Source organism: Acetobacterium fimetarium (assembly GCF_014284475.1).
In the GTDB taxonomy this organism is placed as follows: Bacteria; Bacillota; Clostridia; order Eubacteriales; family Eubacteriaceae; genus Acetobacterium; species Acetobacterium fimetarium.
This window is the reverse complement of record NZ_WJBC01000023.1, coordinates 1-44498: the sequence shown is the minus strand read 5'-3', so window position 1 is coordinate 44498 and position 44498 is coordinate 1. Positions and strand designations below refer to the sequence as shown.

Annotated in this window: 44 protein-coding genes, 2 tRNA genes and 1 pseudogene; 9 read left to right on the top strand and 38 right to left on the bottom strand. The window is 44.2% G+C overall.

All coding sequences use genetic code 11. The annotated features are described in order from the left end of the window. The first annotated feature begins 394 nt into the window (after window positions 1–394). Together GH808_RS12805 and GH808_RS12800 are read left to right on the top strand one after the other, a co-directional pair. Window positions 395–568 carry a hypothetical protein gene (locus GH808_RS12805; RefSeq protein WP_186843182.1) on the top strand — a complete coding sequence of 58 codons (174 nt, stop codon included), beginning with the start codon at window positions 395–397 and terminating at the stop codon, window positions 566–568. Window positions 569–730: 162 nt separating this feature from the next. Further along, window positions 731–1027 (top strand): ArsR/SmtB family transcription factor, encoded by a 297-nt coding sequence (locus GH808_RS12800; protein ID WP_186843181.1) that lies wholly within the window; start codon window positions 731–733, stop codon window positions 1025–1027. Window positions 1028–1140: 113 nt separating this feature from the next. On the opposite strand, the gene GH808_RS12795 is transcribed toward GH808_RS12800, so the two are convergent. The 17 genes from GH808_RS12795 to GH808_RS12715 all read right to left on the bottom strand — a co-directional run bounded on the left by GH808_RS12795 (window position 1141) and on the right by GH808_RS12715 (window position 15374). After that, the gene (locus GH808_RS12795; protein WP_186843180.1) at window positions 1141–2328 is read right to left on the bottom strand and encodes an aspartate aminotransferase family protein; all 1188 of its coding nucleotides are present in this window, start codon (window positions 2326–2328) and stop codon (window positions 1141–1143) included. A 147-nt stretch (window positions 2329–2475) separates the two neighbouring features. After that, complete coding sequence (locus GH808_RS12790; protein ID WP_186843179.1) at window positions 2476–3000, bottom strand: FmdE family protein; 525 nt, start codon at window positions 2998–3000, stop codon at window positions 2476–2478. Between the two features lie 49 nt (window positions 3001–3049). Continuing rightward, the gene (locus tag GH808_RS12785; RefSeq protein WP_186843178.1) at window positions 3050–3922 is read right to left on the bottom strand and encodes an Mrp/NBP35 family ATP-binding protein; all 873 of its coding nucleotides are present in this window, start codon (window positions 3920–3922) and stop codon (window positions 3050–3052) included. A gap of 61 nt (window positions 3923–3983) precedes the next feature. After that, the gene (locus GH808_RS12780) at window positions 3984–4334 is read right to left on the bottom strand and encodes a DUF134 domain-containing protein (protein ID WP_186843177.1); all 351 of its coding nucleotides are present in this window, start codon (window positions 4332–4334) and stop codon (window positions 3984–3986) included. Window positions 4335–4490: 156 nt separating this feature from the next. Beyond that, window positions 4491–5294, bottom strand: coding sequence for a zinc transporter ZupT (gene zupT, locus GH808_RS12775; protein WP_186843176.1), 804 nt, complete (start codon window positions 5292–5294; stop codon window positions 4491–4493). Window positions 5295–5459: 165 nt separating this feature from the next. Next, the gene (gene hcp / locus GH808_RS12770) at window positions 5460–7178 is read right to left on the bottom strand and encodes a hydroxylamine reductase (protein ID WP_186843175.1); all 1719 of its coding nucleotides are present in this window, start codon (window positions 7176–7178) and stop codon (window positions 5460–5462) included. Window positions 7179–7387: 209 nt separating this feature from the next. After that, window positions 7388–7900, bottom strand: coding sequence for a nucleoside-triphosphatase (locus GH808_RS12765; protein ID WP_186843174.1), 513 nt, complete (start codon window positions 7898–7900; stop codon window positions 7388–7390). Continuing rightward, entirely contained in the window at window positions 7901–8602 is a 702-nt protein-coding gene (locus GH808_RS12760; RefSeq protein WP_186843173.1) for a class I SAM-dependent methyltransferase, read from the bottom strand. It lies immediately after the preceding gene. Beyond that, on the bottom strand, window positions 8592–9368 hold the full coding sequence (locus GH808_RS12755; protein ID WP_186843172.1) for a DUF364 domain-containing protein: 777 nt from the start codon (window positions 9366–9368) through the stop codon (window positions 8592–8594). Before GH808_RS12755 ends, GH808_RS12760 begins: the two co-directional genes overlap by 11 nt. A gap of 15 nt (window positions 9369–9383) precedes the next feature. Then, window positions 9384–10406, bottom strand: coding sequence for an ATP-binding cassette domain-containing protein (locus GH808_RS12750; protein ID WP_186843171.1), 1023 nt, complete (start codon window positions 10404–10406; stop codon window positions 9384–9386). Then, complete coding sequence (locus tag GH808_RS12745) at window positions 10403–11095, bottom strand: GTP-binding protein (protein WP_186843170.1); 693 nt, start codon at window positions 11093–11095, stop codon at window positions 10403–10405. The genes GH808_RS12750 and GH808_RS12745 overlap by 4 nt, the downstream gene beginning before the upstream one ends. Before the next feature lie 113 nt (window positions 11096–11208). Further along, on the bottom strand, window positions 11209–12300 hold the full coding sequence (locus GH808_RS12740) for an ABC transporter substrate-binding protein (protein WP_186843169.1): 1092 nt from the start codon (window positions 12298–12300) through the stop codon (window positions 11209–11211). Window positions 12301–12394: 94 nt separating this feature from the next. Continuing rightward, a complete protein-coding gene (locus tag GH808_RS12735; RefSeq protein ID WP_186843168.1) occupies window positions 12395–13171 on the bottom strand; it encodes an ABC transporter ATP-binding protein in 777 nt (258 codons plus the stop codon). Continuing rightward, window positions 13168–14181: a FecCD family ABC transporter permease gene (locus GH808_RS12730; protein ID WP_186843167.1), complete on the bottom strand. Its 1014-nt coding sequence runs from the start codon at window positions 14179–14181 to the stop codon at window positions 13168–13170. The genes GH808_RS12735 and GH808_RS12730 overlap by 4 nt, the downstream gene beginning before the upstream one ends. 474 nt (window positions 14182–14655) lie before the next feature. Beyond that, window positions 14656–14886 carry a type II toxin-antitoxin system MqsA family antitoxin gene (locus GH808_RS12725; protein WP_186843166.1) on the bottom strand — a complete coding sequence of 77 codons (231 nt, stop codon included), beginning with the start codon at window positions 14884–14886 and terminating at the stop codon, window positions 14656–14658. Between the two features lie 320 nt (window positions 14887–15206). Continuing rightward, a tRNA-Lys gene (locus GH808_RS12720) sits at window positions 15207–15283 on the bottom strand. A gap of 4 nt (window positions 15284–15287) precedes the next feature. After that, a tRNA-Leu gene (locus GH808_RS12715) sits at window positions 15288–15374 on the bottom strand. 402 nt (window positions 15375–15776) lie between these two features. Here GH808_RS12715 and GH808_RS12710 point away from each other — a divergent pair. Beyond that, complete coding sequence (locus GH808_RS12710; RefSeq protein WP_186843165.1) at window positions 15777–16025, top strand: hypothetical protein; 249 nt, start codon at window positions 15777–15779, stop codon at window positions 16023–16025. Window positions 16026–16049: 24 nt separating this feature from the next. On the opposite strand, the gene GH808_RS12705 is transcribed toward GH808_RS12710, so the two are convergent. Then, window positions 16050–16565: a shikimate kinase gene (locus tag GH808_RS12705; protein WP_186843164.1), complete on the bottom strand. Its 516-nt coding sequence runs from the start codon at window positions 16563–16565 to the stop codon at window positions 16050–16052. Window position 16566: 1 nt separating this feature from the next. After that, a complete protein-coding gene (gene aroE / locus GH808_RS12700; RefSeq protein WP_186843163.1) occupies window positions 16567–17427 on the bottom strand; it encodes a shikimate dehydrogenase in 861 nt (286 codons plus the stop codon). A gap of 187 nt (window positions 17428–17614) precedes the next feature. Between aroE and uraA the strand changes: the two genes are divergently transcribed. The 3 genes from uraA (at window position 17615) to GH808_RS12685 (ending at window position 22111) form a co-directional block, all read left to right on the top strand. Beyond that, window positions 17615–18955: a uracil permease gene (gene uraA / locus GH808_RS12695; protein WP_186843162.1), complete on the top strand. Its 1341-nt coding sequence runs from the start codon at window positions 17615–17617 to the stop codon at window positions 18953–18955. 81 nt (window positions 18956–19036) lie between these two features. Continuing rightward, complete coding sequence (locus GH808_RS12690) at window positions 19037–19960, top strand: magnesium transporter CorA family protein (protein WP_186843161.1); 924 nt, start codon at window positions 19037–19039, stop codon at window positions 19958–19960. A 234-nt stretch (window positions 19961–20194) separates the two neighbouring features. Then, on the top strand, window positions 20195–22111 hold the full coding sequence (locus GH808_RS12685; protein ID WP_186843160.1) for an oxidoreductase: 1917 nt from the start codon (window positions 20195–20197) through the stop codon (window positions 22109–22111). 250 nt (window positions 22112–22361) lie between these two features. Here the strand turns inward: GH808_RS12685 and amrS are convergent, their stop codons facing one another. From amrS to modA, 9 genes are all read right to left on the bottom strand, one after another. Continuing rightward, complete coding sequence (gene amrS / locus GH808_RS12680; RefSeq protein WP_186843159.1) at window positions 22362–23192, bottom strand: AmmeMemoRadiSam system radical SAM enzyme; 831 nt, start codon at window positions 23190–23192, stop codon at window positions 22362–22364. Window positions 23193–23326: 134 nt separating this feature from the next. Then, window positions 23327–23842, bottom strand: a complete 516-nt coding sequence (locus GH808_RS12675; protein ID WP_243166214.1) for a transcription repressor NadR — start codon at window positions 23840–23842, stop codon at window positions 23327–23329. Window positions 23843–23897: 55 nt separating this feature from the next. After that, window positions 23898–24722: a carboxylating nicotinate-nucleotide diphosphorylase gene (gene nadC / locus GH808_RS12670; protein WP_207722331.1), complete on the bottom strand. Its 825-nt coding sequence runs from the start codon at window positions 24720–24722 to the stop codon at window positions 23898–23900. Window position 24723: 1 nt separating this feature from the next. Next, a complete protein-coding gene (locus tag GH808_RS12665) occupies window positions 24724–26040 on the bottom strand; it encodes an L-aspartate oxidase (RefSeq protein WP_186843157.1) in 1317 nt (438 codons plus the stop codon). A 13-nt stretch (window positions 26041–26053) separates the two neighbouring features. Beyond that, a complete protein-coding gene (gene nadA, locus GH808_RS12660; protein WP_186843156.1) occupies window positions 26054–26962 on the bottom strand; it encodes a quinolinate synthase NadA in 909 nt (302 codons plus the stop codon). 204 nt (window positions 26963–27166) lie between these two features. Next, a complete protein-coding gene (locus GH808_RS12655; protein ID WP_186843155.1) occupies window positions 27167–28666 on the bottom strand; it encodes a CYTH and CHAD domain-containing protein in 1500 nt (499 codons plus the stop codon). Between the two features lie 284 nt (window positions 28667–28950). Continuing rightward, window positions 28951–30018 carry a sulfate/molybdate ABC transporter ATP-binding protein gene (locus GH808_RS12650; RefSeq protein ID WP_186843154.1) on the bottom strand — a complete coding sequence of 356 codons (1068 nt, stop codon included), beginning with the start codon at window positions 30016–30018 and terminating at the stop codon, window positions 28951–28953. Between the two features lie 4 nt (window positions 30019–30022). Continuing rightward, the gene (gene modB / locus GH808_RS12645) at window positions 30023–30706 is read right to left on the bottom strand and encodes a molybdate ABC transporter permease subunit (protein ID WP_186843184.1); all 684 of its coding nucleotides are present in this window, start codon (window positions 30704–30706) and stop codon (window positions 30023–30025) included. A gap of 22 nt (window positions 30707–30728) precedes the next feature. Then, complete coding sequence (gene modA, locus GH808_RS12640; RefSeq protein ID WP_186843153.1) at window positions 30729–31526, bottom strand: molybdate ABC transporter substrate-binding protein; 798 nt, start codon at window positions 31524–31526, stop codon at window positions 30729–30731. Window positions 31527–31717: 191 nt separating this feature from the next. Between modA and GH808_RS12635 the strand changes: the two genes are divergently transcribed. Further along, window positions 31718–32239: an excisionase family DNA-binding protein gene (locus GH808_RS12635; RefSeq protein ID WP_186843152.1), complete on the top strand. Its 522-nt coding sequence runs from the start codon at window positions 31718–31720 to the stop codon at window positions 32237–32239. Window positions 32240–32315: 76 nt separating this feature from the next. Here the strand turns inward: GH808_RS12635 and GH808_RS12630 are convergent, their stop codons facing one another. The 8 genes from GH808_RS12630 to GH808_RS12595 form a co-directional block, all read right to left on the bottom strand. Next, complete coding sequence (locus tag GH808_RS12630; protein WP_186843151.1) at window positions 32316–32525, bottom strand: TOBE domain-containing protein; 210 nt, start codon at window positions 32523–32525, stop codon at window positions 32316–32318. Window positions 32526–32621: 96 nt separating this feature from the next. Continuing rightward, on the bottom strand, window positions 32622–34907 hold the full coding sequence (locus GH808_RS12625) for a xanthine dehydrogenase family protein molybdopterin-binding subunit (RefSeq protein ID WP_186843150.1): 2286 nt from the start codon (window positions 34905–34907) through the stop codon (window positions 32622–32624). Then, on the bottom strand, window positions 34904–35368 hold the full coding sequence (locus GH808_RS12620) for a (2Fe-2S)-binding protein (RefSeq protein ID WP_186843149.1): 465 nt from the start codon (window positions 35366–35368) through the stop codon (window positions 34904–34906). Before GH808_RS12620 ends, GH808_RS12625 begins: the two co-directional genes overlap by 4 nt. Next, window positions 35358–36152, bottom strand: coding sequence for an FAD binding domain-containing protein (locus tag GH808_RS12615; RefSeq protein WP_186843148.1), 795 nt, complete (start codon window positions 36150–36152; stop codon window positions 35358–35360). The genes GH808_RS12620 and GH808_RS12615 overlap by 11 nt, the downstream gene beginning before the upstream one ends. A 157-nt stretch (window positions 36153–36309) precedes the next feature. Beyond that, window positions 36310–38646: a putative bifunctional diguanylate cyclase/phosphodiesterase gene (locus GH808_RS12610; protein WP_186843147.1), complete on the bottom strand. Its 2337-nt coding sequence runs from the start codon at window positions 38644–38646 to the stop codon at window positions 36310–36312. Window positions 38647–38665: 19 nt separating this feature from the next. Continuing rightward, a complete protein-coding gene (locus GH808_RS12605; RefSeq protein WP_186843146.1) occupies window positions 38666–39022 on the bottom strand; it encodes a hypothetical protein in 357 nt (118 codons plus the stop codon). A gap of 155 nt (window positions 39023–39177) precedes the next feature. Continuing rightward, window positions 39178–40239, bottom strand: a complete 1062-nt coding sequence (locus tag GH808_RS12600; protein WP_186843145.1) for a hypothetical protein — start codon at window positions 40237–40239, stop codon at window positions 39178–39180. Window positions 40240–40681: 442 nt separating this feature from the next. Further along, on the bottom strand, window positions 40682–41578 hold the full coding sequence (locus tag GH808_RS12595) for a PHP domain-containing protein (protein ID WP_186843144.1): 897 nt from the start codon (window positions 41576–41578) through the stop codon (window positions 40682–40684). Between the two features lie 261 nt (window positions 41579–41839). Here GH808_RS12595 and GH808_RS12590 point away from each other — a divergent pair, with 261 nt between their 5' ends. Together GH808_RS12590 and GH808_RS12585 are read left to right on the top strand one after the other, a co-directional pair. After that, window positions 41840–42097: a hypothetical protein gene (locus GH808_RS12590; RefSeq protein WP_186843143.1), complete on the top strand. Its 258-nt coding sequence runs from the start codon at window positions 41840–41842 to the stop codon at window positions 42095–42097. A 67-nt stretch (window positions 42098–42164) separates the two neighbouring features. Then, window positions 42165–42398 carry a hypothetical protein gene (locus GH808_RS12585; RefSeq protein WP_186843142.1) on the top strand — a complete coding sequence of 78 codons (234 nt, stop codon included), beginning with the start codon at window positions 42165–42167 and terminating at the stop codon, window positions 42396–42398. 62 nt (window positions 42399–42460) lie between these two features. Here the strand turns inward: GH808_RS12585 and GH808_RS12580 are convergent. Together GH808_RS12580 and GH808_RS12575 are read right to left on the bottom strand one after the other, a co-directional pair. Further along, window positions 42461–43765, bottom strand: a pseudogene (locus GH808_RS12580) (MFS transporter); the annotation flags it as partial. 36 nt (window positions 43766–43801) lie between these two features. Continuing rightward, window positions 43802–44498, bottom strand: a 697-nt coding sequence (locus tag GH808_RS12575) for a transposase (RefSeq protein WP_186843141.1), incomplete at its 5' end; no start/stop codon positions are given.

Genomic DNA, 44498 nt, shown 5'->3' with positions numbered 1-44498 from the left:
ACTCTCTGTTATTGTCAAGCTTTTTTTAATCATAAAACAAAGTCTATAATTACGTAAAAAGAGACCAGATCATTTTATAGAAACTTTGCCAAATATCAAAGAATAATTGCTTTTCTATAAGGAATTGATTATAATGTTATCAAGGTTTCCCGTGATGTATTGATTCAATTTGCTTTGTTAAAACAAAGCAAAGGATAGCTTATTATAAATATAGAAACACAAAATTTTAGGAGGTTCTTATTATGTCACTTAAAGAGAAAAATTCGGAAATGTTAAAAAATCATCGGTTGACGCATCTGATGAACCTATCAATGAAGACGTTGCCATTATTAAAACCTACCTCTCACGCGCTTTCATTAAAAACTACACGGGATTCCCCGATCTTGAAGCATTCTTGAATTCAGGCGGTTTTACGGCAAAAACGCAGCTTGATTACCAGTCTATTCCTGAGGTTGACCTTGATTTACTGGTCGATAAAAACTCAAAATTTTCTACTTGGGCAGAAATGGTTTCTGCTTCTTGTGATTTTAATTTTGAAAATCAGATGAAGGGAATTAAATTCTCGTAATTAAACCAGATTGCCTTTTCCCAACAAATTGATTATAATATGTTTATAAACTGCAAGCATTGCGCAACGCAGTTTCTCTGCAGTTTATAACAGGCTCCAGTTGAATGAATAATCATTCCTTTGGTTTTCTGTAGCTGCGCAAAATAATTAAAAGAGGTCAAAATGAATCCAGAAGACGTTTCAGTTAAAATTTTCAAGGCTCTCGGCCATCCCATCCGCCTGCAGATCGTAAAATTCCTGCTTGGCGAACCGCGTTGTGTCTGCGAAATCAACCGACATTTCGAATTCAGCCAGGCAAACACTTCTCAGCATCTAAAAATTCTTAAGGAGGCTGGAATACTGGAAAACAGAAAAGTTGGCGTGGAAATGCATTACTCGGTAAAATTAGCGGGAATTGAAGCCCTCCTCGCTGCTATGGATGATACCGTCACAGAATTCTTTGATTCTCTGAATTTTTGATTTCTTTGTTCTATGCAAGTCTTTTATATCATTTTCGGCCATGAACCAAGCGAATAAATAAGTTCGTTTGGCTCATGGCCGATTTGCTTTCACTATTCCTCAATCAACGATTTTCACTCAACTTCAGTCAAGCAGCATTCCAGAATGCCAATCATTTCATCGACATGCTCTTTCTCAATGACCAACGGCGGCAGGAAGCGTATCACGTTGGCACCGGCTGTCACGATGATCAATCCCAACTCCTGAGCTTTTATGATATATTTGTTTGCGGGATGATCCAATTCCAGTCCCTGCATCAGTCCTTTTCCGCGGCGCTCGCTGATCCAGGTATATTTTGTCACCAGGCTGTCTAATTTTTCTTCCAGATATTGACTGACTTCTTTGACATGTTCCACCAGCTTCTTCTGCTCATAAATATCCAGTACGGCATTGACAGCGGCACCTGCCAGCGGATTAAATCCATATGTCGTCCCGTGATCTCCCGGTTCCAGTACGTCTGCCGCTTCGCCGCGAGCGGCAAATGCCCCCACTGGAATCCCGCAGCCAAGGGCTTTTGCCGAAGCGATAACATCCGGCATAACACCATAAGCCTGGTAAGCAAACATCTCGCCAACACGTCCCATTCCGCATTGAATTTCATCAAGCATCAGCAGCAAGCCATTTTCTTTGCAGAGCGCTTCAACCCCGGTCAGAAATGCTTCGGTCGCAGGATATAAGCCGCCTTCACCCTGAACGGTCTCAAGCAGAATGGCGCAGGTTTTTTCGTTTATTTCCGCTTTCACGCTTTCCAGATTATTAAACTCGGCAAATTTAATGTTCGGAATCATCGGACCAAAGGCCTCCTGATATTTGGGCTGCCCGGTGACCGCCAAAGCCCCCATGCTGCGTCCATGGAAGGAATGCTTCATGGCAATGATCTCACCTTCTGCTGTGCCGTTTTTCTTGAAATAATACTTGCGGGCAAGCTTGATCGCGCCTTCAATCGCTTCTGTTCCCGAGTTGGTGAAAAACACTTTCTCCATTCCCGAAACTTTTGCAAACTTCTCTGCCGCATCTGCCGATGGCTTGTTGTAGAATAAATTGGATGTATGGATTATTTTATCCACCTGTTGTTTCAATGCATTATTATACGCTGCATTATCATATCCCAATGCAAACACTCCGATGCCAGCTGCAAAATCAAGATATTTTTTTTCTGCGTCATCATAGAGGTAAACACCTTTCCCTTGATCTATAACCAGGGGATAACGGTTGTATGTGTTCAGAAAACAGGCCTCCGCCGTTTTTATCGTATTGTTCATATTTATTCACTCCTTTTGTATTTATATGCAAGTATACCACCAAGTTTTATTAATTGCAACAAATAATCTCATTTTTATTTTTCAAAAGACGCGTAAAAAAAGCACCACCATTCACATTGAAGAATAGTCGTGCTTGTGATGATCTGCTTAAAAACCCCGGGTGTAGGGAGTTGCACAATCCAGACAGCATTTTTTTCCATTTTCCAGACGAATCATTGGTTCGGCTGTTTTTTCTCCGCATACTTCACAGATCACACTCTGAAAAATACGGGCTGTTTCCGGAAGTTGATAACTCGGGGTCTTGAAATCAAATATTTTATGCGCATCCGGTTCATTAAGAAGATAAGCTTCCTTTTCATCCCGTTCCATGTCAGGCAAGTCTTTAAGTACCAGCCGGATGCTCTTGCCGGTTTTTCGGTTAAAAAATGAAAACGCCTGTTTCCCGCGGTTTCGAAAAATAAGATTTCCTTTGCCGACGCTGCATCCGGTAATCACCTGAACACCGTCTACCCCACAGGCATCATTTTCGACCACGCAGACGACTTCTTCATCCCGGGAGAAATCAATTGCCAGTGCTTTAAGCGCTTCGACTGAGGCCCGCACGCCAATGGCCAAACCAGGACAGTGATGTCCATGAAACGCGACAGATTTTTCCCATAAGTTTTTATCCATTATTTTTTCTCCTTAAAAGGTATCCGCATCTCTGCGAAACACCCTTTTATTAATTACAGCCGCAATCGCAGCCGCAGCTTTCACTTTCTTTTTTTACTGTTTCCAGTTTTTCCAGAGCTTCTCCCATTTGATCAAGCCAATCACCTTCAAACAATTCAATCATCCCTTTGTCGCAGGCACCTGCAAGTGAAGAGTTGATCGGCATTTTGGCAACCAGATCGATGCCATGTTTTTGGGCCACCTCTTCAATATGGCTTTTCCCAAATATCTCATGTTTTTTGTCACAATCCGGACATTGGAAATAAGACATGTTTTCAACCAGTCCAATAACGGGGATGTTCATCATTTCAGCCATTTTAACAGCTTTTGAAACGATCATCGAGACCAGCTCCTGTGGCGAGGTAACGATAATAATACCGTCCACCGGCAAAGATTGAAACACTGTTAAAGGCACATCGCCGGTACCGGGAGGCATATCGACAAACATGTAATCCACATCGCCCCAGATGACATCCGTCCAGAACTGTTTAACCGCGCCGGCAATAACAGGCCCCCGCCAGATAACCGGATCGGTATCGTTTTCCAGCAACAGATTGATTGACATAACATCAATTCCCGTTTTACTTGCAATCGGCCGAAAGCCCTGTTCATCTGATGTTGCCTTGGTCTTGATCCCAAACGCTTTGGGGATGGAAGGTCCGGTAATATCCGCATCCAGAATCGCTGTCTTGTAAGCTTTCCGGTTCATATTAACTGCCATCAATGATGTCACGAGGGATTTCCCCACGCCGCCTTTACCGCTGACAACCCCAATTACTTTCTTTATGTTGCTTAATTCATGTGACTTTTCAGAAAAATCTACTTTTCGATCGCCACACTCTTCTCCACAACTGCTACATGATTGACTACAACTTTCACTCATACAAATTTTCTCCTCTTTTGTTTGACTTTCTGTCAAAAATATTTTCCCAATTTATATTGAATCATCTTTTAATTTGATGCTTCGGGCATCTGCAGCATCCGCATCCCTGCTGATCATCCTCGCAAAGTTTATAATTTCCGCCTTCAATTTTAAGGACATTCCCATTCACAAGCGCATCTGCTATTTTTTTTCGCGCATCGTTATAGATTCGCTGAACCGTTGTCCGGGCCACATTCATATTTTCAGCACATTCCTCCTGAAGCATTCCTTCATGATCGATGAGCCGTATCGTTTCATATTCATCCACTGTCATCAGAATAATGTTATCCCCAAAATCAGGTGCATTAAGCGGACCAAACAAATTGCTTTCCGGCAGACAGCAGACTTTTCTCCATTTTATTGGTCTTGGCATATGTTCCCCCCGAATCGTTTTCAATCTTTTTTAATGTCGATTGATCCATCAATTTCCATCTCTTCATCGAACAAGCGATCGTTTTTCAACATTGACAACTGTTCCCTGATCAATATTATACCGCTTTCCGAACATATGTCAATAATCTTCTTGATATTAAATCAGCACAATTAAGCTAACTGCCATCACAATCATGCCGGCGACAAGGCCATAGATCGCCAGGTGGTGTTCCCCGTATTCCCTGGCCGTGGGAAGAAGCTCGTCGAGAGAGATAAAGACCATAATACCGGCGATTACCGCATACAATATCCCAAACATCGTATCATTCAGGATCGGCATAAAAATGATATAGGCAATGACTGCCCCCACTGGTTCAGCAAGACCGGACAGCAACGACCATCCCAGGGCTTTTTTGCGGCTGCCAGTTGCACAGTAAACCGGAATCGCCACCGATATTCCTTCCGGAATATTATGAATGGCAATCGCAATGGCGATGGCCAGCCCCAAAGAGGGTTCCTGAATCGAAGAGACAAACGTGGCCATCCCTTCCGGAAAATTATGTATCGCAATGACCAGCGCCGTCATAAATCCGGTTCTGAGCAGCTTTTGCTCTTTACTGACACAACATGCGCCAGCTTCTTCGATTCGGTGGGATTCATGAGGATTTTCATAGGACGGAACCAGTTTGTCAATGATCGCAATCAACAAAATTCCGCCAAAAAAAGCGACCGTACTTATCCACAGTCCCGTGTTCTCACCCATACTCGCAATCAATAGTTTTCTTGATTGAAAGAACAGCTCAACAAATGAAATGTATATCATCACGCCGGCAGAGAATCCCAATGCGATGGATAAAAGTTTTGTATTTGTCTTTTTAAAGAACAAGACAATCAATCCACCGATTCCGGTTGATAGACCGGCAAAAATTGTCAGACCTACCGCAATCCAAATGTTTGCCAAATTATCATTCACCTCCTAGCTTAAGTATCATCAGCTTTTTAATTTTGACACATCTTTTGATAATTGGCAAGTATGATGTAAGACAAATCTTACTTTTAACGCACAAAACGATCCGATAATCGGATCGTTTTGATGGAGGTTCAAAGTATGTGGTGATTTTTTTAATTAAGCACCCATGAATAGTGCAATGTCATCATCGGCTGTGCCGATTCCGGCGATTCCAAATGTCTCAATGAGAATTTTGGCAACATTCGGTGACAAGAATGCCGGCAGGGTTGGTCCCAAATGAATGTTCTTGACGCCGAGATGCAGCAGCGCCAGCAGGACAATGACAGCTTTTTGTTCATACCACGAGATATTGTAGGCAATCGGAAGGTCGTTGATATCTTCCAGGCCAAATACTTCTTTTAATTTCAGCGCGATCAGAGCCAATGAATAGGAATCGTTGCACTGGCCTGCATCAAGCAGTCGTGGAATACCTCCGATATCTCCCAGATCAAGCTTATTGTACTTATATTTGGCGCAGCCAGCGGTCAGAATAACCGTATCTTTCGGAAGCTTTTCTGCAAATTCCGAATAGTAACCTCGTGATTTCATTCTGCCGTCGCAGCCAGCCATGACGAAGAACTTCTTGATCGCTCCGGATTTAACGGCATCCACCACCTTGTCAGCCAGGGCAAAAACCTGTTCGTGGGCAAAGCCTCCTACGATCTTGCCGGTTTCGATTCCGGTCGGTGCCTTCAAACGTTTCGCCAGCTCAATGATCTTCGAAAAGTCTTTTTTGCCGTTGATATCCGCTTTAATATGCTTGCATCCGGGATATCCGGAAGAACCAGTCGTGAAGATTCTGGCTTTCACCTCTTCACTTCTTGGCGGAACAATACAGTTGGTGGTGAAAAGAATCGGTCCATTAAAGGATTCGAACTCTTCAAGCTGTTTCCACCAGGCATTTCCGTAATTTCCAACAAAATTGTCATATTTCTTGAAGGCCGGATAGTAGTGCGCCGGCAGCATTTCGCTGTGGGTATAGACATCCACACCGGTGCCTTTGGTCTGTTCGAGCAGCTGTTCCAGATCGGCCAGATCGTGGCCGGAGATCAGAATGGCCGGATTGTTTCTGACGCCGATATTGACTTCGGTTATTTCCGGATTGCCGTATTTCGAGGTGTTGGCTTCATCCAGCAGGGCCATCACGGTCACACCGGATTGTCCCGTTTTCAAGGTCAAGGCCACCAGCTCATCGGCCGAAAGCTGATCATCCAGGGTCGCTGCTAAGGCTTCATAAATAAATGCATAGAGGGTGACGTCTTCTTTGCCGAGATTGAGTGCATGTTCGGCATAGGCTGCCAGTCCCTTGACGCCATAAGTGATCAGTTCTCGCAGCGAACGCACATCTTCATTCGCTGTCGCCAATACGCCGACGCCGGTTGACGCTGCTTTCTTCAGCATTTCAGCTTTTGAAGACACCTGAAATCTGGCGGCATCATGCAAATCAGAAACAGACACTTTCTTGCCGGTCTGTTCTTTTTTCAGGCCAAGCAGTTTCTGGAAAAAGTTTGGCGAGTCCTTTTTATTGGCCGCGTCGACCATATCCCGCAAATTGTTTCGCAGTGTCAGCATTTTTCTGATTTCCTGCACAAAAGCATCGTCATCGAAATTGGCGTTGGTGATGGTCATAAACAGACTTCGCAACACTTCATGGTTGACTTCTCCCAGTTCCTTTGCGTCCAGATCGCCCTTCACGACAATTTCAGAAATGCCCTTGAGGGTATAAATCAGCAGATCCTGAAGTTTTGCCACCTCTTCGCTTTTTCCACAGACCCCTTTGACACTACAGCCCTTACCTTTATTCGCTTCCTGACATTGATAACAAAACATACTCATCGAATAGTCCTCCTAAGATTCATTTTTTATTTTTGAAAAATTGAATGCTGAAAATTAATTGTTTTATCGCTTTTCCATGCTGTTATCATACCAAGTTGTTGTTGTTATTACCGTTGCAATTGCAACGGCAATGCTTTTTTCGATAAAATTTAATCGTCTTAACCATTCAAACCAGGATTTGCTATTCTCAAAGACCTTAACCGTACGAATCAGAATCCGAACAAACGGGTTATCATTTCCGGCAGTTCGTCACGGTTTTCTCTGGTAACCGTGATCAGTTTCACGTTGGGATGGTTTCTCAGCTCGTCTGTAAAGCCGCTGCTGGCCAGCTTGATAACGCCCAGAACCGGTTGATCGTCATCCAGGCTTGCAATAATTTCCTGCTGAAATTTACGGGCATCGCGTTCGAAATTCCCGCATTCATCCATTAACAGCAAGTCTGAGTTGGCTCTCGCCGCGCGAATCAGTTCAACGCCGTAAGCATCAAATTTATCGGTATCAATCCAGGTTGGGCATCCCTTTCTGAAGCGGACAATGCCTTTTTCTTCCGTGAACAGATTCGGTTCATCGGCCGCATTCAGATACAGCAATCGGTCCCCGGATCCCCGGTCGGGGCCGAAGTAGGTTTTAAAGCCGCCATACGTTATATTGAGTAATGCCAAGGTCTTCTCAATCACGGTGCTTTTTCCAACCTGTATTTCGCCGGTAAGAAATAGTTTCATCTATCTGTACTCTCCCTTGATTTCAAATATTCCGATTTCTTTTTTCTTTGGAATATAGAACGGATAGTCCTTTTCATTTGTTTCAATGAGCTTTTGGGCAAGAAAATCATTCACATCCACATCGCTGATCCCCGCATAATTCGATTGGATGTAGTTTTTCGCATCTTCGACCGAAACCAGCGGTTGCCCGAATTCCAGCGAAACTTCAGTCAGCGAATAGGGGATACCCTTTCGGTTTAAATCTTCTGCCACTTTGTCATAGCTGTTTTTCTGGAATGATTTGTATTGATCCATCGCCGTGTTTTCCTTGATTTTTTTACCCACTACCGCAATCATTTTTTGGCAGCACGGCAGATATTTTTCCAGCTCGTGGCTGCCAAAAAAGCTCATATAAATGATATCCCAGTTTTCATCCAGCGTACTGCAGTCCATCAGGCGCGTCTCGATATTGTGAATATTTTGCGCTGCGATGCTCTTTTCCAGTGTCCCGATCGCTTCAGTGTTGATATCGATACAGGTGATCTGGCGGATGCTTTTGCTCAGTTCCAGATCAACCAGGCCCAGGCCACAGCCGATATCGCAGAAGGTGGCATACCCCTCCAGTTTCGGTGCAATCAAAGCTGCGACATTCCGGAAAAAGCCGGAATAGGCATTGGCTTCCCGGTACCATTTGATGGTATTGGCATTCCAGTTAAAATTCATTGTTCCCCTCCGCCTTTTTTAATGAAACCTTTTGTCCGGCAACATGCAACGTCACATTTTCAGCACCGGCTGCGATTCCTGCGGCACGCAGATTGTCTTTAACGACAAAGCCGGACAGATCACCGATTCCGTAATCAAAAAGCACCGGTGCCAGCGTCGTTCCGGGACCAACCAGGGTAACCAGTTTGGCTTTTTGGCAAAGCGCCAGCAGTCTCGGGAGCATTTTGTCCACAATGGATGCACAGGTCAGATAGACATAATCACACTCCGGCAAAATATATTCACAGGCCGGCATGGGATAATCGCCCTCCTCCGGCACCCATTCAATGATCGAAAAATCGCATTTTGGTGCCATCAGTTTTTCGATGTAGGGGAAATGCCCGACAACCGCCACTTTTTTATCCTTTATTTCATTCTGCGACATAATAAAGGGATCAAACCGCCGATCCTCGACGCGCGCCGCGTCAGAAAACACCACCCCGTTCGCTCGCGCCACCTGTGGATTGTTGTAATAGGCATTGATTGCGGCTACGCCGACAGCCGCCTCAACATAATTCCATGATTTCACACAGACCGCAACTTCACGTAATGGCATGCCAATCTTATTTTTTGTAATCATCGGCATTCTGGTTTCATAAGGTCGGGAAGATGCAATGCCAACCCCGTTGCCACTACGGACATAAAAACGCTTCTTACCGCAAATCAGCTCATCGACCACCAAATCTTCAGGAATTCCCTCAATTAAAGCATTATATATTTCCCACATAAAAACTACCTCCTTTCATAATTCAAGCAATTCTTCTGTAATCAGCTCCCCAGTACGCAGCGAGTTGCGCAGCATCAGCAAGGTGCTGTCAAATTTTTCGATGGCCGCAAGATTTCGTTTTTCAGCCTCAGAGGTTACGATGATTTTATAAATGCCGCCGTTTTTAATGACGATCCGTTTATCGGCGCTCAGCGCCAGCAGGGGATCGTGGGTGGAAACCAGGATGATTTTTTCTTTTTTAGCTAACAACAGGACCGCCTGTCGCCGATCAATCCCGGCATTTTCAATTTCATCAATCAGCACGATGGGCGATTCACTCATGTAAGCAGTGTCTGCAATCATCAGGGCTCGGGACTGTCCGCCGCTGAGCTGAGTCACCTTTGTATCTTCGGAGAATTTTTCTCCGGCCAACTCATTGGCACATTGAAAGCACTTTTCCACCACTTCATCGACATTCGCTGTCAATCTTGATTTGGCGTGCATTTCAAGGAATTCCCGGGCTGTCAGATCCATGACAAAATTCATGTTCTGGGAAAGTTGCGCAACCAGCTTGCCATCCATCTCGAAGCGTTGCAGGTCATCAATTTCAGCGCCGTTGACCATGATCTGCCTTTGGGTGGGGGTATCCCCCTGCGCCAGACATTCGATGTCGTTTAACAACCGACTCTTGCCTGAACCCGTGGGTCCGACAATACTGATAATCTCTCCGGCCGAAATGGTCAGGCTGATATTCTCCGGCTCCTTTAATTTATTGACCCCGCCATTGATGGTAATGGACCAGACTGAATCCAAGGAGGTTTCGGTCTGTGAGAAAGTTTCGAGGAACATGCAGAAATTCTGCACGATATCATCTCTTTCCAAACCGAATTCTTCAAGAATTTCATCTTCGACTTGATCAAGTGCCTTTGGCAGCGGCCGATCTTTTAAAATATCATTCAATCGGTAATTGGCCAGGAAATCCATGGCAATCGGGTATTGTTGAATTACCGCCGCCATCGTCTGGCTATTTATTGTTTTCATAAAATCTGGTGTTGTCATATTTCCTTAAACTCCATCTTCTTCATCATTCCCATCTGGTAAGCTTCGCCGATTGTCGTTTCACCCGTACAGTAGGAGCAAACCGAGGAAGGCGTTGTAAAACGCAGTTTCATATCTCTGAGCGTTCGGACCTCCAGAGCCTGCTGCAGATATTTTGCCAGCATAAATGTGCCCTGGCCGGTGATGCCGTTGACAAAGAGGATTTTGGCTGCGGTATTCACCTGTTTGATATTAAACGCAAACACTTCCCTTTCCGCCTGGGAAACGATATCCCCTTTCGTCACGACGACAATATCCGCATATTTCAGCATCGGCCCAATTTTCCGCGGCGTGTTGACGCCGGATAAATTGTCGATGACACAGATCGATAAAATTCCTTTAATGTAGGGAGAGCAGCGGTTACAGAGGCCTGCACTTTCTGTGATGAGCATCTCAAAGCCGGACCGCATTCCCCATTGAACCGCATCCTCAACATTGCTGACAAAATAGTGGTCGGGACAAATTTTTCCGGAGAACCCCATCTGAACCGGGACACCGGCTGCTTCATAACTGATATTGTCAAACGAAGTCAAACAGTCAAATTTCACGACGCCAATGCTGCCCTCTGGCATGTTCATGCACTCGATGAGTTTTAAAACAACCGACGTCTTTCCGGACGAGGGTGGTCCGGCAACCGTTATTAATTTCATTACTTTACCTTCTTTTCATTTCTATTTTTTGTTCTGTTTGGCGCTATGAACCTGATATCTTGAAACGGCAAAGCAGTCAGATTTGGCTACTTTGCCGTCTTATTAAGATTATTCTATTTTGCCGTTTTTGCAAGTGAATTTGCCACCAGCGCATTGTACTGATCCTGTGTCAGATCGCAATGATAAAACAGTTTATAGTATTCTTTGGCTTTATCATAAACTTTGTATTTGGCCTGATCCGGATATAACAGCTGGGTCATCCAAATCTCACCCATGTAGCGATTGACCGATGGCGGAAATCCCATCCAGTTGTAGGGGCCATTTGGCACTTCGTAATATTTGCCATTTTTTATGGCGGTCAGCTGCTGCCAGGCCGGATCACTGGCGACTGTGCTGTAAACACTGCCTGGTGCAAAAATGATGACATCGGGATCCCATAGCATCAACTGTTCCATGCTCACGGTATCGCCGGTGCCCTTGCTGGAGACTGAATCCAATACGGCCACATTATCGCTGACCTTGTCGACAACCTCGGCATGAATTGAACCTTTGGCAATGACATTGAGGCCATTGTCACCCATACAGTAAACCACCTTGAGTTTTCCGGTTTCGCCAACTTTGTCCATCACTGCCTGGGTATCGCTGTTGACCCCTTCACAGTACTTGGCCAAGGCTTCGCCCTCTTTTGTCATGCCCAAAAGATCACCGAGCGTTCGGTATGCCTGCGGCATGGTGCTTAAAGTGCCATCGATATGAATCGCCGGGATGCCAACCTGAGTCTGAATCGCATCCATATCTGCGACGATTGTTTTCTTGGCATCACCAATATCAATGATGACTTGCGGATCAACCTTGGCAATTTGTTCAAGATTCAGATTGTTCTGTCCGTAGAACTGTCCCAGAACCGGCAGATCCAGGTACTGGGTATTGATATACTGCTTGTTCAGATCCGTCCAATCGCTGGTAATACCGACAAACTTGTCCGGTGCCAAAGCAAACAGCGCCATCTGAGCCAGTGAACCGGACGGTACAATTCGGGCGATGTCAGAAGGCAGTTCCACGGTTCGTCCCGCTGAATCCGTAAAGCTCTTGGTTGTGCTGGCACTTGAATTGCTTGCTTTGCTGTTGCTGCAGGCCGTTGCCATCACTGTCATCGACAAAATCAGACAAACCGCCAGTAGCATTGAAATCATTCTCTTTTTCATGTTTTTCTCCTCTTTCTCATAATATATTTAGAACCCTTTGTGGGTATCCAATCACGGTTCCGATGAAATCGGCAGGCATTAAATTTGCGCCGGTTTAAATCGCACGCTTCGGAATACAGACGCGGACTCGGTCTTCATATAAACTCTGAATCTTCACCTCTGCAGCATAAAGATTGCGAATCAGTTCTTCTGTAAAAATATCTCCGGGCACACCACAGGCCACAATCTTTCCATCTTTCATGGCCATCACGGTATCGGAAAAGAGAAAGGTCTGATCGGGGTTATGGGTTGATTGAATGATGGTGTATCCCTCTTTGGCCAACGTTTTTATCTGCGTCAACACGCGAATCTGATTGCCATAATCGAGATTCGCCGTGGGTTCATCCAGAAGCAGTATCTTCGTCTCCTGAACCAGCGCGCGTGCCAACAGTACCAGCTGGCGTTCACCGCCGCTGATCTGGTTATAGCCCCGGTCTCGCAGATGTGAAATTCCGATTCTTTCCAACGCTTCCGCGACAAGCATGATCTGCCTCTTGCCGGGTCTGGAAAAAGTTGAAATCTGGACGGTGGTTCCCATCAGAACAATATCAGACACGCTGAAATTGAAGGAAGGATGATGTGATTGGGGAATAAAAGCCACTAATTGTGCCATTTCCCTGATGCTCAGATGCTTAATATCCCTGCCATCAAGCAACACCTGGCCGGTATAACCTTTGAGCAAACCCAGAATACAATTGAACAGTGTGCTTTTCCCGACGCCATTGGGTCCCAGAATGGAGACCAGTTGATTTTCCCGGGTTTTAAAATTGAGGCCATCCAAAACCAGCCGATCGCCATAGCCAAAACTAAGATTTACTACTTCAATGCTCAATAGATATCACCCTTTCTGGTAATTAAATAGATAAAGAATGGTGCGCCGACAAAGGCGGTTAAAATCCCCAGTGGGATTTCTGTGGAAAAGAGATTCTTTGAAACATTATCCACCATCAGCAGGAAAACCGCGCCCAGCAGCATACTCGTTGGCATCAGATGATTGTAATTGTTGCCGACCAGTTTTCTGGCCAGATGCGGAATGACCAGTCCTACCCAGCCGATCACACCACTTACCGATACACTGGCGGCGGTCAGGAGCGTCGCACAGACTATTGCAATGATCCGAACCTGATTGGAATTTACGCCCATGGTCCGTGCTTCAGCGTCTCCCATGGTCAGGACATTCATCCGCCACCTTAAAAAAAACAGCGGGATCAGCCCGATTGCCATCGGGATGATCACAAATGCGATATCACTGTTCTTTGCTCCGCTTAAACTACCCATCAGCCAGTAAGTTATTGCCGGCAGCTGATCGCTCGGATCGGCTACGAGTTTGATAAATGATGTACCTGCCTGAAAAAGCGAGTGAATCATGATCCCCGATAAAATCAAACCCAGAACGCCACTGCCCTTCACCCTTTTACTGAGTAAAAACACCAGGGCAACGGTTATGAGACTGAAGCAGAAGGCGCTGACGGTTATGATAAAGCCGCTTCCATAATTAAAAATGGCCAGGGCCGCGCCAAACGCCGCCCCTGCAGAGGCTCCCAGAATATCCGGTGCCGCCATCGGATTCTGAAAAACGCCCTGATAGGCGGCTCCTGCCGCCGCCAGACAACAGCCTACCATGCAGGCCAAAGCGATCCGTGGCAAACGAATATTAAATAAAACGGTTTCCATCTTGTCCGTCCAGAATGGATCAATGGGAATGATCTTAGAAAACACAATACCAAGCAGTTCTTTCGTATAAATGGGATAACGACCAATCCAGAAGGAAATGATAATTGAAATGACCAGAATTACTGCAAGGACAAGCACGATCATGTTGTTTTTTTTAGACTGCTTCATTAATACGCTCTTTCTCTCAATGTATTTTTGCTGGTTGTTAACTTACCAATCTCTATTGCAAACAGAATTATGCACAGATATGCATAACCGATTAACCACATCGTTCATTCTAATTTCTGTTTGTCTTTTTTAGTTATGTTTTGTATATTTTCGTTAATTATAATCAATGTTTCCTTTCCTGTCAAATCAACTTTTTCAAACGGTTCGCTTTAGGGACTTTTTCGCTTCACCAATACGCTCTGGCAATCCAATTTGAACAAAAAACAAAAAAAAATAGACCCAATAAACGGATCTATTTTGAAATTTCTTTATGGTGCTCCCTCAGTGACTCGAACCCTGGGCACCCTGATTAAGAGTCAACGTAAAACGACCTTACATTAAAAAGCTTTTCATAACAACCACAAAAACAACACTTTTACTGTTCTGAATCCTTTGGATCTTTGCGTTTTCAACAGATGTTTTTCTGATTTTTAATTATGCAATTTTGTCATACTCCATGATTATCAGCTCACTTGCCAGCGCTTCAGCTTTATCCATCAACGCGTCCAATTTTTCAGCAACAGAAGCAGCGTATAGAACTTCTCCGCATTGCTCACATTTGTAGCAAGGTACATTTTTAATGATAATGATGCAGCTTTTCAGGTCTGCAAAGTAGGTAGTGACAGAGGCTTCCATATCCCCATTTTTACAGCTTAAACATTTCATTTCAAACACTCCTTTCTTGTTTTCATATCCGTTTCCCATTGAAAACCAATTGCTTTTCAATGGATTCGGATACCATCCAAAGATGTTGACTCTATTACTGGTTGTTGGCCTAATACCACCTGCTGTTTATGCAGTAACCACTCCTAATGCCTCTTACCAGAGTCATATCGAAAATATCGGGTGGGACGGCGATGCATGAATTGGTTTTGGTTGGCAATCAAACAGCGGAACAAGTGGTACATTGGGACGCTCGTTACGATAGGATGATTTTTGGGTAATAAAAAGCAGACCCGATAAACGGCTCTGCTATGCATTCTTTATGGTGCTCCCTCAGGGACTCGAACCCTGGGCACCCTGATTAAGAGTCAGGTGCTCTAGCCAACTGAGCTAAGGGAGCTTAATGGTGCCGAAGGCGGGACTCGAACCCGCACGTGATCGCTCACAACGGATTTTGAGTCCGTCACGTCTGCCAATTCCATCACTTCGGCGAAATAAAAACTTGATTAAATTTTGAAGCTGCTTACTCCTAATACGATAGAGATAACTAAGTGATTCACACGAAATCAAAGATTTCGGTTCTCTACTTATGCCAATTCCATCACTTCGGCGAAATAAAAAGAAATAAAAACTTGATTTGAAAAGAACAGTGTCTCACCGGACACTGTTAAAAATAATAACACAATCTATTTTAAATATCAATACTTATTTTAATTTTTATTATTTTATCGCACATATTTTCTATAGTAATTATTTTGTAAAATTGAAAAGAAGACAAAATTTTATCTTGTTTTTCCGAAAAAATGGGGTACTATTATTGAATACCGTTTAATTAAAATGTTGATTATTTATCCATTTTATTCGAATGAATTTTAGAAAGTAAGGTGAATGTGATGAGCATTTTCGAAACGAATAAGACCATCGCTTATAAGGAATTCCGTGAATCAGTCAATGAGTCAGTTCTTGAACTAGTCAAAAAAACCCAGGACAAGAAATGCAACGGTTGTATTGATTTTGTCTATGATGAAGAATCTGCGATGGGTCACTGCGAGGCACTGGAGACTTCCTGGCCTGTTAAAAATCCCAGTGCTGTTCAGAGACTGACCGATTGTTATATTTGTGATCTTAAAGCCATGAAATAGCCCTTTAACGGGCTATTTGTATTGTTATTTCTGGTATGCCTTGACTATTTTTTCGCAGCATTCCAACGCCATGCAATCATCAGTGGAAATATTCAAATTACAATCATTGTAAAATTTCTGACGCTCTGCCATCATCTGTCTGATTCGCGTTAGCGGTTCTTCACTTTTCAGCAGCGGTCTGCTCGTATCACCCTGAACGCGTTTAAAAACCGTCTCCGGTTTGGCAGCAAGGGTGACAACGAAAGCCTTTTCTCTCAAAAGTTCCCGATTTCTTTCAAACAAAACAATTCCGCCGCCGGTAGAAACAACCACCCGTTCTCTGCCCAGCGCCTCCTGTAGCGCTTCATATTCCGCATCCCGAAAGACCTGCTCACCAAAATCGGAAAAAATATCTGAAATTTTCATGCCCATGGCTATTTCGACCATCTCATCGGTGTCGATAAACGTGTAGTTCAGTTTTTCAGCCAGCAGCGGACCAATAGTTGTTTTTCCGGTGCCCATAAAGCCAATGAGAGCAATCCGCGGTTTCACTTTTTCCATATCATTTCAATCCTTCTTCTAACAGCTTTTTTCCAATTTCCGGATCAGGAAAGATGCCGGTCCACAGTTCAAACGCCAGCAACCCCTGATACAGAAGCATTTCCAGCCCGTTTTCGGTCTGTGCACCGACAGCCTTTGCATCCTTGAGCAGTTGGGTCATGGGCGGACTGTAAATCATATCATAAACAAAAACATCTTTTTTCAATAATTCCTTTGCGATCGGTGTTCTCTCCGGTGCATCGTTCATGCCAAGGCTGGTTCCATTGACAATCAGGTCCGCATTCGGCAAAACTTTTTTTAATTCCGATTCTTCCATGGAAATAGCCTGTGCTTTTCCCGGCCAGTTTTCATTGATTTGTTCGATTAATTCGTCGGCTTTACTCAGCGTTCGATTGGCAATGATCACTTTTTTTATGCCCCAATCGGCCAGCGCCATTGCGACTGATTTAACCGCTCCGCCGCAGCCTAAAATGAGGATTGTCAGTTCTTCTTTCACTTTTTTACCCAACTTTTTTTCAATCGATTTGATGAATCCAAACCCATCGGTGTTATACCCGATCATTTTTTTATCACGGTAAACGACCGTATTGACCGCTCCAATTTTTTGAGCTAAAGGATCGAGTTCATCCAGATATTTCATAATATCTAGTTTATGCGGCTTGGTGATATTGAATCCGCCGAAATTCATCAGTCGGAACCCCTGGACCAGCTTCTCCAGGTTCTCCGATTTTACCTCGACTGGAAAATAGATTGCGTCGATGCCGTTTGCTTCAAAAAGTCCATTGTGCAGCTTTGGGGACAAACTTTGCGCAATGGGATCGCCAATGACTGCATACATTTTTGTATTAACCGTAATATTCATTTTTATCTCCTACAATCAATTCATTCTTTCTGCATTGTATCACAGCTTTCCGGTATCGTAAATATCTACTAATGAGTGAACATTTTTCTCTATTATTATTTTTATACATCCGTTTCCATAAATATTCTTTCCGCTGTTTCATAACTGTGTTATAATCTCAAAGGAAAATAAAGAATGGAGGAAAATTTTGGAAAATCAAAAAATTATACAAGTGGAGGAAAAGGTTCCCCTGAAAATGCTTGCGCCATTGAGTTTGCAGCATATGTTTGCCATGTTTGGCGCCTCAGTATTGGTTCCTTTCCTTTTTGGCATCAATCCCGCGATTGTTCTTTTTATGAACGGTGTGGGCACCCTGTTGTTTATTGTGATTACCAAAGGTAAGTCGCCAGCCTACCTTGGTTCAAGTTTTGCCTTTTTAGCCCCTGCCGGCATTGTTATCGCAACCTGGGGGTATTCTTATGCACTCGGCGGATTTGTTGCGGTTGGTTTGTGCGGATGTGTCCTCGCTGGAATTATTTATAAGTTTGGCACGGATTGGATCGATGTTGTTCTTCCGCCGGCTGCGATGGGACCTGTGGTCGCATTAATCGGACTTGAACTTGCGGGTACGGCTGCTAGTACCGGAGGAATTCTAAGTAAAACCAGTTATGTGCTGGATAATGCAACCGGTCTTTATCAGCAGGTTGTCACTGCCGTTGATCCGCGTAATGCCATTGTTTTTCTGGTAACCCTCGGGTTTGCCGTTTTCGGATCGGTACTGTTTCGAAAATTCTTTTCTGTTATCCCGATACTGATCGCGATTGTTGCCGGTTACGCAACGGCTATCGCAACCGGCGTGATTGACTCCACTACTTTTCAGGCAGTCGCCAATGCACCATGGTTTGCTTTGCCGAATTTTCAGTTTCCGGCCTTTAAAACAGAAGCGATCATCATGATCCTGCCGGTTCTTCTGGTTATTTCTTCTGAACATATCGGACATCAGATTGTCACCGGAAAAGTTGTGGGCAGGGATTTAATCAAGGATCCCGGTCTACATCGTTCTCTGCTGGCTGATTATATTTCGACTACCCTTTCTGGTCTAGTTGGTTCTGTTCCTACCACCACTTACGGCGAGAATATCGGCGTCATGGCGGTCACGAAAGTGTATAGCGTTCAGGTTATAGCCGGCGCCGCTGTTTTATCCATCATCTGTGGTTTTGTGGGAAAACTTTCGACGTTGATCAGCACCATCCCCGGCCCGGTTATTGGCGGAATCTCTTTCCTGCTTTACGGGATGATCGGTGCTTCCGGTATTCGTATCCTGGTTGAAGCCCAGGTTGATTACGGTAAATCCAGAAATTTGGCTTTAACTTCCGTTATCTTCGTTGTTGGTTTATCGGGTGTCGCTATAAGTTTTGGCAGCATCAAGCTATCTGGTATGGTTCTTTCCGCTGTAGTCGGCATGGTTTTAAGCCTCACCTTTTATATTCTGGACAGACTTAAACTTACCAACGACCGCGATGAAGAGCATCTTTACGATCAGCCTTAATCAGATTGATCAGCTTATAATGGTGGTATGGTGGTATGATGGCCTGAAGTTGTGTATTTCGAGAAAGGATAGGAACTATCAATGCTGGTATATCTTCTTGATGATAACACTTTAAAAATTGATTCTTTTGAGCAGGTTCTAAACGATCAAAGTCAAACGCATCTGTGTATTCTTGATTTTGATACCCTTCCTGCTGTTTACTTGCAGCTGGGGATCAGTCAGAAAATTTTCGATGAATGCATGCGTGAGGGCAATTCCAAGTTTGAAGGTTATGACGGTTTTGATTTTATCACCCTCATGATACCGGAGACCATCCGACAGAACAAAAAGCCCGAACACACCTGCATTTATTTTAGAGAAAACCTGCTGTTGTTTATCACTGACCGCAGTGAGTTCATCAATGATATCATCACCAGTAGTCTTTCTGAAGAAATAAAAATCCCCAGTTTGGGCAGGTTTTTCCATCTGTTCTTTGAAGCACTGACTTTTGATGACCGGCTTGTCCTTGAAGGCATCGAAGAAGAAATCTCAAATCTTGAGGAAGAACTAATTGTCTCGATTAAAGATGATTTTGTCGATTCACTCGTTGTTTTCCGGAGAAAACTGCTGGGTCTCAAGCAGTATTATGAACAGCTGCTGGAAATATCCGAAGCCATTGAAGAAAATGAAAACAGCCTGTTTAATGACGAAAAGCTGCGCTATTTTAAAATTTTGACCAAGCGCATCAATCGGCTTTATATGAGTGTGCTCAACCTGCGAGACTATGTCACCCAGGTCAGAGAGGCCTATCAGGCCCAGTTGGACATTAGTCTGAACTACGTCATGAAAATTTTCACCGTTATCACTTCCATTTTCCTGCCTTTGACACTGATTGTTGGCTGGTACGGGATGAATATCATGATGCCTGAGTTTCACTGGACATACGGCTACCCCTTTGTCATCGTGTTGTCCATTACCGTTGCCATTGGAACGCTTATTTATTTCAAAAAAAACAAGTGGTTTTAATTAACCACTTGTTTTTTTTAATCAGCTGATAAAGAATCGCGTTTCCCCACGCAAATCAAACCATTGGCATTTTACAACAGAAATCTCTTTCTTTTTTGGATAATCTGACGTTGTATTAACTTTCTGCTACTGTTAGTATTGGATTAAATCGCTGTCAATCGTTTCATGCAAACCGGCAGCAACTCTCACGGTTGCTTCGCAGCCGCCAAAACATCTCATAGAAAGAGGTTTCATATGAACAGTAAGTATCACAGTATTTTCACGCCAATCAAAGTTGGCAACATGATTGTCAAAAATCGGATTGAAACATCCCCCGCTGCGCCCCGGCTGGCTTCTGCAGAAGGCCTTGTCACACCCGAACTGATCGAATGGACCAGAGCACTTGCACAAGGCGGCGCCGGTATTGTCACCGTCGGCATTTCCATGGTCACACCGCCTTTTGGACATATGAACGGTTTTTGTCTCAACATGGGCGACAACAACGTCGTTCCCGGTCTGGCTGTCCTTGCCGACACCATTCATCGTTACGGCGCCAAAGCCTCCATCGAACTGGCCGGTTTTGCCATGGGTCACGATCTGCCGGAAGAGGGCAAATCACCGATCGACATGATGATCCAGGAAGATATCGACGGCTGGATCAGGATGTTTGCCGATGCCGCTGAGCGAGCCATGAAAGCCGGTATGGATATGATCCTGATCCACGGCGGTCACGGCATTCTCGTCAGCAATTTCTTTTCGCCCCTGTTCAATCACCGAACCGACAAATACGGCGGAAGCCTCGAAAACCGGGCCCGTTTTGTCCGCGAGCTGCTGGAAGGCATCCGGGCGAAAGTCGGCAATAAACTCGCCATCGAATTCCGTTTAAGTGCCGAAGAATTAGTTCCCGGCGGCGTGGAATTGAATGAAACCATCGCATACATTAAACTGATTCAGGACAAAATTGATCTGGTTCATATCTCCGCCGGCGTCCTGCTGGATGATGAAATGGTTCCGATCACAACCCAGCCCACTTATCTTAAGCGCGGCTACAACGCCCATTATGCCGCCAAAATAAAAAAAGCCGAGGGCATCACGATCCCCGTCACCACGGTCGGCTCGATCGATCTGGACCTGGCGGCTGAAATCATCGACCATGGCGAAGCGGATATCTGCGCGATGATCCGGACTGTCATCGCTGATCCTCAAAGTGTCAATAAAGCGCGAACCGGCCGGGAAGAAGAAATTCGTCCCTGTATTCGTTGTGTTCTCTGTCTCAACCGAACCCACGGCATGGAACCGTTGCGAATCGCCTGTGCCGCCAACCCGAAGGTCGGTCGCGAGTTTGAATTGAGAGATATTCCCGCAACGGCCGAGCAGAAGAAAAAAGTCGTCATCGTCGGCGGCGGTCCGGCCGGAATGGAAGCTGCCAGAACCGCCGGTGACCGGGGGCACGATGTCGTTCTCTTTGAAAAAGGAAATTGCCTTGGCGGAACACTGAGACTGGCTGTCACCCCGGATTTTAAAGCCGATCTGAAAAATTATCTGGACTGGGCCATTCGAATGACCAGCCGGCATCCGCAGGTTCAGATAAAGCTGGCCACTGAAGCCACACCTGAAAGAATCCTGGCAGAATCACCGGATGCATTAATCATCGCCGTGGGGGCCGAAAGCAATATCCCGCCCATCCCTGGTTTGAATGGCGAAAACAGCGTCTGGGTCGGTGATGTGGAAGCCGGAACCGCAGAAGTGGGACAAGAGGTCGTCATCGCCGGCGGCGGTTTGACTGGCTGCGAAACCGCTTTAAACCTGGCGCGAAAAGGGAAAAATGTCACCATTATTGAAATGGTCAGTGAGAAGGAGATGCACACGCCATCGCCGATTCCGATGACGGCATTGCTGCAGTTATTAAAAAAAGAGCAGGTCGCCATCCTCTCCGAGCATCGACTGACAAAAGTCAGCGAGCACTCCGTTCTGATTGAAGGAGCGGCCGGAGAAAAGGAAGTGTCCTTTGATACATTGATCATTTCCCTCGGTGTCAAGCCGAATATTTCAGAGGTTTCGAAATTCGCCGGTCTGGTGGACGATGTTTTCTGCATCGGAGACTGCACCACCAGCAGCGGTACCCTATACACCGCAACAACAGCCGGTTATAATGCCGGTCTGGATATCTAGTATTTTTAACCATTCAATTGCGTTGTCAATATTTTGTCTGTTGTAGCGGAACGTTTATTTATTTCAAACAGACTTCTACACAACACCAATTGAACAAACCTTTTCACAGTACCGACAATTGTAACATCGTGTTGCACCCTAAGGGGCAGGCTCTGTGCATCAAGGCGTACACGGCGTAGCCTGTACGCATTGCAGCACGCAACTGATTTACAATTGGTCGGTACGATGCAGTTTGTCAATAGAATTAGTATCAGCAGTTGCCAACATAAACATACTCCAGCGATTCCCGGGCGATATCAGCCAGCCGATAGACGGCGGCAACCTCTGTTGCATTGCGATCAAGCATCTTGTAATTCGGGAAAAAGCGTGTGATATGCAAAGGAATATCCTTGCCCACCGTGGCCAGCCACTGCGACAGCTCGCGGATTTCCTCATCGCTGTCGTTCTCACCCGGAACAATCAGGGTGGTCACTTCCACATGGCTGTATTCGGTTGCCACCTGGATGGTACGTTTCACAGTTTCCAGATCGCCCTTCAGTTTGTCATAAAATTTCTGGGTAAACCCCTTTAAATCGATGTTCAACGCATCAATATCCGGCAACAGTTCCCGCATCGGTTCTTCACAGAAGCAGCCGTTGGTCACCACTACATTCTTGAGTCCGTTTTTCTTGGCGACTTTTGCGCAGTCTCTCACAAACTCATAGCCTACCAGCGGTTCATTATAGGTATACGCCACGCCGATATTGCCCTGGCCTTTAAGCTCAAGCGCATTTTCGATCAGACTTTCCGGACTCATCTTGCGGGCGTAGGCTTCCTCAAATCCCGCCTGTGAAATCTCATAATTCTGACAGAACGGACAGCGCAGGTTGCATCCAAAGCTGCCGACAGACAGAATGCTGCTTCCGGGTAAAAACCGGCGCAGCGGCTTTTTTTCTATCGGATCCAATGCAATTGAGGTTATCAGTCCATAATTCAATGCGACAATCTGACCGGATTTGTTGATTCGCGCCCGACAGAATCCGATACCATCTTCATTTAGTTTGCAGTGATGCGGACATAACTGACATTCGACTTTACTCATCTTGTACCACCTTTCATGATATTCTGTGGTTATCGCTCGCGCGTTTCTTTCGCACAAATAAAAAAAGAAGAAAACCCGATGTCTTCTTCTCTGTTAATGTCATTATTGTTATACCCAGGCGGATATGAAAAAACTCACTCGTTGACCACAAAATATTTCTTTTCCCTGAGTCTTCTTTCAATTAACTCAAGTATTTCATCTGACAACGCTTCCACAGTGTGGTAATGATAGGTATCGGTGAGCTTCATCAGCGGACTCGTGTTTCTTTCGTCCAGACCAGCCACAAATGCATCGACGTCTTCGCGGGATGCCAGCGACAGGTCGGCGGTGATTTTTCCGTAAATTTCATGCATCACGAAAACATCCTTGACGAACCCACCGGCTTCAACGATGGTGTATAACTCATCGGTGATTTCCTGGTTGGTGTGACAAACCTTGAATACTTTTTGTTTGGCCGGTGGCTCCACCAGAAGATAGCCTTTGTTTGTCGAGATGATTTGATGGTTTGATGCCTTTAGAAGTGCAATATCCTGAACAATGCTCTGCCGACTAACATGATACAGCTCTGACAAAGCCGTCCCGGAAATGGCGGTTTTGGATGCTCTGAGTTTTTTGATGATATCCTGTTGTCTCTCTTCTTTTTTCATCATTCACACTCCCTTCGTTTACTTAATATTTTATCACATATCAGACCGAAGGCAACCTTTATAATATGCGCAGATTTTTCATCGATAAATCAAGAATCGGTGCCGAGTGCGTCAATGCGCCGCAGGATACATAGTCAACGCCGATTTCGGCTATTTCCTTCAACCGTTCTTCCGTTACATTCCCCGAGCACTCGGTAACAGCTCTGCCACCGACGATCTCAACCGCCCGCTTCATCATCGCGGCATCCATATTGTCCAGCATGATAATATCCGCTCCGGCTTCAAGCGCTTCAGCCAGCATCTCCAGATTTTCAACTTCGACTTCAATCTTGCGGACAAAGGGCGCGTATTCTTTTGCCGCCGCAACCGCTGCTTTGACCCCGCCGGCAGCATTGATGTGATTGTCCTTGATCAGAACGCCGTCCGACAGATTGAAGCGATGATTATAGGCACCGCCGACCTTCACGGCGTACTTTTCAAAAATCCGCATGTTCGGCGTCGTTTTTCTGGTATCCAGCAGTTTGGTCTTTTTCCCGATCAGATGTTTCACTGATTTTTGGGTATAAGTTGCGATGCCGCTCATGCGCTGGAGATAATTAAGCGCCGTTCTTTCTCCGGAAAGCAGCGTTCTGGTATCAGCTGAAACGATGCCGATGCGATCCTTCGCCTTTACGGACGCTCCGTCATCGAAAAAGCGCTTGAATTCTGCCGATTCATCCAGCAATTCAAAGACCCGCTGGAAAACATCCAGGCCGGCGATCATCCCGTCTTCCTTGCAAATCAGCTCCACTTCGGCTCGGTGTCCCTCTTGGATAATGGCATTCGTCGTAATGTCTTCGCTGGTAATATCCTCTTTCAGGGCCAGCAGGATCAGTTCATCCATGTTAAGCTTTTGCGTGATTGAATAATTCAACAACTTTACTCCTTTCAATTTCAGCCAGGATGCTTTCTTTATAATCTGTTTTCAGTTTCTCCAGATCCTTGAAATCGTCCATATCAATGCTGTATTTTTCTTGTTCGATGTTTTTTGCGATTGTCTCATAACGCTTCATCATATCAGTGGCGGCCCGTTTGGCAAACACCAGGCTTTCCAATAGCGAATTGCTGGCCAGCCGATTGGCTCCATGAACCCGGTTGCAGCTGATTTCCCCAACCGCATATAAATGGTCCATGGAAGTTTTACTGTCCAGATTAACCTTAATTCCACCCATGAAGTAGTGCTGAGCCGGCGTGACGGGTATGAATTCTTTCGTCACATCATAGCCCTCTTCCAGACAATGCCGGTAGATATTGGGGAATCTGTTTTTGATGTTCTCACTCCCCATCGCTTTCATTGAAAGCCAGACAAAATCACTCGCATCCTTTTCCATCTGCTCGCGAATGGCCCGGGTGAGCAAATCCCTAGGCAGCAGTTCATCGACAAAACGTTCCATCTTCCGGTTGTATAAAACAGCCCCTTCACCCCGCACTGATTCCGAAATCAGAAAACGTCTGCCAGGTTTTTGAGAATAGAGTGTGGTGGGGTGAATTTGAATGTAGGAGATATTTTCCAACGCGATCTTTCGTTTCAGGGCAATCGCCAGGGCGTCCCCAGTTAAATGGCTGAAATTGGTGGAACTGTCAAACAGCCCGCCTAAGCCCCCGGATGCCAGCACGACATAATCCGCCTCAAACAGATTAATACAGCCTTTTTTATCACACGCCACCACACCATAACAGACATTAGCTTCACAGATCAAATCCACCATCGTCATTTCCTCAAGGATCGCGATATTCTTTTTCGCTTTAACCTGAGCCAGCAGTTTGCTGGTAATTTCTTTTCCGGTTAAATCTTCGTGATAGAGAATCCGCGCCTTTGAATGGGCGCCCTCTTTGGTATAGGCAAGTTTCCCATTTTTCTTTTCAAATTCGACACCAAAGGACATCAGATCGCCGATAATTTCCGGCGAATTTCTGATCATCACGTCCACCGAAGCTTTGTCATTTTCGTAATGGCCGGCTTTCAAGGTATCTTCAAAAAAGCTATCATAATCATCCTCATTTTTCAGTACACAAATGCCGCCCTGAGCCAGATAGGAATCACTTGCATCGACTGATGTTTTGGTGATCATCAGGATCTGCTTTTCCTCCGGCATGTTCAGTGCGTAGAAAAGTCCAGAAGCTCCGGTTCCAACCACAATGATATCTATTTTTTTATTCATTTCGCACTCCTCATTATTTTGAAAGTTCCAGCATTCTTTCAAGCGATTGTACCGACAGCAAGCGTGTTTCTTCGTCGATTTCCATCTGATTGATCATTCTGTCCAGAGCAAAAGCGACCTTCTCAAGTGTGATTTTTTTCATATTGGGACAGACCTGAGCGGCGTTGGCCGAATAGAATTTCTTGTCCGGATTCTTTTTCTGCAGCTGGTATAAAACGCCGATTTCGGTGCCGATAATAAATTCTTGGGCGTCGCTGTCTGCGGCAAAATCGATAATGCCGGACGTGCTGCCCACATAATCAGCGACATTTATCACATTCATCGTGCATTCCGGATGCACCAATACCTTTGCCTTGGGATGCGCGGCTTTCGCGGCTTCAACCTCATCGATCATGATCTCATCATGGACATGGCAAAACCCGTCGTTCAAGATAAAATTCTTTTCCGGAATCATACTTGCGAGGTATCTTCCCAGGTTTTCATCCGGAACAAAATAAATATTTTTCTGCGGCAGTGTTTTGATAATCTTCAATGCATTCGAGGAAGTCACGCAGACATCGACATATTTTTTTATTTCAGCCGTTGAATTGATGTAACAGACGACGGCAAGATCATCCTGTTTTGCTCTAACCGCTTTGATTTTTTCAACCGATGCCATATGAGCCATGGGGCAATCCGCCAGAACTTCCGGCATGATCACTGTTTTATCTGGATTCAGGATTTTTGCACTTTCTCCCATAAAGGTTACGCCACAAAATACGATGACCTGCTGCGGAACTTCAACTGCAATTTTACTCAGATAATAGGAATCGCCCACATAATCAGCGATTGCCTGAATGTCGTCATTAACGTAGTAATGCGCCAAAATGACAGCATCCTGTTCTTTTTTGAGTCTTTCTATTTTTGCTACGATCGTTTCCAATTTTTCTGCCTCCTGCTTCTCATCAAGGGAATTCTTTACTAAAAAGTATAGCACTTAACTTTACAGATGACAAGTCGTCTGTAAAGTTATTAGTTTAACAATTCTTCACTGAAATAAAAACACGTAAAAGCCACCATTTTCGGTGATTTTTACGTGTTTTTATTCTTAACTTTCAAATCAATTTATTTAAGGTGATTGACAATATCATTGAAGATATTTTTCCATTTTCAAATTTCCCTGCAAGGTCTGCCAGCCGACGACCATTCCCGCCTCATAATGCAATTGTTTTTCATCGCTTTGTGCCAATAATTGTTCCAGCAATTCTTTGTTGACATAGACATCGTGAAAATAGCCCAAATCATCCTGCAGTTTCTCATATTTTCCGATCGATCTGCTGCTTTTTTTGCCAAGCAGCGGCGATAATAGTTCCATTATGTATCGCAGTTTTTTACTTCTGATACGAACCTTGTGGATATTCTCTTTATCTTCCATATCTATTTTTTTGATGCCTTTGTTGATCTTCTTTTGCCATGTAGCCAGTGCTTTTTTGATGTATTTTTCTATCGACAATGCCAGCAGTTCAGATTCAGACCACGGTTCATTCAACAACCAGATCCAGAGCTCCAGAACCATTAAGGTAATGTCATTGTGCTGCAGGTAAGCGGACAACTCGGCCAGCTCTTTTTGCCGATTATCTGCCAGTCTCATCGTTAAACAGGAAAGTGCGGCGACAGGGATCACACTGTCTTGCTCCATTTTTTCTATTTCTTCCAGCAGAACATCCAATTGCCTTAAGTCCGAAAACATAAGACCCGTTTTTCTCAGTTTTTCCTGCTGTTGCTGGTATTTTTTCGGGTTGCAAAGCGGCATGAAGAATGCCAGTATTGCCCTTAATTTTCGGATTCTCACTCTGATCTGATGCGTGCTTTCCGGCTCTTCCGGATGCATCAGAAAGAAAACATAGGTACTAAAAACATCATTGATTCCAAATGCCAGTATCTTTTGCGCCATATCCGCAATATTATCCCGTGGTCTTATTCTCAGTTGTTCTTTGGGATACATTTCTTCCATATTGATCCCCAGCAACTCCAGCCCATGATCATATTTACTCTTCGCGTCAATCATCAGACCGAATTTTTGAATGATTACCGCAGCCAATTTCAGCAACTCCACCGTATTTCCGCTTTTGAGCTTCAGCTGCAACTGTAGCAGAGGCATTTTTACATTATTTATCGATATTTCACCCTGATCGCCGTTAATTTCAATCCATGTTTCATCTTTATTCAATAAATTCATCTTCTCCCGACTAAATGAACTGCAAAAAATCGGCACCAGTTCACTTTCACCGACAATCTTTTCCAGCGTGTCATCCTCAAACCGTGCTTTTATTGAAGCACGGTTCGCAGCCGGTCCCTCAATTTCGATACTTGTTTGCTGTTTTTCCTGGATGAAGTTGATTTGCTTTTTCAGATTGCGCTGATTCAGTATTGCCGAGCAGCCTGTCGCTTCTTCCCTGATGCAATACTCGAAGCCGGCTGAAAACAAGTCTTTATTCTCGGTATCGTAATAAATATCATTGATTGTCTTACGACTAACCGGTGTTGCTTCAAATCCCTCCAGAGACGAAAACGCCTGCATGATCCGGCTGAATATCGCCGCATCTTCAATTTTCAATCGCAATACTTTTTCGAGGCTATTTTCCAATATTCTCCCACCTTTACATTTTTCACACACTCTTGACCGGCAATTTTTTCTTATCGTATTACATACCCACAAAATGAATGTTTCATTGATTTTCCCGTATTTTTTTATGCTCTCAGTCGCGTTTTTTGTAGCACCGATGATGCGATGCCTTGACTTTTGCAGCAACAGCGCATTTCGATGCAAAAAAAGAGACTTTCGTAAAAGTCCCTTGCGAATATCGGCAAAACATTAACGTCGTACCGACAATTATTGCCTGATGTTGTCTGCTTCAGATATGGTTTCAATCATTTTTCCACAAAAAACACGTATTCCGGATTCAGATAGACATAAAGTGGTCCGGAACGGTCTTTGATTTCATTTCGCTGTTCCCTGCTTATTTCACACTGGAAATGAAAATCATCCAGCTTTTCCGGTTGCGAACCGATTTTCAGATACAAGAACGTCCTAAATGGTCCATCACTTTCATCTGCAATCCACACCTTAAAACAGTTTTCCTTTGTGCTTTCGTCAACAATCCGGATGTGATTGGCTCTTATTCCAATATGGCCTTCTTCGTGCTCAATCTTCATCTTTGAATCAAGCCTGACGCCCCACTCGGGCACCGCAACGGTGTTTTCCGATATCTTTCTTGCTTTGGCCATATTCTTGCAGCCCGTGATTTTTGCAGTTTCCAATGAAACCGGCCTTTGAAACAGCTTGTCCTTCTCCCCAAACGCTTCAACTTTTCCGGCATTAAAAACCGCAATGCGATCACACAGTTGATAGGCTTCATCCCGGTTATGGGTAACAAAAATCGTCATTCCCTGAAAGTCTTTTAAAGATTCTGACATTTCTCTGATCATGTGATTTCTGAGATGGACATCCAGCGCCGAAAAGGGTTCATCCAACAATAAAATATCGGGTTCAACCGCGACTGCCCTTGCCAGAGCGATACGTTGCTGCTGTCCACCGGAAATTTGAGTGGGGTATCGTTTTTCAAGGCCGGCCAGATTGTATTTTTCCATCAGTTGTGCCACTTTATTTTTTTTGTCCGCTTTTGACAAATGATCCAGTCCAAAGGCAATGTTTTCACTCACCGTCATGTTCGGAAAAAGTGCATAATTCTGGAATAAAAAGCCAATCTTGCGCTCCCGAATGGGCAGATCGATTTTTTTTTCTGAATCAAAAAATGTTTTACCATTAACGATAATCTGTCCTTCATCCGGTTTCACAAGACCGGCAATGCAGCGCAGCATCATGCTTTTGCCCGAACCGGAAGCCCCTAGAATACCGATGATGTCTCTTTGGGATTCCAGGCTGACATCAAGCTGGAAGCCATAAAGTTTCTTTTTTATGTCAACTAAAAGATCCATTTAATCACGCTCCGGCACCATACCGCCCTTTCTTTTTATAGCTATCCCAATAGTTGTTGATCACCAGGACGGTTAATGAAATCGCAAAAATAATCGCTACCCAAATGATGGCAACCTCCATTTCACCGCCCTGGGTCGCAAAATAAATCGCAATTGGTATGGTTTCTGTTTTCCCGGGAATACTGCCGGCAACCATCAGGGTCGCGCCAAACTCGCCTAAACATCTTGCAAAAGATAATGCCGTCGCAGCAGCGATTCCCGGCCTGGCCAAAGGAACCGCCACATGCCAAAACACTTTCCATTCTGAAGCCCCCAGCGTTCTGGCCGCACTGAGAATATTGGTATCAATCTGTTCAAACGCCCCCATTGTCGTTTTGTACATCAATGGAAAAGCCACCACAATCGCGGCAATAACGGCTGCATACCAGGAAAAAATAATATTGAAGCCAAATAAATTCAGAAATTGACCAACCGGTCCTCTTTTTCCAATCAGTAACAGTATACCGAACCCGGCTACCGTTGGCGGCAGCACGAGAGGCAGGGTGAGGATGCTATCAATGACCCCCTTCCATTTTCCGTTATAATTTGACATTGGCCATGCAATCGCCAATCCCAGAAAAAAAATGATGATCGTCGCTATTGCGGTAACCTTTATCGAGATCCATGCTGGTGAAAAATCAAAATTGATAGTAATCCCTCCTGTCTGTTATCTATAGTGTGGTAAATCCGTATTTTTTGAATACTTGTTTAGCGGCGTCGCTGCTCAAATAAGCATTAAAAGCTTTTGCCGCATCCGCATTTTTGCTTGCTTTAATGACGGCGGCCGGGTAAACAATCGCTTTATGAGAATCAGCCGATGCCGTTGCCACTACTTTTACTCCGGTCGATGCTTTGGCATCGGTTGAATACACAACACCCGCATCCACATTTCCTGTTTCTACCCAGTTCAAAACTTCCTTAACATCTTTGCCGTAAACAATTTTATCTGAAATTTGATCCATTACCCCATAATAAGTAAAAGTATCAATTGCATACTGGCCAGCCGGTACGGTTGTCGGTTCACCAAGGCCGATCGAAGTAATTGAAGGATCAGTCACCTGGGCAAAATCAGTAATCGTCGCTGTTGAATCTTTCGGCACGACAAGGACGACTTCATTGCCCAGGATATTTTTCAATGTCGACTCATCGATTAATCCGGCGTCTTTTACGGTTGTCATGTCTTTTGTCGACGCCGACATGAACACATCAACCTCAGCACCCTGGACGATTTGGGTGGCCAGTGAGCCGGAACCGCCAAAATTGATAGCCAAGGTCACATTCGAAGCTTCTTTCTGGTACAAGGTCTGAATTTCTGCCATCGCGTCTTTGAGACTCGCTGCTGCGGAAATCGTCAGTGTCACCGGTTCCGAACTTGTTTTAGTTTCTTTAGTCGCTGTTTGGCAACCGGTCATGGCAAAAACAATCGACAACAACGCTACGAGCAAAAAAACCTTTTTCAACATTTTCATTTCTTTTCTCCTTTTATTGTGTTTTATTGTGTTATAATATGTTTGATTATATATCAATGTGAAAGCTAAATCAAATAAATTATCACTCGATTTTTTTTGCAAAACTTTATTTATCATTAAATTATTTAAATTCTTTTAAATTTATCAGATATTGGTTATAATAGAAGAAGAAACAACAAGGAGGTGAGAAAATGGTTGAAGAGCTTTTATACACTCCAGAAGAAATCAGCAAAAAACTTAGAATAACGAAAAACACCGTTTATGAAATGATAAAACGTGGAGATCTTGATGCCCATCGACTGGGAAAGCATCTCCGGATTTCTGAAGCTCAATATGAAGCATTCTTGTTAAAATCAAAGGGATCTGAAAATAATTATCAGGGAACTATTTTTACCGAAAACAACGATAAAAACGTTAAAATCGGTGATGTAGCTATTCATGTTCATACCGATCTGTCCGGAGGCGTAAGACTGTACATCCGACCGGAGGATATCATCCTAAGTCTGGAATCTTTCACTAGCAGTGCCCGAAATATTTTTAAGGGAACAGTTGTTGATTTGATCGAACAGGAAGACAGCGCCAAGGTTATTCTTGACATCGGCATCCCGCTGACATCTCTGATTACAAAAAGATCCCTGGAAAAGATGAATATTCAAAAGGGCAGCGAATTGTATGCTGTTTTTAAAACGATGTCTGTCAATGTTTACAAATAACCGGAAGAATCGCTTTTTATTTGATTCTTCTGGTTCAGGGGCGAAAAAAAACGGCCATCAAGCCGTTTTTGTTTTTTTAATCGACCATCACCATAACTGACGTTGATTTAACGACGGCCGTCGCGCTGCCACCAACAGCCAAGCCAAGTTCTTTGATCGCTGCCATCGAAATTGTAGCTGAAACGATATTGCCGTTTCCTACATCAATTTTCACGATCCCATTCACAGCCCCTTCATCAATCCCGACAACTTTTCCCTTGAGCTGGTTTCTTGCACTTAATTTCATTTCTACCTCCTTGAAGTTTGTTTATTTCTTATATCATATACCCATTTTAATTCAAATAACAATTTATAAGCTTATTTAAGTCAAATAAATATTTATTTAGTTTGATTTGTTTTTATGTTGTTTCATTCCATTATATATTTTTTCTGCCGTAATCGGCAGTTCCCGCACATGCACATGAACACCATTGTAGACCGCATTGGCAATGGCCGGTGATGGTGTGTTAATGACGACTTCCCCGATTGATTTGGCTCCAAACGGACCGGTAGGCTCATAGCTGCTGGCAAAATCAACGCGAATCCTTCCGACATCCAGCCGGGTTGGAATCTTGTACTGCATCAGCGAATTGCTTAAATTCCGGCCTTCCCGACTATAAACGATATCCTCATAAAGAGCCATGCCGATTCCCTGGGCAATTCCCCCTTCCGCTTGAACCCGGACAAGACTTTTATTAATCGGAGTGCCGCAGTCGAGGACTGCCACGTAATCAATCAGATCAATCGCGCCGGTTTCTGTGTCAATTTCAACCTCTGCCATACCGACTGCAAAAGGCGGTGGTGACACGGGTGAACAATAGGACTCCGTCGCTGATAAATCGGCATCCTGATCCTGGACATTAGCAAGCGCTCTTAAAGTGATTGATTCATTACCAGACACCCGGTGTACCCGGTCGCCGTCAAACTCGACGTCTTCAATGGGGCAGCCCATCTGATCCGCCCCTTTTTTCCGAATCATCTCGACAAGGGTTTCACAGGTGTTGACGACTGCCGTCCCGGTTAAATAGGTGGTGCTGGAAGCATAAGAGCCGGAGTCATACGGCGAAACATCGGTATCGACCCCACTCACGCTGATCTGCTCAACCGAACAGTTCAGGCAGTCTGCCGCGATCTGCGCCAGGATGGTATCACAGCCGGTTCCCATATCCGTTGCGCCGATTTTCATATCATAATGCCCCTGATCATTGACCTTAATAAAAACAGCTGCGGTATCGACATTGGCAATGCTCGAACCCTGCATCGCCATGGCAACCCCGATGCTTCGCACCTTTCCATTGTTCAGCTCGATACCGGGGTATTTTTCCTGCCAGCCGATCATTTCCTTCGCCTTTGCCATGCAGCGATCCAATGCGCAGCTGTTGAGCGTCTCGCCGTAATAGGCCGGCATGACCGCGCCTTCCTTGACCATGTTAATTTCTCTAATCCGCACCGGGTCCAGCTTCATTTTTTCAGCCAGTTCATTGACGGCTGATTCCAGCGCAAAGGTCCCCTGGGTGGCCCCATACCCGCGATAGGCGCCGGAAGACATGACATTGGTATAGACGACGTCATACTTAAATCGGAAGGCCTCCACCTTGCCGTAAAGGGGAATCGATTTATGGCCGGACAAACCCACCGTCGTGGGTCCATGCTCTCCGTAGGCCCCGGTATTGGAAAGGGTGACCATATCGATTGCTCTGATGATCCCATTTTTGTCTGCCCCGATCCGGACTGTGATTTCATTTTCATGTCGCGGTGCGGACGCAATCAGACTTTCCCGCCGGGAATAAACAAGCAGAGCCGGTTTGCCGGTCTTTTGGGTGACAAGGGCCGGATACATTTCGGTGACAGCCGTCTGTTTGGCCCCAAAGCCGCCGCCGATTCTCGGCTTCACCACCCGTATCTCTGACTCGGGCAGTGCGAGGGCATTGGACAGGATCCGCTTGACATGAAAGGGGATCTGCGTCGATGTTACACAAGTGAGTTTCCCCGCCTGATCCCGATAGGTATAGCTCCGGAAAGTCTCCATCGTTGTCTGCTGATTGGCCTTGGTGTGGTAGGTCTGTTCAATAACCCACTCACAGCTGCCGAGCACTTCATCCACGTCGCCGTTTTTCTCTTCATTGCTGGCACAGAGATTGCGTGTGTTGTCGGCTCCCACATCGCACAGGCTTTTCCAGTTTGCTTCCGGATGAATCAGCACTTTATGATCCCGGGCCGTTCTGAAGTCCAACAGCGGCTCCAGAACCTCATATTTTACTTTAATCCGCTTTAGAGCTTTATCGACCGTCTGCTCATTTTCCCCTGCCACTATGGCCACGGCATCACCAACGAACCGCACCCGCTGATCGAGGATCAGCCGGTCGTAGGGGCTCGGTTCCGGAAATGTCTGGCCTGCCAGCGTGAAGCGCTGATCCGGCACATCTTTGTATGTCAGAACGCATTCAATCCCCGGCAGCTTTGTTGCGGGTTCTGTGTTTATTTCTTTGATCAGCGCATGGGCGTAGGGACTCCTTAAAATTTTCACAATCAGACAATCCTTGGGTGCAAGATCCTGGGTATAGACAGGCTGACCGGTAACTAACAACATGGCATCCTTTTTTCTGACCGCTTGATTGACTGCCCTCATTTACCCGCACCGCCTTTCTTCTGAAGATAATCCTTAATGCCACGCAGCTGCCCCATATATCCGCTGCACCGGCATAAATTACCGCTTAAGTATTCATTGATCTCATTATCAGAAGGATTCTTAAGCTCTTTTACCATCGCCAGCACCGTCATCACCAGTCCGGGGCTGCAGAATCCGCATTGTTCCGCGCCCTGATCAGCCAGACATTCGCCAAACTCGCGGGCTTCTTCCTGAAGGCCCTCCAGGGTGTAGATATGTTTTTTGTCCGCTCTGGCCACCAGTGTTGAACAGGATAACACCGGCTTATCATCGATGATGACCGTACAGAGACCACAGTTTGATGTCACACAGCCCCGCTTCACGCTGTAACAGTCATGATCTCTGAGGAAATCCAATAAAATGGCGTCGCCATCTATTTCTTTGGTTATTTCTTGATCGTTGATCCATAGCTTAATGATCATTTCCCAGCACCTCCTTAACGCCTCTTTTTATATAAACATAGGCCAGATGTTCGCGATATTCACTGGTTGCGCGCATGTTGCTGCCATAAATAAACTGGTCTTTGGCCCAGTCTGCCAATGCTTCAATTTCCCGATCAGAGCGGGATGAGGCTGGCAGCCAGCCTGATTTTTCAATCACGCCCGCTTTCATGGGCCGGGCTCCAACCGAAACGAAGAACTGGTTCTCTTTTCTGGCAACCGCCACTGCAATGACCGGAAAATCCGTTTTTGCATGACGCTGTGACTGGTAGGAAATTTTCCTGCCGTCCTTTTTAATCAGGACGCGCATCAGAATATCGTTGTCATGCTTCATCTGGGCAAATTCTTTCAGCGGCACAATTCCTCGTTGGTAAAGCTCCACCTGGCAGTCCAGTGCCATCAGACAGGTCAGCACATCAGAAAAACCATAACGTCCGAAAACGCTTCCGCCAACTGTGGCCCCGTTGCGAAACTGAACCCCGACAATATGATGAACTGCTTCCCTCACGGCCCCCTGAAAATATTCATCAAGGCCTTCGTGCCTTTCCAAATCCCTGAGCGTACACATACTGCCGATTTGGAATCCTTCATCATTCTCTTCAATTTGGTCCAGACCCAGTCCCGATAAGTCAATCGCGGTCTGGATTGCCTGGTTTCCCATTTTAAGCCACATAAATCCTCCCAGTACGACATTTGACCGTTTCTGATTCAATTCATAGGCTTCTGCCAAAGTCTTCACTTTGACGAATTTATTGATCGTTCTCATGACGATATCCTCCTGAAATAGTGATCACAAACAATTTCTTTCTTTTTATCTACCCTATTTTATTAGACTTAGTGAACCCGAAACAAAAAAAATAAAACCCCGCAGCTGCTGTCTTGCCTTGCACCAGCCACGGGGTTTTTAATCTGTTTTCAATTCGTCATTGTTTCTTTTGCATTTTTTCATCGATAATCATTTTTTCAAAATCACTGACCGTCATCGGTTTATAAAAATAGTATCCCTGAATTTCATCACATCTGTTTTCTTTTAAAAAGATAAACTGTTCCCTGGTTTCAACACCCTCGGCCAATACTTTCAAACCAATTTGATTGGCCAGGCCGATGATCATTTTGGCAATACTTCCATTGTCTTTTTCCGGATAGTCTTTGATAAACTCGCGGTCAATTTTCAGCTTGTCAAAATTAAGTCGCTGCAGGTATTTCAATGAAGAATAGCCGGTTCCAAAATCATCAATGGATACCTTAACGCCCAATGCTTCGATCTTATCCAGTTTGCTTTTGATACTGTCGATGTTTTTGACCAGAATACCTTCCGTCACTTCCACTTCCAGGAGTTCAGGCGGCAGATCATATTTATTCAGCAACTGTTTTATTACCTCATGCAGATCATCGTTTTTAAACTGGACCGGTGATAGATTGACCGCCACCACCAGTCGGCGTTTTGTCAATTCGCTCCATTTTTTGTTCTGTTTAATGGCTTCTTCCAAAACCCAGATTCCAATGGGAATAATCAATTCCGTCTTTTCAGCAACCGGTATGAATTGATCCGGTCCCACTCTTCCCAGTTCATCGTTGTTCCACCTAAGCAGCGCTTCCATTCCGACTATCTCTTCAGTACCTGTTGTGATCTGCGGCTGATAGTTTAAACTCAGCTCGTTCTTTTTAAGGGCACTTCTCAATTCCGTTTCCAGCTTGAGGTTTTTCAGATAATTATGTTTTATTTCCTTTTCATAATAAACATAGGTATTGTCCCCGGTTTGGATGGCATAGTTCTTGGCAATGTTGGCAAAGCCGATCAGTTTTTCAATATCCGCACTATGCTCCTGAAACATTGCGACCCCGATGGAAATATTCAGATAGCTTTTTTTACCGCTGATATCAATCGACTCCTGCAGAAAGCACAGTAATTTGTCGAGGAAATGCTCCAATTCCAGCTTTTCGCTGCTGTTAACCCTGGCAACAATGAACTGATCTCGATGGAATTTTCCGATCAGATCTTCTTCATTCAGAAATGCCTTGATGCGATTTGTGACTTCTTTTATAATTTCAGCTCCGAAAGTCTTTCCCAGATTGTCATACAAGGTATCGAAATTCGTGATCTGCAGAATAATAAGGGTGATGTTGTCATATTGCTTAATCAGATCTTTCATCTTCTGTTCAAACAGCATTTGAGTTGGCAGCCCGGTGATTTCATCATAGTTTTTAATTTTATCAATGGTCGCTTCGATCATTTTGGCACTGGTAAGGTCCTCAAAGACTTCCAGATAATTGATCAATTCCTTGCTTTTGCTGTCAAAAACTTTAGAAACGGTCAGGTAGCGAGGATAGGTTGTCCCGTCTTTTCTTTGATCGAGGATTTCCCCCTGCCAACTTCCATAATCGTTAACTGCATTGCGGATCATATTGTATAATAATTCCAGTCTTTTATCTTTCTTGAATTCACTCGGCTTTCGCCCCAGTACCTCTTCTTCCGAATACCCGATTATTAGGGAAAAAGCAGGATTCACATAAATAATCCGTGTTTGTGCATCCATGATGATCATGCCTTCTTTGGAGTTCTTGAAAATATTATCCGTTAATTTTTCCCGTTCGCTGGCTTCTTTTTTCTGCATCAAAAGCCAGGCGGCAACCAGGCTGACGAACAAAAAAACAAACGTCAAAAGTACTGAAATTGTGATAATCTTTTGGTTGGCTTCATTGTTGAAAATGCTCAGGCCACTCATCGGGACATACTCAACCAGTATCCATCGAATATTGTGATACCCGTCCAATGGATAAATTGACGCAAAACAAAAGATGTTTTTATCGTCCTCAAAATAGCCGGATTCATTGTTTTGTATGGATTTCCAGAAATCAGGCTGTTCTTCCCCAAAAGAAATGTTTTTCGCATCGTCGTTGATCGATAAAAAAGTCTTTCCATCATTGATCAGATAATAGCCGTTCTCATTCAGCAGCAGGGTTTCCATCCCCATTGTATTGTTTGAATCACTTTTAATTTGATTCAACAGATTCTGCGCCAGATAGTCGAGAATTAATATCCCTTTTTTTTCATTATTTTCGTTAAAGAGCGGTATGATGAAACGAATCACCGATTTTTCCGGCGTCTCAATTTGATTGTTTTCAACATTCAGATCCAGGGGAGATATGTAAATCTCACCTTTTGCCAGCTTCATTCCTTCCGAAAAGTAGTACCGGTCCCCTTTATACTGCAGCGCACTATCCGCCACCGGTTGGGCCTTTCCGTTTTGGTAATTCACTCTTATTTCTTCAAACCCGTCATTGTTGATAATCCGGATTGAATTGTATTTTTTTGTTGGACCCGATATTTGAAAACATGCGGATCACTTCGTTTCTGTTTTCAGTCACACTGTTTTCTTTTATAAATAGATTCAATTCGTTTGAGTTCAGAATGATACTGCCATCCGAATTGATTCCTTCAAAAATCATTTTAACGTTCGCATTGACAATCTCAGCGGTATTCATCTGTTTGATTTTTATGATGCTTTTTTCATTCTCAATATTCATTCTCACGTAAAGAGAAGTCAGGATCATCACAATGATGAGAATCGGTATAAAAATAATGACAAAATTTTTAAGCACCTGATGCATCTGCTTGTCTTGTTTTTTTATCATAAGTTTTACACCTCCACCCGTATTCTCAGAAAATTTTTAATATCCTTTAATATACCCCTGATTCTGAAATTTTACCACTAATTCTTCTCCTCAAATGATTTGAAAATTGAATAACGGCTCTTGTTGATTGTCATTTTGCATCTTGCCGGAAAGCGCTACAAACTGGCACTCTGTTCTTCATGCACAGCCATAGCTATTTTGTTTATCTGGCAAAAATAGTCTAAAATATCTGTAGCCAATTGAGCTTCCGCCGTATTTTCTTTTAATTCAACCACCGCCTGTAAAATTTGGATCGCCTGATCGTCATTGAGGTAACGGAACAGACCGGAACCCCACTGGATGACATCCTTTTTATTGGGGTTTGTGTAGAAGTCCCAGAATTTCATTTTCATCGCTTCTTCAGGCGTCAGTTTGATGCTGTATTGCGCTTTTGCAGCGACATAGCCCGGATCGACATCGTCACCCTCAAAGACATCGTCGACTAAAAATATGCCGAAAATGATCCGCTCTTCTTCTTTCGCCCGCGGCAGTCTGGTGGTCAGCAGAGCCAGACTATTACATGGCAAATCTTTCAGCTTCTTGGGTTTGCCCTTGTTATCGCCGTACTGCACCCGTCCTGCCGAAGCTTTCCAAATTTTGAGCATCTGGCTTTCATCACAAATATGACACTGCTCATCCCCGCCGCTCATTAAACCATCCAATTCTGCTCTGGTCATTTTTCCATTCTGATATAATCGACAGGGACTCTTTTCATCGCTGCACCCAGCCTGATGTTTTTTGTCGATATTGTACGCAATGACTTCGTCACTGCAAAACCCCTGATAACCGATCTGAGCTGACGACTCTCCGCCATTGCAATAATTGCATTTAAACGCAAGATTCCGATGCCCGTCTGCTTTTTTCTTATTTTTTGATGTTTTTTTCTGCAGTTCGGCATTAAATCTTTCCTGAAGCTTCTTGGCTGCTTCCTCTTTCTCGATCAGTTCCTGTTCCTGTTTTTCTTTCTGCTCTTGTATTTCCTTTATTCTTATCACTTCATTGACTTTCTCCGAAATTACAGTATCATGAAGCTCTAAAAAATTTTTGAACGCCTCTGGATAAACAAATTTCTTTTTACAAGTCTCAAACGTAACAGTGATATAATTATTATCGATATCCGTAATCGTCCCATCGCCAAACGTTTTATGTGAAACTGCTGTATTTAATAAATCAGTCATCTTTTCACTCCTTATTATTTTTTTATTTACTCGATTTTTTTCCTGATCACTCCGACAACCGTCAATTGCGCACGATTGCCGGGGTGATCTCTCTGAATTTTTTATCAATCATTCCGATCAGATGGCTACTAAAAGTATTCTTCCTCTTAATTATACGCTTAATCATATTCTTTTTCAAACAAAGTCTTTTCTTTTCTTTAATATAGGAGTATTATAGATTGTTTATACTATTATCTAAATATGGATTTGTTTTTACCACTCATCAAAACACGCTCGCTTTTATTCCTGATCTTCCGTTCATTCGCCCAGTGCTGACTCATTACCACCCGCAAAAAAGCTGGCGTCCAAAAGTAATCATGAATCAATCTTACTTTTTTGCACCAGCCTTTTAGTCTTTTTTTCCGTTTGCAATTGAACCGCGGCATTCAACAGCATTTTCCGCTCAAATATGTCGGATCTTGTCTCTTTCTTTTTTTAAGTCTTCAACGATTTTATAATCAGTTGTCTTTAATTGGCCCAATGAAATGGACGGCTTGAATTTTCCGTGAAAATCACTGCCGGCGGTCACAATTAATTGGTGTCTTTGGCAGTACGCCAGATATTTCGCCGTTTCTTCTTCTGTATGGGTGGTATAGTACGCTTCGACCCCGGAAATTCCCTGTGCTACTAAATCGTCAATGAACGCCGTGTTGTCAAAATCCACTTCCATTTGTTTGTATCCCGGATGTGCCAATATCGGAACGCCGCCGCTTTGATGAACCGCATCAATAAACGCTTTGGTTTCCGGAATATAATTAGGCGAAAAAAATGGTTTCCCATAGAATAATAATCGCAGGACAAATTCATGCACCGGGTTTTCGCATTTTTCTTTATATTCCCTGACAAGAGGATTGCTATTGTTTCGTTCATCTTTAAAAATAGCGTATGAGACCGCGGATGGCAACGGAGGATTGTCCTTGCAGAACTCATAGACATATTTTTGATCGATATAAAAGCCCTTCTCCTCCAGCAATTCAATTTGAGCTTTAAGCCACCGTTTCCGATCCCCATGAATATTGTCAATCATCCTGGCGATGGGGGAGTTGTCCAAATCGATGTAGTATGCCAGCATGTGAACCAGTTTATCTTTGTTTCGGCAAAACACTTCGGAACCCGGTATCACTTCCACATTCAGGCGTTCTCCCCAGGCCACCGCATTTTTAACCTCTTCGATTGAATCATGGTCCGTGATCGCGAGTGTCGTGACATTTTCTTTGACTGCAAGCCTGATGATTTCCTCACCTGACAGTTCTCCATCTCCGCTTGCCCGGGTATGAACGTGTAGATCCAGCTTTCCCATTCGGTCCTCCTTTTTAAATTTTAGTTGTTGATCTAAACATATTCTTGTTTTGATTCCCTGTCAATACTGAAATTATTTTCATTTCACATAAACCGGTTCCACATGGTTAGCTCACATGAACCGATTTCCCCAACTTTTATTTCTGGCATTTCACGATTTTGAGCCAGAAAAATAAAAAATAATTTGAAAAGCCCTGACATATACTTATGTGCTATAATATAAACAAATTAAGCAAATAAACAATTCGAGGAGGTTTTAAAAATGGCCTTAAGATACTCAAGTAAAGTGATTGATGGAAAATTGAATATAAGACATGATTATATTCAAACTGAAGGGGGAGATTTTCAAAAACTCACCAAAAACTGGATCCTAAAAGCTTATGAAAAAGCTCAAGAATTAAACGACACCGAGTCAATGGAAAAGCTGGAAAAATTAGTAATCAGCGTCTGGGTCCCTGGGGAAAATAATAAACCGGGAGAATACGTAGACTGGTGTTTAAAAGAAGAACAAGCTCAATAACTTTTGTTTGTTCTTTGCGCGTTTCACAATTACCGGCTGGTTGAAATAACCCGAAAGGAGACAAATAATGACAAAGGAAGAATTGATCACAGTGTTCAATACCGTGCAAACGAAATTTGAAGATGAAATCGATGACGAATACTTTCTTCAGCGATTGAAACCTTATACTGACAGCGACGGATTCATCGAGTACCATAAGCTCGCGATGTTCGCTTATAATGAATCTTTGGCATCGGCAAAAGGCTTCTTCTTCGAAATCCTGTCCGAATTACTGGTTGATAAAGAAACCGAAGTAAAATAATAATAGCCCCTCGCGATTCATGAATCGAGAGGGGCTTTTCATCGCCTTTTGAGGCTGTTTCATTATGTTTTTATTTTTTTTGCAGCGATGTCGTTTTCCATGTCTTTTAATTTCCGCGAGAGAATCACAAAGACTACCAGGCCAAATATCATGACCAGTGCCGGATACAGACAAAAACCATTTTTGATGCCCTGAATCAATTCCGGTGTCGGTGTCATATCAGCAACATAGCTGGCCGATGCCAATGCCGTTGTGATGATCACGCTTTTTATGAAATTTCCTACTTTAATTGGCGTCGTCAGAAGTGCCATGATAAAACCGCGAACGTTTTTACCGGTACGCCATTCTCCATAGTCCACACAGGTCGCATACATGGCTACTACCAGAGCATCCGGCAGACCATAGCCAATAAAGGATACGAGCATGACAATCTTGAAGGCGGTCGGCGACATTGGAACCAGCCAGGTAATGAGCAGACCGGCAATGAAAATACATAATGCACCAACATAAGCCTTACGCGGTCCAAATATTTTTGAGACGGTGGTCGCGAGCGTCGCTGAAACCAGCATTACAAGTGTTAAACCGGTCATAAAAATCGCCATTCCCGGCAGATCATTAAGGACATATTTAAAATAGTAGAATGACAGACCCAGCACGACAAACTTGCCCACATATCGACCCAGATCAATTAAAAGCAAACCGATTAGCGGCGGATTGTGCAGCAATTCTTTGAGTATTTCAGCAATTGACATGCTCTCTTTTTTCTGGGTTACGGGCACGGTCCCGCGGAAAGCATATTCTTTTGTCAGAAAGAAGAATGTCCAGTAACATAACACCATGAGCAAAGCAACCATGATTACCACCGTGGTGTAACCCATTGCCGGATCATTGAGCGCTTTGCTGATCCCCTGGATGGCTTTGACCCCGACATATGAGAAAGTAAGCGAGCCCAGGGCGTTAAAAATACCTCTGTTTGCCGACATTTTAACCCGTTCATCCACATTGTCCGTCAGGGCACTGTTCATTGCGATATGTGCTGAATAGTAAACATCAAAAACCAGATGACCGATGATAAATCCGGCACACGCCGTGATGGCGTTTGTCATCGAGCTGCCTATCTTCAGGAATTGGAGAACATAGAGCATCGCTGCGACCGGCGGACCAATCAGCAGCCATGACCGGAATTTCCCCCACTTCAAATTGCTTTTCTGGAGAATGATCCCGGCGACTGGCACCCAGATAAGATCAAAGATACTGGTAATCATAAGAACTGACCCCGCCAATGCAACTGGCATCTTGACAGCATCTGTCAGGAATGCCGAAAAAAACATGAGTTCTACATAAATAAAAATTTGAAATCCAAACGATGGTAAACCATGGTTAGAGTGTCAAAAACACCCATTTTAAATAGCCAGACTCAAATTATTTCCACCCCAGTGATGATTCGGAAGAAAATAATGTAATGTTTGACTGAAGTTTGATTTTTGCAGCAAAGCAGCGGCTCCTTTGAGCACTCGCTTTGCATTAATGGCTCCTATTTTAAAGCCAAACCAGATTTTTGTGCGCACTAATCCCCGGACGGGGATACGATCCACGAGATAGCGTCGACGAAGAACAGAAGGTATCCCTTCAACACCATTGCGCTTTTTGGATAAGGTTCGGTATGCTTCCGTCGATAGTTTTTTCAGATAGGACGCACGTTGTACCATTTTTTCGGAGATCATGACGAAGGCTGATTTTTTCTGAGATTTTACGCCACATTGATCGTTGAAAGGGAACTGTTCACAGGTCTTTTTATTAAAGGATGCCCGGTACATACCGGTTTTCTCGTAGTACCTGCTTTTGTAAGGTTTGTTTCCGGCTGGACATTGGATCACTTCATGCTTATCAGCATCGATGATAAAATCACCCTGTACGGGATTGGGTATTTTTCCGATTAATGCAGTGGTGACTAGTTCGATATTGTTTTGGGTGGCCTGTTCGTGATTGCCGGTGCTTGCATAGGCGCCATCGGCCAGCAAGGTGGCCGCTTCATCCTGATGTCCCAGCTTGCTGATTGTTTCTTTGCAGAATTGACTGTCGCTGTGGCTGTTGATGTCA

Excerpts from the sequence above, each read along its gene's own strand:
- GH808_RS12600 (WP_186843145.1), bottom strand. The coding sequence starts at position 40,239 with ATGACTGATTTATTAAATACAGCAGTTTCACATAAAACGTTTGGCGAT.
- GH808_RS12630 (WP_186843151.1), bottom strand. The coding sequence starts at position 32,525 with ATGAAATTAAGTGCAAGAAACCAGCTCAAGGGAAAAGTTGTCGGGATT.
- GH808_RS12705 (WP_186843164.1), bottom strand. The coding sequence starts at position 16,565 with ATGGAAAAAGTGAAACCGCGGATTGCTCTCATTGGCTTTATGGGCACC.
- GH808_RS12760 (WP_186843173.1), bottom strand. The coding sequence starts at position 8,602 with ATGAATTTTAACTGGAATGCCAATACCATCAAATGGTACCGGGAAGCC.
- GH808_RS12745 (WP_186843170.1), bottom strand. The coding sequence starts at position 11,095 with ATGAAATTAATAACGGTTGCCGGACCACCCTCGTCCGGAAAGACGTCG.
- GH808_RS12605 (WP_186843146.1), bottom strand. The coding sequence starts at position 39,022 with ATGATAAAAAAACAAGACAAGCAGATGCATCAGGTGCTTAAAAATTTT.
- GH808_RS12595 (WP_186843144.1), bottom strand. The coding sequence starts at position 41,578 with ATGGGAAAGCTGGATCTACACGTTCATACCCGGGCAAGCGGAGATGGA.
- GH808_RS12635 (WP_186843152.1), top strand. The coding sequence starts at position 31,718 with ATGGTTGAAGAGCTTTTATACACTCCAGAAGAAATCAGCAAAAAACTT.
- GH808_RS12710 (WP_186843165.1), top strand. The coding sequence starts at position 15,777 with ATGAGCATTTTCGAAACGAATAAGACCATCGCTTATAAGGAATTCCGT.
- GH808_RS12730 (WP_186843167.1), bottom strand. The coding sequence starts at position 14,181 with ATGAAGCAGTCTAAAAAAAACAACATGATCGTGCTTGTCCTTGCAGTA.
- GH808_RS12780 (WP_186843177.1), bottom strand. The coding sequence starts at position 4,334 with ATGCCAAGACCAATAAAATGGAGAAAAGTCTGCTGTCTGCCGGAAAGC.
- amrS (WP_186843159.1), bottom strand. The coding sequence starts at position 23,192 with ATGAGTAAAGTCGAATGTCAGTTATGTCCGCATCACTGCAAACTAAAT.
- GH808_RS12755 (WP_186843172.1), bottom strand. The coding sequence starts at position 9,368 with ATGTGGGAAATATATAATGCTTTAATTGAGGGAATTCCTGAAGATTTG.
- GH808_RS12725 (WP_186843166.1), bottom strand. The coding sequence starts at position 14,886 with ATGAAATGTTTAAGCTGTAAAAATGGGGATATGGAAGCCTCTGTCACT.
- GH808_RS12800 (WP_186843181.1), top strand. The coding sequence starts at position 731 with ATGAATCCAGAAGACGTTTCAGTTAAAATTTTCAAGGCTCTCGGCCAT.
- GH808_RS12765 (WP_186843174.1), bottom strand. The coding sequence starts at position 7,900 with ATGAAACTATTTCTTACCGGCGAAATACAGGTTGGAAAAAGCACCGTG.
- aroE (WP_186843163.1), bottom strand. The coding sequence starts at position 17,427 with ATGAATATTACGGTTAATACAAAAATGTATGCAGTCATTGGCGATCCC.
- GH808_RS12675 (WP_243166214.1), bottom strand. The coding sequence starts at position 23,842 with ATGATGAAAAAAGAAGAGAGACAACAGGATATCATCAAAAAACTCAGA.
- GH808_RS12585 (WP_186843142.1), top strand. The coding sequence starts at position 42,165 with ATGACAAAGGAAGAATTGATCACAGTGTTCAATACCGTGCAAACGAAA.
- GH808_RS12795 (WP_186843180.1), bottom strand. The coding sequence starts at position 2,328 with ATGAACAATACGATAAAAACGGCGGAGGCCTGTTTTCTGAACACATAC.
- GH808_RS12590 (WP_186843143.1), top strand. The coding sequence starts at position 41,840 with ATGGCCTTAAGATACTCAAGTAAAGTGATTGATGGAAAATTGAATATA.
- hcp (WP_186843175.1), bottom strand. The coding sequence starts at position 7,178 with ATGAGTATGTTTTGTTATCAATGTCAGGAAGCGAATAAAGGTAAGGGC.
- GH808_RS12750 (WP_186843171.1), bottom strand. The coding sequence starts at position 10,406 with ATGACAACACCAGATTTTATGAAAACAATAAATAGCCAGACGATGGCG.
- GH808_RS12625 (WP_186843150.1), bottom strand. The coding sequence starts at position 34,907 with ATGAGGGCAGTCAATCAAGCGGTCAGAAAAAAGGATGCCATGTTGTTA.
- nadC (WP_207722331.1), bottom strand. The coding sequence starts at position 24,722 with ATGGATGAACTGATCCTGCTGGCCCTGAAAGAGGATATTACCAGCGAA.
- GH808_RS12620 (WP_186843149.1), bottom strand. The coding sequence starts at position 35,368 with ATGATCATTAAGCTATGGATCAACGATCAAGAAATAACCAAAGAAATA.
- GH808_RS12740 (WP_186843169.1), bottom strand. The coding sequence starts at position 12,300 with ATGAAAAAGAGAATGATTTCAATGCTACTGGCGGTTTGTCTGATTTTG.
- GH808_RS12685 (WP_186843160.1), top strand. The coding sequence starts at position 20,195 with ATGAACAGTAAGTATCACAGTATTTTCACGCCAATCAAAGTTGGCAAC.
- GH808_RS12690 (WP_186843161.1), top strand. The coding sequence starts at position 19,037 with ATGCTGGTATATCTTCTTGATGATAACACTTTAAAAATTGATTCTTTT.
- GH808_RS12665 (WP_186843157.1), bottom strand. The coding sequence starts at position 26,040 with ATGAATAAAAAAATAGATATCATTGTGGTTGGAACCGGAGCTTCTGGA.
- GH808_RS12615 (WP_186843148.1), bottom strand. The coding sequence starts at position 36,152 with ATGAGAACGATCAATAAATTCGTCAAAGTGAAGACTTTGGCAGAAGCC.
- GH808_RS12785 (WP_186843178.1), bottom strand. The coding sequence starts at position 3,922 with ATGAGTGAAAGTTGTAGTCAATCATGTAGCAGTTGTGGAGAAGAGTGT.
- modA (WP_186843153.1), bottom strand. The coding sequence starts at position 31,526 with ATGAAAATGTTGAAAAAGGTTTTTTTGCTCGTAGCGTTGTTGTCGATT.
- GH808_RS12650 (WP_186843154.1), bottom strand. The coding sequence starts at position 30,018 with ATGGATCTTTTAGTTGACATAAAAAAGAAACTTTATGGCTTCCAGCTT.
- GH808_RS12790 (WP_186843179.1), bottom strand. The coding sequence starts at position 3,000 with ATGGATAAAAACTTATGGGAAAAATCTGTCGCGTTTCATGGACATCAC.